At 71.5% G+C, this 56883-nt stretch carries 50 protein-coding genes and 1 pseudogene (1 of these 51 only partly in view); 42 read left to right on the top strand and 9 right to left on the bottom strand.

The window, feature by feature from the left end:
- The 27 genes from AC4IJH_RS07315 to AC4IJH_RS07185 all read left to right on the top strand — a co-directional run.
- Positions 1-456, top strand: partial view of a beta-ketoacyl-[acyl-carrier-protein] synthase family protein gene (locus AC4IJH_RS07315; RefSeq protein WP_490850717.1) — the 3' end only. The gene continues 816 nt to the left of window position 1, outside the view; only the last 456 of its 1272 coding nucleotides appear in the window; the start codon falls outside the window, past its left edge; it ends in the stop codon at positions 454-456.
- Complete coding sequence (locus AC4IJH_RS07310; protein WP_490850716.1) at positions 453-1691, top strand: ketosynthase chain-length factor; 1239 nt, start codon at positions 453-455, stop codon at positions 1689-1691. Before AC4IJH_RS07315 ends, AC4IJH_RS07310 begins: the two co-directional genes overlap by 4 nt.
- Positions 1692-1764: 73 nt before the next feature.
- Positions 1765-2037: an acyl carrier protein gene (locus AC4IJH_RS07305; RefSeq protein WP_490850715.1), complete on the top strand. Its 273-nt coding sequence runs from the start codon at positions 1765-1767 to the stop codon at positions 2035-2037.
- A gap of 26 nt (positions 2038-2063) precedes the next feature.
- On the top strand, positions 2064-2849 hold the full coding sequence (gene fabG, locus AC4IJH_RS07300) for a 3-oxoacyl-ACP reductase FabG (RefSeq protein WP_490850714.1): 786 nt from the start codon (positions 2064-2066) through the stop codon (positions 2847-2849).
- A gap of 25 nt (positions 2850-2874) precedes the next feature.
- Positions 2875-3822 (top strand): aromatase/cyclase, encoded by a 948-nt coding sequence (locus tag AC4IJH_RS07295; protein ID WP_490850713.1) that lies wholly within the window; start codon positions 2875-2877, stop codon positions 3820-3822.
- Between the two features lie 3 nt (positions 3823-3825).
- Positions 3826-5787, top strand: a complete 1962-nt coding sequence (locus tag AC4IJH_RS07290) for an SDR family oxidoreductase (protein WP_490850712.1) — start codon at positions 3826-3828, stop codon at positions 5785-5787.
- A gap of 15 nt (positions 5788-5802) precedes the next feature.
- The gene (locus AC4IJH_RS07285) at positions 5803-7029 is read left to right on the top strand and encodes an MFS transporter (RefSeq protein WP_490850711.1); all 1227 of its coding nucleotides are present in this window, start codon (positions 5803-5805) and stop codon (positions 7027-7029) included.
- Between the two features lie 45 nt (positions 7030-7074).
- Complete coding sequence (locus AC4IJH_RS07280) at positions 7075-7680, top strand: NADPH-dependent FMN reductase (RefSeq protein ID WP_490850710.1); 606 nt, start codon at positions 7075-7077, stop codon at positions 7678-7680.
- 13 nt (positions 7681-7693) lie between these two features.
- The gene (locus AC4IJH_RS07275) at positions 7694-8755 is read left to right on the top strand and encodes a glucose-1-phosphate thymidylyltransferase (protein ID WP_490850709.1); all 1062 of its coding nucleotides are present in this window, start codon (positions 7694-7696) and stop codon (positions 8753-8755) included.
- Complete coding sequence (gene rfbB, locus AC4IJH_RS07270) at positions 8752-9726, top strand: dTDP-glucose 4,6-dehydratase (protein ID WP_490850708.1); 975 nt, start codon at positions 8752-8754, stop codon at positions 9724-9726. The genes AC4IJH_RS07275 and rfbB overlap by 4 nt, the downstream gene beginning before the upstream one ends.
- Before the next feature lie 71 nt (positions 9727-9797).
- On the top strand, positions 9798-11099 hold the full coding sequence (gene rfbH / locus AC4IJH_RS07265; protein ID WP_490850707.1) for a lipopolysaccharide biosynthesis protein RfbH: 1302 nt from the start codon (positions 9798-9800) through the stop codon (positions 11097-11099).
- A 30-nt stretch (positions 11100-11129) separates the two neighbouring features.
- Complete coding sequence (locus AC4IJH_RS07260; protein ID WP_490850706.1) at positions 11130-12545, top strand: NDP-hexose 2,3-dehydratase family protein; 1416 nt, start codon at positions 11130-11132, stop codon at positions 12543-12545.
- Positions 12437-13546 (top strand): Gfo/Idh/MocA family protein, encoded by a 1110-nt coding sequence (locus AC4IJH_RS07255; protein WP_490850792.1) that lies wholly within the window; start codon positions 12437-12439, stop codon positions 13544-13546. The genes AC4IJH_RS07260 and AC4IJH_RS07255 overlap by 109 nt, the downstream gene beginning before the upstream one ends.
- Positions 13547-13594: 48 nt before the next feature.
- A complete protein-coding gene (locus tag AC4IJH_RS07250; RefSeq protein WP_490850705.1) occupies positions 13595-14800 on the top strand; it encodes a dTDP-4-dehydro-6-deoxyglucose aminotransferase in 1206 nt (401 codons plus the stop codon).
- A complete protein-coding gene (desII, locus tag AC4IJH_RS07245) occupies positions 14797-16254 on the top strand; it encodes a dTDP-4-amino-4,6-dideoxy-D-glucose ammonia-lyase (protein ID WP_490850704.1) in 1458 nt (485 codons plus the stop codon). Before AC4IJH_RS07250 ends, desII begins: the two co-directional genes overlap by 4 nt.
- 69 nt (positions 16255-16323) lie before the next feature.
- Complete coding sequence (locus AC4IJH_RS07240; RefSeq protein ID WP_490850703.1) at positions 16324-17445, top strand: DegT/DnrJ/EryC1/StrS family aminotransferase; 1122 nt, start codon at positions 16324-16326, stop codon at positions 17443-17445.
- On the top strand, positions 17442-18218 hold the full coding sequence (locus AC4IJH_RS07235; protein WP_490850702.1) for a class I SAM-dependent DNA methyltransferase: 777 nt from the start codon (positions 17442-17444) through the stop codon (positions 18216-18218). The genes AC4IJH_RS07240 and AC4IJH_RS07235 overlap by 4 nt, the downstream gene beginning before the upstream one ends.
- A 35-nt stretch (positions 18219-18253) precedes the next feature.
- Positions 18254-19084, top strand: coding sequence for a hypothetical protein (locus AC4IJH_RS07230; protein ID WP_490850701.1), 831 nt, complete (start codon positions 18254-18256; stop codon positions 19082-19084).
- A gap of 43 nt (positions 19085-19127) precedes the next feature.
- The gene (locus AC4IJH_RS07225; RefSeq protein WP_490850700.1) at positions 19128-20429 is read left to right on the top strand and encodes a nucleotide disphospho-sugar-binding domain-containing protein; all 1302 of its coding nucleotides are present in this window, start codon (positions 19128-19130) and stop codon (positions 20427-20429) included.
- Positions 20414-21613: a nucleotide disphospho-sugar-binding domain-containing protein gene (locus AC4IJH_RS07220; protein WP_490850699.1), complete on the top strand. Its 1200-nt coding sequence runs from the start codon at positions 20414-20416 to the stop codon at positions 21611-21613. Before AC4IJH_RS07225 ends, AC4IJH_RS07220 begins: the two co-directional genes overlap by 16 nt.
- A 15-nt stretch (positions 21614-21628) precedes the next feature.
- Positions 21629-22228 carry a dTDP-4-dehydrorhamnose 3,5-epimerase family protein gene (locus AC4IJH_RS07215; protein WP_490850698.1) on the top strand — a complete coding sequence of 200 codons (600 nt, stop codon included), beginning with the start codon at positions 21629-21631 and terminating at the stop codon, positions 22226-22228.
- Positions 22229-22237: 9 nt separating this feature from the next.
- Positions 22238-23401 carry a nucleotide disphospho-sugar-binding domain-containing protein gene (locus AC4IJH_RS07210; RefSeq protein WP_490850697.1) on the top strand — a complete coding sequence of 388 codons (1164 nt, stop codon included), beginning with the start codon at positions 22238-22240 and terminating at the stop codon, positions 23399-23401.
- A 52-nt stretch (positions 23402-23453) separates the two neighbouring features.
- Entirely contained in the window at positions 23454-24725 is a 1272-nt protein-coding gene (locus tag AC4IJH_RS07205; protein ID WP_490850696.1) for an activator-dependent family glycosyltransferase, read from the top strand.
- Positions 24726-24755: 30 nt separating this feature from the next.
- Complete coding sequence (locus tag AC4IJH_RS07200) at positions 24756-25355, top strand: dTDP-4-dehydrorhamnose 3,5-epimerase family protein (protein ID WP_490850695.1); 600 nt, start codon at positions 24756-24758, stop codon at positions 25353-25355.
- The gene (locus AC4IJH_RS07195; protein WP_490850694.1) at positions 25346-26377 is read left to right on the top strand and encodes an NAD-dependent epimerase/dehydratase family protein; all 1032 of its coding nucleotides are present in this window, start codon (positions 25346-25348) and stop codon (positions 26375-26377) included. Before AC4IJH_RS07200 ends, AC4IJH_RS07195 begins: the two co-directional genes overlap by 10 nt.
- A gap of 7 nt (positions 26378-26384) precedes the next feature.
- Complete coding sequence (locus tag AC4IJH_RS07190; protein ID WP_490850693.1) at positions 26385-27056, top strand: dTDP-4-dehydrorhamnose 3,5-epimerase family protein; 672 nt, start codon at positions 26385-26387, stop codon at positions 27054-27056.
- Positions 27040-28023, top strand: coding sequence for an NAD-dependent epimerase/dehydratase family protein (locus AC4IJH_RS07185; protein WP_490850692.1), 984 nt, complete (start codon positions 27040-27042; stop codon positions 28021-28023). Before AC4IJH_RS07190 ends, AC4IJH_RS07185 begins: the two co-directional genes overlap by 17 nt.
- Before the next feature lie 16 nt (positions 28024-28039).
- Here AC4IJH_RS07185 and AC4IJH_RS07180 read toward each other — a convergent pair whose 3' ends face one another.
- The gene (locus AC4IJH_RS07180) at positions 28040-28777 is read right to left on the bottom strand and encodes a TetR/AcrR family transcriptional regulator (protein WP_490850691.1); all 738 of its coding nucleotides are present in this window, start codon (positions 28775-28777) and stop codon (positions 28040-28042) included.
- Positions 28778-28923: 146 nt separating this feature from the next.
- On the opposite strand from AC4IJH_RS07180, the gene AC4IJH_RS07175 reads away from it, so the two are divergent.
- The 7 genes from AC4IJH_RS07175 to AC4IJH_RS07145 all read left to right on the top strand — a co-directional run bounded on the left by AC4IJH_RS07175 (position 28924) and on the right by AC4IJH_RS07145 (position 38193).
- Positions 28924-29781, top strand: coding sequence for an NmrA family NAD(P)-binding protein (locus AC4IJH_RS07175; protein WP_490850690.1), 858 nt, complete (start codon positions 28924-28926; stop codon positions 29779-29781).
- Positions 29782-29797: 16 nt separating this feature from the next.
- On the top strand, positions 29798-31000 hold the full coding sequence (locus AC4IJH_RS07170) for a nucleotide disphospho-sugar-binding domain-containing protein (RefSeq protein WP_490850689.1): 1203 nt from the start codon (positions 29798-29800) through the stop codon (positions 30998-31000).
- An 84-nt stretch (positions 31001-31084) separates the two neighbouring features.
- Complete coding sequence (locus AC4IJH_RS07165) at positions 31085-32137, top strand: NAD-dependent epimerase/dehydratase family protein (protein ID WP_490850688.1); 1053 nt, start codon at positions 31085-31087, stop codon at positions 32135-32137.
- A gap of 55 nt (positions 32138-32192) precedes the next feature.
- Entirely contained in the window at positions 32193-33443 is a 1251-nt protein-coding gene (locus AC4IJH_RS07160; protein WP_490850687.1) for a nucleotide disphospho-sugar-binding domain-containing protein, read from the top strand.
- Positions 33444-33525: 82 nt separating this feature from the next.
- Complete coding sequence (locus tag AC4IJH_RS07155; RefSeq protein WP_490850686.1) at positions 33526-34548, top strand: NAD-dependent epimerase/dehydratase family protein; 1023 nt, start codon at positions 33526-33528, stop codon at positions 34546-34548.
- Positions 34549-34609: 61 nt separating this feature from the next.
- Positions 34610-36343 carry an ABC transporter ATP-binding protein gene (locus AC4IJH_RS07150; protein WP_490850685.1) on the top strand — a complete coding sequence of 578 codons (1734 nt, stop codon included), beginning with the start codon at positions 34610-34612 and terminating at the stop codon, positions 36341-36343.
- Positions 36340-38193 (top strand): ABC transporter ATP-binding protein, encoded by a 1854-nt coding sequence (locus AC4IJH_RS07145; RefSeq protein WP_490850684.1) that lies wholly within the window; start codon positions 36340-36342, stop codon positions 38191-38193. The genes AC4IJH_RS07150 and AC4IJH_RS07145 overlap by 4 nt, the downstream gene beginning before the upstream one ends.
- Before the next feature lie 80 nt (positions 38194-38273).
- On the opposite strand, the gene AC4IJH_RS07140 is transcribed toward AC4IJH_RS07145, so the two are convergent.
- The 3 genes from AC4IJH_RS07140 to AC4IJH_RS07130 all read right to left on the bottom strand — a co-directional run bounded on the left by AC4IJH_RS07140 (position 38274) and on the right by AC4IJH_RS07130 (position 41342).
- The gene (locus AC4IJH_RS07140) at positions 38274-39713 is read right to left on the bottom strand and encodes an LCP family protein (RefSeq protein ID WP_490850683.1); all 1440 of its coding nucleotides are present in this window, start codon (positions 39711-39713) and stop codon (positions 38274-38276) included.
- A 231-nt stretch (positions 39714-39944) separates the two neighbouring features.
- On the bottom strand, positions 39945-40904 hold the full coding sequence (locus AC4IJH_RS07135; protein WP_490850682.1) for a M56 family metallopeptidase: 960 nt from the start codon (positions 40902-40904) through the stop codon (positions 39945-39947).
- 3 nt (positions 40905-40907) lie between these two features.
- Complete coding sequence (locus tag AC4IJH_RS07130; RefSeq protein WP_490850681.1) at positions 40908-41342, bottom strand: BlaI/MecI/CopY family transcriptional regulator; 435 nt, start codon at positions 41340-41342, stop codon at positions 40908-40910.
- 154 nt (positions 41343-41496) lie between these two features.
- Between AC4IJH_RS07130 and AC4IJH_RS07125 the strand changes: the two genes are divergently transcribed.
- The gene (locus AC4IJH_RS07125; RefSeq protein WP_490850680.1) at positions 41497-42072 is read left to right on the top strand and encodes a TerD family protein; all 576 of its coding nucleotides are present in this window, start codon (positions 41497-41499) and stop codon (positions 42070-42072) included.
- Positions 42073-42161: 89 nt separating this feature from the next.
- On the opposite strand, the gene AC4IJH_RS07120 is transcribed toward AC4IJH_RS07125, so the two are convergent.
- The gene (locus AC4IJH_RS07120) at positions 42162-42617 is read right to left on the bottom strand and encodes a tellurite resistance TerB family protein (RefSeq protein ID WP_490850791.1); all 456 of its coding nucleotides are present in this window, start codon (positions 42615-42617) and stop codon (positions 42162-42164) included.
- A 160-nt stretch (positions 42618-42777) separates the two neighbouring features.
- Here AC4IJH_RS07120 and AC4IJH_RS07115 point away from each other — a divergent pair, with 160 nt between their 5' ends.
- Positions 42778-43722 (top strand): PrsW family intramembrane metalloprotease, encoded by a 945-nt coding sequence (locus AC4IJH_RS07115; protein WP_490850679.1) that lies wholly within the window; start codon positions 42778-42780, stop codon positions 43720-43722.
- 287 nt (positions 43723-44009) lie between these two features.
- On the opposite strand, the gene AC4IJH_RS07110 is transcribed toward AC4IJH_RS07115, so the two are convergent.
- Positions 44010-44762: a TetR/AcrR family transcriptional regulator gene (locus tag AC4IJH_RS07110; protein WP_490850678.1), complete on the bottom strand. Its 753-nt coding sequence runs from the start codon at positions 44760-44762 to the stop codon at positions 44010-44012.
- Positions 44763-45041: 279 nt separating this feature from the next.
- Between AC4IJH_RS07110 and AC4IJH_RS07105 the strand changes: the two are divergent.
- From AC4IJH_RS07105 to AC4IJH_RS07095, 3 genes and pseudogenes are all read left to right on the top strand, one after another.
- A pseudogene (locus tag AC4IJH_RS07105) lies at positions 45042-45848 on the top strand (NmrA family NAD(P)-binding protein); the annotation flags it as partial.
- 81 nt (positions 45849-45929) lie between these two features.
- Positions 45930-46310: a VOC family protein gene (locus AC4IJH_RS07100; protein WP_490850790.1), complete on the top strand. Its 381-nt coding sequence runs from the start codon at positions 45930-45932 to the stop codon at positions 46308-46310.
- 139 nt (positions 46311-46449) lie between these two features.
- A complete protein-coding gene (locus AC4IJH_RS07095; protein WP_490850677.1) occupies positions 46450-48084 on the top strand; it encodes a hypothetical protein in 1635 nt (544 codons plus the stop codon).
- Positions 48085-48275: 191 nt separating this feature from the next.
- On the opposite strand, the gene AC4IJH_RS07090 is transcribed toward AC4IJH_RS07095, so the two are convergent.
- On the bottom strand, positions 48276-49115 hold the full coding sequence (locus AC4IJH_RS07090) for an ALF repeat-containing protein (protein ID WP_490850676.1): 840 nt from the start codon (positions 49113-49115) through the stop codon (positions 48276-48278).
- Between the two features lie 504 nt (positions 49116-49619).
- On the opposite strand from AC4IJH_RS07090, the gene AC4IJH_RS07085 reads away from it, so the two are divergent.
- Both AC4IJH_RS07085 and AC4IJH_RS07080 read left to right on the top strand, forming a co-directional pair.
- Positions 49620-51182, top strand: coding sequence for a S1 family peptidase (locus AC4IJH_RS07085; protein WP_490850675.1), 1563 nt, complete (start codon positions 49620-49622; stop codon positions 51180-51182).
- A gap of 124 nt (positions 51183-51306) precedes the next feature.
- Positions 51307-53109, top strand: a complete 1803-nt coding sequence (locus AC4IJH_RS07080) for a trypsin-like serine peptidase (RefSeq protein WP_490850674.1) — start codon at positions 51307-51309, stop codon at positions 53107-53109.
- Positions 53110-53209: 100 nt separating this feature from the next.
- Here AC4IJH_RS07080 and AC4IJH_RS07075 read toward each other — a convergent pair whose 3' ends face one another.
- Positions 53210-54745: an FG-GAP-like repeat-containing protein gene (locus AC4IJH_RS07075; protein ID WP_490850673.1), complete on the bottom strand. Its 1536-nt coding sequence runs from the start codon at positions 54743-54745 to the stop codon at positions 53210-53212.
- 26 nt (positions 54746-54771) lie between these two features.
- Positions 54772-55287, bottom strand: a complete 516-nt coding sequence (locus tag AC4IJH_RS07070) for a hypothetical protein (protein WP_490850672.1) — start codon at positions 55285-55287, stop codon at positions 54772-54774.
- A gap of 434 nt (positions 55288-55721) precedes the next feature.
- Between AC4IJH_RS07070 and AC4IJH_RS07065 the strand changes: the two genes are divergently transcribed.
- On the top strand, positions 55722-56883 hold a 1162-nt coding region (locus AC4IJH_RS07065), incomplete at its 3' end, for an ALF repeat-containing protein (protein ID WP_490850671.1).

The following is a 56883-nucleotide window of genomic DNA, read 5'->3' as shown; positions in this document are numbered from 1 at the left end:
GCGTACCACATGACGGGACTGCGCTCGGACGGCCGGGAGATGGCCGAGGCCATCGGCGTCGCCCTCGCCGAGGCACACCTGGCGCCCGAAGCGGTGGACTACGTCAACGCACACGGCTCGGGCACCCCGCAGAACGACCGGCACGAGACCGCCGCCTTCAAGCGCGCGCTGGGCGAGCACGCCTACCGGGTGCCGGTCAGCTCCATCAAGTCGATGGTCGGGCACTCCTTGGGAGCCATCGGCTCCATCGAGATCGCCGCGTGCGCCCTGGCCATGGACCACAACGTCGTACCCCCCACGGCCAATCTGCACCACCCCGACCCGGAGTGCGACCTGGACTACGTGCCGCTGAACGCGCGCGAGGTGCGCACCGACGCCGTGCTGTCGGTCGGTAGCGGGTTCGGTGGATTCCAGAGCGCCATGGTGCTCACCCGTCCCGAGAGGAACGCCGCATGACCGGGGCAACCGGCGCCGACGGGCGCCGCGTCAGGAGCGTGGTCACCGGACTGGGTGTCGTCGCCCCCAACGGCCTCGGCCTGGAGGAGTACTGGAGCGCCGTGTGCAACGGCGTCAGCGGGATCGGGCGCGTCACACGCTTCGACCCCGCGCAGTACCCATCCCGACTGGCAGGCGAGATCACGGAGTTCGACGCCGCCGAGCACCTTCCGGGCAGGCTGCTGCCGCAGACCGACCGGATGACCCGGCTCGCCCTGGTGGCCGCCGACTGGGCCTTCCTCGACGCGGCCGTACGCACCGGCGACCTGCCGGAGTTCGACATGGGTGTGGTCACCGCCAGTTCCTCGGGCGGATACGAGTTCGGCCAGCGCGAGCTCCAGGCGCTGTGGAGCAAGGGCGGCCAGTACGTCAGCGCCTACCAGTCCTTCGCCTGGTTCTACGCCGTCAACAGCGGCCAGATCTCCATCCGCAACGGCCTGCGCGGCCCCGGCGGCGTCGTCGTCAGCGACCAGGCCGGCGGGCTGGACGCCGTCGCGCACGCCCGGCGGCAGATCCGCAAGGGCACCCGCCTGGTGATCTCCGGCGCGGTCGACGCCTCGATCTGCTCCTGGGGCTGGGTCGCGCAGATGGCCGGCGGCCGGCTGAGCACCACGGACGACCCGGCGCTGGCCTACCTGCCCTTCGACGAGCGGGCCGGCGGCCAGGTACCGGGCGAGGGCGGCGCGCTGCTGATCATGGAGGACGCCGACAGCGCCCGCGAACGGGGTACGCCGCACATCTATGGCGAGATCGCCGGATACGGCGCCACCTTCGACCCACGGCCCGGCAGCGGACGGGAGCCCGGACTGCGGCGCGCCGTCGAACTGGCCCTGGCGGACGCCGGGACCGACCCCGGCGAGATCGATGTCGTCTTCGCGGACGCCGCCGCTGTGCCGGAGCTGGACCGGATCGAGGCCGAGGCGATCGGCAAGGTCTTCGGCCCCCGGGCGGTGCCGGTGACCGCACCCAAGACGATGACCGGGCGGCTGTACTCGGGCGCTGCGCCGCTGGACCTGGCCACGGCCTTCCTGGCCATCCGCGACGGTCTGATCCCGCCCTCCGTCCACACCCGGCCCTCCGGTGAGTACGAGATCGACCTGGTGGTGGACGGGCCGCGCAGCACCCCGGTGCGCTGCGCCCTGGTCCTGGCCCGCGGCTACGGAGGCTTCAACTCCGCGATGGTCGTACGGGCTTGAGTCCCGGAACGCGCCGGCACCCGTGACGTCCACGCCTCTCAGTCCCAGACACTCTCAACCCCTAAGGACCGACATGTCCGCTGAGCAGTTCACCATCGACGACCTCAAGCGCATCCTGCGCGAGGGCGCCGGCGCCGACGAGGGCGTCGATCTGGACGGCGACATCCTCGACCGCGACTTCGAATCGCTGGGCTACGAGTCGCTCGCGCTGCTGGAGACCGGCAACCGCATCGAGCGCGAGTACGGCCTGACCATCGAGGACTCCGCACTGGCCAAGGACACCACACCGCGCGGGCTGGTCGAGTCCGTCAACGCGCGTCTGGCGTCCGAGCGCGCCGCGAGCTGAGCCGAACCACCCACCGGGAGAAGGACATGACGGAACACACCTCGAAGGTCGCCCTGGTCTCCGGCGCGACCAGCGGCATCGGGCTGGCCTGCGTCAGGACGCTGGCCGCTCAGGGGTACCGGGTCTTCCTGTGCGCCCGTACCGCGGACGCCGTGGAACGGACCGTGAAGGAGCTGCGCGAGGAGGGCCTGGACGTGGACGGCACGGTGTGCGACGTCCGCGACCCCGAGGCGGTACGCGGCGTGGTCGAGCAGGCGGTACGGCGTTTCGGCCCCATCGACGTGCTGGTCAACAACGCGGGCCGCAGCGGCGGCGGACGCACCGCGGAGATCGCCGACGAGCTCTGGTTCGACGTCATCAACACCAACCTCAACAGCGTCTTCCTGATGACCCGCGAGGTGCTCAACGCCGGTGGAATGAGCGCCAAGAGCAGCGGGCGGATCATCAACATCGCCTCCACGGCGGGCAAGCAGGGCGTCGTCCTGGGCGCGCCCTACTCCGCCTCCAAGCACGGCGTGGTCGGCTTCACCAAGGCGCTCGGCAACGAGCTGGCCCCGACCGGCATCACCGTCAACGCGGTGTGCCCCGGCTATGTCGAGACGCCGATGGCCGAGCGCGTACGGCAGGGTTACGCGGCCGCGTACGGCACCACGGAGAGCGCCGTTCTGGAGAAGTTCCAGGCCAAGATCCCGCTCGGCCGCTACTCCACGCCCGAGGAGGTCGCCGGGCTGGTGGGTTACCTGGCCTCCGACACCGCCGCGTCCATCACCGCGCAGGCCCTCAACGTCTGCGGCGGACTGGGCAACTTCTGACCTCGCCGTCGCCAAGGAGATGAGCATGACCCAGCAGACCGCCCGCGAGACCGAGCACGAGATCACCGTTCGTGCCGCCGCCACCGAGGTCTACCGGCTGATCGCCGAGGTGGAGAACTGGCCCGTCCTGTTTCCGCCGACAGTCCACGTCGAGCACGTCGAGCGCGACGGAGCACAGGAGCGCATACGGATCTGGGCCACTGCCAACGGCCAGGCCAAGAACTGGACTTCGCGCCGCACCCTGGACGCGGCGGCGCTGCGCATCGACTTCCGCCAGGAGGTGTCCACGCCGCCGGTGGCCTCCATGGGCGGCGCGTGGATCATCGAGCCGGCGGGCGAGGACCACTGCCGCGTGCGGCTGCTGCACGACTACCGTGCCGTGGACGACGACCCGGCGGGCCTGGAGTGGATCGACCGGGCCGTGGACCGCAACAGCCGCTCCGAGCTGGCCGCGCTCAAGGCCAATGCGGAGCGGGCCCTCGGCGCCACGGAGCTCGCCTCGACCTTCGAGGACAGCCTGCGTATCAACGGCGCGGCCAAGGACGTCTACGACTTCCTCAACGAGGCCCAGCTGTGGACCGACCGGCTGCCGCACGTGTCCGCCGTCGACCTGGCGGAGGACACCCCCGGCATCCAGACGCTGCGGATGGAGACCCTGACCAAGGACGGCTCCGCGCACACCACGGAGTCGGTGCGCGTGTGTTTCCCGCACGAGAAGATCGTCTACAAGCAGACCACGCTTCCCGCGCTGATGACCCTGCACACCGGCAGCTGGCTGCTCCAGGAGGACGCCGACGGGATCACCACCGCGACCTCCCGGCACACCGTCGTGATCAACACGGAGAACATCGCGCGAGTGCTGGGCGCGGACGCCGGCATCCCCGAGGCCCGCGAGTTCTTGCGCACCGCCCTGGGCGGCAACAGCCTGGCCACCCTGCGCCATGCGGCGCAGTACGCGCAAGCGCGGCGCTGAGCGATGGAACCCGCGCTGGACACCGACGTCATCGTCGTCGGCGCAGGACCCGTCGGCCTGCTGCTCGCCGGCCAACTGAGGCGGGACGGCGCCCGGGTGACCGTCCTGGAGCGGCTGTCGCGCCCCTCCACCGCGTCCCGGGCCTCCACCCTGCACGCGCGGACCATGGAGATCCTGGACGAGGCGGGCCTCCTGGACCGGCTGGGACCGCCGCCGCGCGGCGGGGCCGGGCACTTCGGCGGCATTCCGCTGGACCTGACCGCCGCCCAGGACAGTGACCACCGTGGACTGTGGAAGGTTCCGCAGACCCGTCTGGAGGCCGTGCTGGAGCAGTGGGCGACGGGACTGGGCGTCCGGCTGTGCCGGGGCCGCGAGGTCACCGCCCTGGCCGAGGGGCCCGGCCGGGTCACGGTCACCTCCCTCGGCGCCGACAAGGACCGCAGGGAGCTGACCGCCCGCCACCTCGTCGGCTGCGACGGCGAGCACAGCGCCGTACGCAGGCTGCACGGCTTCGACTTCCCCGGCACCGACGCCACCAGGGAACTGCTCAGGGCCGACGTCGAGGGCATCGACGTACCCGACCGGCGCTTCGAGCGGCATCCCGAAGGGCTGGCCATCGCCTCCCGGGGGCCGGACGGCCGCACCAGGATCATGGTGCACGAGTACGGCCGTGGGCCCCGACAGCGCACCGGCGAGGCGCAGTTCGCGGAGGTCGTCGAGGCCTGGGCGCGGGTCACGGGCGAGGACATCGGCTCCGGAACCCCGGTGTGGGTCAACGCCTTCGACGACACCTGCCGCCAGGTGAGCGCATACCGGCGCGGCCGGGTGCTGCTGGCCGGGGACGCCGCGCACATCCAGCTGCCGGTCGGCGGCCAGGCTCTCAACCTCGGCCTGCAGGACGCGGCCGCCCTGGCGCCCCGGCTCGCCGCGTGCGCCACCGGCCGGGCCGCGCCCGAGCTGCTGGACGGATACCACGCCGAGCGGCACCCCGTCGGCGCCCGTGTGCTCACCAACATCCGGGCCCAGGCCCGGCTCCTGCTGGGCGGCCCCGACACCGAACCGCTGCGCACCGTCTTCGGCGAACTGCTCCAGCACCCGCCGGTGCAACGGCACGTGGCCGCCATGATCAGCGGCCTGGACACCCCGCGCCCCCCGCACACCCCGCCCGGCGCGGCACACACCACCACGGACAGGAGGACCACCATGGGCCGTCTCACCGGCAGGACAGCGCTCGTCACCGGATCCAGCCGCGGCATCGGACGGGCCACCGCGGTACGGCTGGCGCGCGAGGGCGCTCTGGTCGCGGTGCACTACGCCACCAACGCGCAGGAGGCCGACGAGACCGTCGCCACGGTCGAGAAGGAGGGCGGCCGGGCCTTCGCGGTCCAGGCGGAGCTGGGTGTGCCCGGCGACGTCCACCAGCTCTTCCTCGGGCTGGAGGCGGGGCTGAAGGAACGCACCGGCACGACCACTTTGGACATCCTGGTCAACAACGCCGGAGTGATGGGCGGGGTGGCGCCCGAGGAGGTGACCCCGGAGCAGTTCGACCGTCTGATGGCCGTCAACGCAAGGGCGCCGTTCTTCATCGTCCAGCGCGCGCTGAAGAACATCCCCGACGGCGGACGCATCATCAACATCTCCTCAGGACTCACCCGCTTCGCCAACCCCCAGGAAGTGGCGTACGCGATGACCAAGGGCGCGATCGAGCAGATCGCCCTGCACTACGCCAAGCACCTGGGCCCGCGCCGCATCACCGTCAACAGCGTGGCGCCGGGCATCACCGACAACGGCGGCCCCGTCTTCGACATCCCCGAGGCCGTCGAGCAGATGGCTCAGCTGTCCGCCTTCCAGCGGGTGGGGGAGGCGGGAGACGTGGCCGACGTGGTCACCTTCCTGGCCACGGACGAGGCCCGCTGGATCACCGGGGCGTTCATCGACGCCAGCGGTGGCACCCTCCTCGGCTGAGCGGCGGCACCCGTCATGACCGCGCTCGGGGCCTTCGCGCCCGCGCGGCGGCGGGACACACGGCTGTGGGTCCTGCTGCTCGTGCTGGCCGGGAACATGCTCATCGACGCCCTGGAGGTGTCGGTGGTGCTGGTCGCGCTGCCCACCATCAGCGGCGACATGGGCCTGTCCCTGTGGACCGCCCAGTGGCTGCTGACCGGCTTCGCGCTCGGCTTCGCCGCTCTGCTGCTCCTGGGCCCGAGGATCACCGGTCGCTGGGGGCGGCGCCCGGTCTACTTGGCCGCCATGGCCGTCTTCGTCCTGGCGTCGGTGGCCGGAGCGCTGGCCGAGGACGCCGGGCTGCTGATCGCCACCCGGGTCCTCAAGGGGGCCTGTGCCGCACTGACCGCGCCCACCGGGCTGGCCATCATCGCCACCGCGTTCCCCGCGGGGCCCGAGCAGCGGCGCGCGGTATCGGTCTACTCCCTGTTCGGCACCGCCGGGTTCACCGCAGGGGTGCTGCTCGCAGGGGCACTGTCCGGCGCGAGCTGGCGGTGGACCTTCGCCCTGCCGGCGGCGGTGGCCTGCGTACTGCTCGTACTGGCCATCCGGTACGTACCGCGCGAGGGGCGGGACGGATCCGCAGGGCGCGGTGCCGCCCGGTTCCCGGCCCGGCCCGCGCTGCCGGGCAATGGCCCTCTGCTGCGCTCCGCCCTGGGCGCGGCAACCCTGAACGGCACCTATCTGGCGGTGCTGTTGATGACGGTGTTCGAGCTGAGTGCCCGGCAGGGCTGGAGCCCCTGGCAGTGCGCGCTGGCCCTTCTGCCGGCCTGCCTGCCGCCGGCGCTGGCGGCCCCCTTCGCCGCACGGATGGTGGCGCGCTTCGGCACGGCCCGGCTGATCGCGGCCGGAGCGGTGGCCGCGCTCACCGGCTACGCCCTGCTGCTCCGCCAGGAGCGGCCGGACGGCTACCTCACCGGCGTCCTGCCGACGCTTTCGCTGGTCGGCGCCGCCTTTGTGCTGTCCTTCGCCGCCCTGAACACGCAGGCGTTCTCCGAAGTGCCGCAGGAGCGGCGGGCCGTGGCCGTGCCGCTCTACCAGTGCGGCGTCCAACTCGGGGCGGTGTGCGGCCTGTTGGCGGTGAGCACGGCACTCACCCATGGCGTCCACCGCACCGCGGCGCTGATCGTCGTCGCACTCGGAGCGCTCGGCGCCGCCGTGGCCCTCACCGGCCTGCGGTCCCGGCGTCCCCAGGGCGGGTGAACCGCCCACGGGCCCACGGGCCCGCGTACACGAACCGGAGCACGTATGACCGACCTTCCCTCTGCACCGCCCGCCCGCCTCGGCGTGATCGTGGCGAGCGTGCGCAACGGCCGCTTCGCCCCGAACGTCGCGCAGTGGTTCCTGCGGCAGACGGCCGGCCACGGCCTCTTCGAGGCCGACCTGATCGACCTGCGCGAGGAGGAACTGTCCCTGGTCATGCCCGACCACGGCCAGGGCCCCGACCCCAGGACACAGCGGGCACTGGACCGGCTGTCCCCTCGGCTCGCCGCCGCGCGGGCCTTCGTCGTCGTCACTCCCGAGTACAACCACAGCTTCCCCGCCTCTCTGAAGAACGCCGTCGACTGGCACTTCGAGGAGTGGCAGGCCAAGCCGGTCGGCTTCGTCAGCTACGGCGGCATCTCCGGCGGGCTGCGCGCGGTCGAGCAGTTGCGGCAGGTCTTCGCCGAACTGCACGCGGTCACCACCAGGGACACGGTCAGCTTCCGCTTTCCCGACGACCTGGACGCCACCGACGGCGGCCTGCGCAGCTCGGACGCCGCGCAGCGAGCCGCCAAGACCATGCTCGACCAGCTCGACTGGTGGTCCACGGCGCTGAACGAGGCCCGCGCCAAACGCCCGTATCCGATGTGAGGAGAGAATCTTCATGAAGGCTCTGGTGTTGTCGGGAGGCGCGGGAACCCGCTTGCGTCCCTTCAGCTATTCCATGTCAAAACAGCTCATCCCCATCGCCAACAAGCCCGTTCTGGAACACGTGCTGGACAACATCCGCGCGCTGGGCGTCACCGAGATCGGCATCATCGTCGGGGACTGGGCCACGGAGATCTCCGACATCGTGGGGGACGGCAGCCGCTTCGGCGCCCGCATCACCTACCTCCGGCAGGACAGCCCCCGAGGACTGGCCCACTGCGTGGCCATCGCACGGGACTTCCTGGGCGAGGAGGACTTCGTGATGTACCTCGGCGACAACATGCTGCCCGCCGGAGTGGCCGATATCGCCCAGGAGTTCACCGCGCGCCGTCCCGCGGCTCATGTCGTGGTGCAGCCGGTGGCCGACCCGCGTGCCTTCGGGGTCGCCGAGACCCTCCCCGACGGGAGCGTGACGCGCCTGGTGGAGAAGCCCGAAGTCCCCAGCAGCGACCTCGCACTGGTGGGCGTCTACTTCTTCACCGCCGCCATCCACCGCGCGGTCGAGGCGATCGAGCCGAGCGCCCGCGGCGAGCTGGAGATCACCGACGCCATCCAGTGGCTGGTCGACCGGGGCGCCGGCGTCAGGGCCACGGAGTACCGCGGCTACTGGAAGGACACCGGCCGGGTCGAGGACGTCCTGGAGTGCAACCAGCAGCTCCTGGACGAGCTGGAGCCCTCCGTCGCGGGCGATGTCCAGGAGGGCTGTGTCCTGACGGGACAGGTCGTGGTCGAGGCCGGGGCCCGGGTGGTGCGCAGCCGCATCGAGGGGCCGGCGATCATCGGCGCGGGCACCGTCGTCGAGGACAGCCAGATCGGCCCGTACGTCTCCATCGGCAGGGACTGCGTGCTGCGCGGCACCCAGCTGACCCACTCCATCACCCTGGACGGCGCATCCGTCTCCCAGGTCAGCGGGCTGCATCGGTCGGTGATCGGCCGGTTCGCCATCGTCGGTTCCGCGGGCACCGGGCCGCACCGGCTGGTCGTCGGCGACCACACCCGCGTGGAGGTCGTGGCATGAGACTCCTGGTCACCGGCGCCGCCGGCTTCATCGGGTCGCACTACGTACGCACCCTGCTCGACGGCGGCTACCCCGGCTACGAGGACGCCCGCGTCACCGTCCTGGACAAGCTCACCTATGCGGGCAACCGCGCCAACCTCCCCGCGGCCCACCCCCGAATGGAGTTCGTGCACGGTGATGTGTGCGACCCCGCTCTCGTACGGGACCTGCTGCCGGGCCACGACGCGGTGGTGCACTTCGCCGCCGAGTCGCACGTGGACCGCTCGGTCGCCTCCGGGGCCGACTTCGTCATCACCAACGTCAGCGGCACCCAGAACCTCCTGGAAAGCTGTCTGCACAGCGGTGTGGAGCGGTTCGTGCACGTCTCCACCGACGAGGTGTACGGGTCCATCGACCAGGGCTCGTGGACCGAGAGCCGGCCGCTGGAGCCCAACTCGCCCTACGCCGCGTCCAAGGCCGCCTCCGACCTGGTCAGCCGGGCCTACTGGAAGACCCACGGCCTGAACGTCTCGATCACCCGCTGCTCCAACAACTACGGCCCCTATCAGCACCCGGAAAAGCTCATCCCGCGCTTCATCACCAACCTGCTGGAGGGCGAACCGCTCCCGCTGTACGGGGACGGGCTCAACCGACGCGAGTGGCTGCACGTCGACGACCACTGCCGGGCGGTGCAGTTGGTGCTGACGGGCGGCCGGGCCGGCGAAATCTACAACGTGGGCGGCGGCGACGAGCAGACCAATCTCGGCATCACCGAACAGCTGCTGACTCTGCTGGATGCGCCGACGACGATGGTGCGCTACGTCCAGGACCGCAAGGGACACGACCGGCGCTACGCCCTGGACGACTCCAAGGTGCGCCAGGAGCTGGGCTACGCCCCGCGGATGGCCTTTACGAGCGGCCTGGCCGAGACGGTCGCCTGGTACCGCGACAACACCGACTGGTGGAAGGCCGCCAAATACCGGGCGGCATAGCCGAGTCCGGCACCCAGGTCCGGGGCGGCCCGCCCCCGCGTACCAGTGATCACGAGAGGAACGACACGGAGATGAGCCAGCACAAGGCGCTCGTACTGGACGAGGTGCGCAAGTACCACCGGGACTCTCAGGGCGGCGGGGGGTTCGTGCCGGGGGTCACCGAGATCTGGCCCTCCGGCGCCGTACTGGACGAGGAGGACCGGGTGGCGCTGGTCGAGGCCGCGTTGGAGATGCGGATCGCCGCGGGGCGGCATTCCCGCAGATTCGAATCCGAGTTCGCCCGCAGGCTGCGGCGCCGCAAGGCCCATCTGACCAACTCCGGCTCCTCCGCCAACCTCCTGGCGATGTCCGCGCTCACCTCGCACCTCTTGGAGGAGCACCGGCTGCGGCCGGGCGACGAGGTGATCACCGTGGCGGCGGGCTTCCCCACCACCGTCAACCCGATTCTGCAGAACGGTCTGGTCCCGGTCTTCGTGGACGTGGAGCTGGGCACGTACAACACCACGGCGGACAGGGTGGCGCAGGCGATCGGCCCCAGGACCCGCGCCATCATCATCGCGCACGCCCTCGGCAACCCCTTCCAGGCCACCGAGATCGCCCAACTGGCCGCCGACAAGGGTCTGTTCTTCATCGAGGACAACTGCGACGCGGTCGGCTCGACCTACGACGGGCAGGTGACCGGGTCCTTCGGCGACCTGTCCACCGTCAGCTTCTACCCGGCCCACCACCTCACGATGGGGGAGGGCGGCTGCGTACTGACCTCGGACCTGGCGCTGGCCCGGATCGTGGAGTCGATGCGCGACTGGGGCCGGGACTGCTGGTGCGAGCCCGGCGAGAGCGACACCTGCTTCAAGCGGTTCAAGTACCAGATGGGGACGCTGCCCGAGGGTTACGACCACAAGTACATCTTCTCGCACGTCGGTTACAACCTGAAGGCCACGGACCTGCAGGCCGCTCTGGGCCTGAGCCAGCTGAACCGGCTGGAGGAGTTCTGCGCCGCGCGGCGGCACAACTGGCGGCGGCTGCGCGAGGGCCTGGACGGGCTGCCCTGGCTGATCCTGCCCGAGGCCACCGAGCGCAGCGACCCCAGCTGGTTCGGCTTTGTGATCACGGTGGACCCGCAGGCACCGTTCCGCCGCGCGGAACTCACCGACTACCTGGAGGCCCGCAAGATCGGCACCCGGCGGCTGTTCGCCGGCAACCTCACCCGGCATCCCGCCTACATCGGGCAGCCGCAGCGCGTGGCGGGGGAGCTGACCAACAGCGACCTGATCACCGAGCAGACCTTCTGGGTCGGGGTCTACCCGGGCATCACCGACGAGATGGCCGACTACGTCATCTCCTCGGTGCAGGAGTTCGTCAGGGCCCGCTGAGGCGCCCGTGACACCACACGGAGTTGATAGATGCTGTCGAAAGTCGCCCCGCCCACACCCGCCGGACCAGGTCTGCCCCAGCTGCGTGCGGACGCCGGGCTCCCGGCCCGCATCGCGCGCTCGACCGCCACGCCCCAGGGAGCGGGGCTGCCCACCGAGGACTTCGGGCCGTGGCTGGAGCGCTGCCGCCGCGCCCATGACTTCAGCGTCGAGCGGATACCCTTCGCCGAACTGGACGGCTGGTCCTTCGAAGGCGCCACCGGCAATCTGCGCCACAGCAGCGGGCGCTTCTTCTCCGTCGAGGGCCTGCGGGTCACCGTCGGCGAGGAGCCGTACCGGCAGTGGAGCCAGCCCATCATCCGTCAGCCCGAGGTGGGCATCCTCGGCATCCTCGCCAAGGAGATCGACGGCGTACTGCACTTCCTGATGCAGGCCAAGATGGAGCCGGGCAATCCCAACCTCCTGCAGCTCTCGCCGACCGTGCAGGCCACCCGCAGCAACTACACCCGGGTGCACCGCGGTGCGCGGGTGCGCTACATCGACTACTTCACCGACCCGCGCCGCGGACAGGTGCTGGCCGATGTGCTCCAGTCCGAACACGGCTCGTGGTTCTACCGCAAGAGCAACCGGAACATGGTGGTTCTGGCCCATGACGACGTCCCCGCGGAGGAAGGGTTCTGCTGGCTGACGCTCGGGCAGATCGGGGAACTGCTGCGCCGGGACAACGTGGTCAACATGGACGCCCGCACCGTGCTGTCCTGTCTGCCGCTGACCGGGCAGGACGGCGCCGAGTCGGCGCTGCACAGCGATGCCGACCTGATGTCCTGGTTCACCGCCGAGCGCGCCCGGCACTCCGTCACCGCCGAGCGCATCGCGCTGGACCGGGTCGGCGGCTGGAAGCGGGGAGCGGACGCCATCGTCCACGAGGACGGCCGGTACTTCAGCGTCGTGGCGGTGTCCGTACGGGCCGGCAACCGCGAGGTCCCGTCCTGGACACAGCCGCTGTTCGCGCCGCACGGGCTGGGTGTCACCGCCTTCCTGCGCCGCAGCATCGGCGGCGTCCCGCACGTCCTGGTGCACGCGAAGGTGGAGGGCGGCTTCCTGGACACGGTCGAACTGGCCCCCACCGTTCAGTGCACCCCCGAGAACCACGTGGCGCCGGCGCCCGGACCGCGCCCGCCCTTTTTGGACCAGGTCCTGGCCGCCGGGCCGGACCGGATCCGCTACAGCGCCGTCCACTCCGAGGAGGGCGGGCGGTTCCTGGCCGCCGAGAGCCGCTACCTCATCGTGGACGTGTCCGAGGACGAGGCGCCGCGGGAATGCCCGCCCGGATACCGGTGGGTCACCCCGGCGCAGCTCAGCTGGCTGGTCCAGCACGGCCACTACCTCAATGTGCAGGCCCGCACCCTGCTGGCCTGCCTGACGACCGGGGCGGTGCGGCCGTGACGGACCGTCCGGTGAGGATCGGTGTGATGGGCGCTGCCGAGATCGCCCGCCGCCGGATTCTGCCCGCCCTGCACAGCCACCGTGCTGTGGAGATCACCGCGGTGGCCAGCCGCAGCGCCGGCAAGGCCGCCGAGCTGGCCCGGCAGTACGGCTGCCGCGCCGTGCACGGTTATGACCGGCTCCTGGAGCTGGCGGACGTGGACGCGGTGTACATACCGCTGCCCGCCGCCCTGCACGCCCGGTGGACGCAGGCGGCCCTGGAGGCGGGCAAGCACGTGCTCGCCGAGAAGCCGCTGACCACCCAGCTGGAGCGCACCCGCGAGCTGCTGGACCTGGCCCGCTCACTGGGCCTGGTGCTGATGGAGAACATGATGTTCGTCCATCACTCCCAGCACGAGGACGTACGCCGCATGGTCGCCGACGGCGTCATCGGCGAACTGCGCGACTTCCAGGCCTCGTTCGCCATTCCCGCGCTGCCGGGCGACGACATCCGCTACAACGCGCAGCTCGGCGGCGGCGCCCTGCGCGAGCTGGGCATCTACCCCATCCGCGCGGCCCTGCACCTGCTGGGCGGAGATCTGGAGGTGGTCGGCGCGGTACTCAGCACCGGCGCCGAGCACGAGGTGGAGACCTCGGGCGCGGCCCTGCTCAGGACCGGCGGCGGGGTCACCGCCCAGCTGACCTTCGGCCTGGACCACGCCTATCGGTGCCACTACCAGCTGTGGGGCAGCGAGGGGCGGATCACCCTGGACCGGGCGTTCACCCCGCCCGCCGGGCACCGCCCCACCCTGCTGGTGGAACACCGCTCCGGCGGATCGCGGCAGGTGCTGCTGCGGGCCGACGACCAGGTCGCCAAGGCGGTCTCCGCCTTCGCCGGTGCGGTCAGATCCGGGTCCGCCCCCGACGCGGAGGACCCGCTGCGCCATGCGCGCCTGCTGGACGAGGTGTACCGGACGGCCCGTACCGGCCGCTTCCGCAATGCGACCGGACCAAGGAGTTAAGGACGTGCGACAGATCTTCGACGCGCCACCGGCTGCCAGGGCGGCGGTGTGAAGCGTGCAGTGAGCGACCTCGCGCTCTTCGGGGGCCGCTCCGCCTTCCTGCAGCCGATCTATGTCGGCCGGCCCAACCGCATCGACCGCGGCCGCCTCTTCGACCGCCTGAACTGGGTGCTGGACAACCAGTGGCTCACCAACGGCGGCCCGCTGGCGCTGGAGTTCGAGGACCGGGTCGCCGAACTGGCGGGCGTACGCAACTGCGTGTCCACCTGCAACGCCACCGTCGCCCTCCAACTGCTCGTTCAGGCCAGCGAGTTGACCGGCGAGGTCATCATGCCGTCGCTCACCTTCGCGGCCACCGCCCACGCGGTGCGCTGGGTGGGCCTCCAGCCGGTCTTCGTGGACGTGGACCCGCACACCGGCGGAATGGACCCGGCCGCGGTGGCCGCCGCTGTGGGCCCGCAGACCGCGGCGATCCTCGGAGTGCACCTGTGGGGCCGGCCCTGTGACGTGGACGCGCTGGAGAAGATCGCCGCGGAACACGGTCTGCCGCTGTTCTTCGACGCGGCGCACGCCATCGGCTGCACCGCGGACGGGCGTCCCATCGGCAGCTTCGGCACCGCCGAGGTCTTCAGCTTCCACGCCACGAAGGTGGTCAACGGCTTCGAGGGCGGTGCGATCGTCACGGACGACGATGGTCTCGCCCAGCGGGTGCGGGCGCTGCACAACTTCGGCATCGGGCTCGCGGGGGGCAGCCCGGCCGGCGGCACCAACGGCAAGATGAGCGAGGCGTCCGCCGCCATGGCGCTCACCTCGCTGGACGCCTTCGAGGAGGCGGTGGCGCACAACCGCGCCAACTACGAGTTCTACCTGGCCGAACTGCAGGGCGTACCCGGTCTGACCGTCGTGACGCACGACCGGCGCGAGGCCAACAACTACCAGTACGTCATCGGCCTGATCGACGAGAGCGTGACGGGCATCGGGCGCGATCTGCTGATCGAGGTACTGGGAGCCGAACACGCCACCGCCAAGCCCTACTTCTCGCCGCCCTGCCACCTCCTGGAGCCGTACAGGTCCCACGGGTCCGTCCAACTGCCGCACACCGAACGGCTGGCCGCCGGCGTCTTCGCGCTGCCGACCGGCTCCGGCGTCTCCCGCGAGGACATCCGCAGGGTGTGCAACGTCGTACGACTGGCCGTTTCCCGGGGCGCGGAGATCACCGCCCGCCGGAAGCGGATGAAGGGAGAACAGCCATGACGCCGACCTCGGCCGCCGCGCCGGCGGCCCTCGGGCAGTGGAATTCGGGCACCGACCGCGCGGCCGCCACCGCGGCCGTGAGCGACCTGCTGGTGGCGGGCGGACACTGCCCGGCGCAGGAGGCGGCCCGCCTGGCCCCGTCGCTGGTGGCGCTGTGCGCCCACTACGGCGCCGAGCCGTTCACCGCCCTGGAGTCCGTACGCTGCCAACTGGGGCTGGAGAAAGAGGAGTTCGGCCGCGCGCTGGAGCTGTTCGGCCGACTGCCGCAGCTGCGCGCCGCCGTGATCGCGGGCCCGGCGGGCAAGTACTGGTCCAACACGGTGCTGCCGCTGGAGGCCAAGGGCGTCTTCGACGCCGTCCTGGAGGGCAGGCCCGGCTACCCGCACATCCTGGGCCTCTACCCCGGCCCGACGTGCATGTTCCGCTGCCACTTCTGCGTACGGGTCACCGGCGCCCGCTACGAGGCCTCGGCGCTTGAGAGCGGTAACGCCGCCCTCGCCTCGGTCATCGACGAGATGCCCAACGACAATCCGTACGCTCTCTACGTCTCCGGCGGCCTGGAACCCCTCACCAACCCGGGCCTGGGGGAGCTGGTGAGCCGCGCGGCCGGCCGCGGCTTCAGGATGACGCTCTACACCAACGCCTACGCCCTGACCGAGCAGACCCTCGCCCGCCAGCCGGGCCTGTGGGACTTCCACGCGATCCGCACGTCGCTGTACGGGCTCGACGACGCCGAGTACGAGGCCACCACGGGCAAGAAGAACGCCTTCGGCCGGGTGCGCGCGAATCTGCGACGCTTCCAGGAACTGCGCGCGCGAGACGACCAGCCGGTGCGGCTCGGGCTGAACTACATCGTCCTGCCGGGCCGCGCCCACCGCCTTTTGGACCTGCTCGACTTCGTCGCCGACCTGGACAGCGCGGCCCCCGGCCGCCCGCTGGACTTCCTCAACCTGCGCGAGGACTACAGCGGCCGGCCCGACGGGCGCCTCCCTGCCGAGGAGCGCGCCGAACTGCGCGCCGCCCTCGCCGCGTTCGAGGAGAAGGCGGCCAGGGTCACCCCCTCCCTGGAGGTGGACTACGGCTACGCGCTGCACGGGCTCAAGTCGGGCGCCGAGGCCGAGCTGCCCCGTATCCGGCCCGAGACGATGCGGCCCGCGGCGCACATCCGGGCGGCGGCCCAGATCGACCTCCTCGGTGATGTCTATCTCTACCGCGAGGCGGGCTTTCCGGGACTGGCCGGCGCCGACCGCTACATCGCCGGGCGGGTGGGCCCGGACACCTCGCTGCGCCAGGTGGTGGAGGGCTTCGTCGCCGGCGGCGGCCACATCGTCCCCCAGGCCGGCGACGAGTACTTCATGGACGGATTCGATCAAGTAATCGCGGCACGGCTCAACCAGATGGACGCCGACATCGCCGCGGGCTGGGGGCGAGCGCGTGGCCTGCTGCGCCGATGACCCCCGCTGTGCCGACGACCCCGAGCGTTCCGACGACAGAGCGGGCGCCCCGACCTGGGAGGCTGACCGATGACCACGCGTGTGTGGGACTACTTGCCGGAGTACCGCAGTGAGCGGGAGGACCTGCTCGACGCGGTCGAAACGGTCTTCGCCTCGGGCCAGTTGGTCCTGGGCAAGAGCGTCCTGGGCTTCGAGGACGAATACGCCGCGCACCACGGCGTGGCCCACTGTGTCGGCGTCGACAACGGAACCAACGCGGTACGGCTGGGCCTGGAGGCCCTGGGCGTCACCCGCGGCGACGAGGTCATCACGGTCTCCAACACCGCAGCGCCCACGGTGCTGGCCATCGACGCGATCGGCGCCACCCCGGTGTTCGTCGATGTGCACCCCGACACCTGCCTGATGGACACCTCCCGGGTCGCCGCGGCCGTCACCGACCGCACCAAAGCACTGCTGCCGGTGCACCTGTACGGCCAGTGCGTGCAGATGGCCCCGCTGCGCGAGCTGGCCGAGGAGCACGGCCTGCGCATCCTGGAGGACTGCGCCCAGGCGCACGGAGCCCGCCACCACGGCCGGCTCGCCGGGACGATGGGGGATGCCGCGGCGTTCTCCTTCTACCCCACCAAGGTGCTCGGCGCCTACGGCGACGGCGGCGCGGTGATCACCTCCGACGCGGCGGTGGACACATCGTTGCGCCGGCTGCGCTACTACGGCATGGACGACGTCTACTACGTCGTGCAGACACCGGGCCACAACAGCCGCCTGGACGAGGTGCAGGCCGAGATCCTGCGCCGCAAGCTGCGCCGTCTGGACGGCTACATCGCCGGCCGGCGCGCGGTGGCCGACCGCTACGCCGAGGGGCTGCGCGATCTGACCGGGCCCGGCGGTCTGCAACTGCCCGTCCTGGCGCCGGGCAACGACCACGTCTACTACGTGTACGTGGTGCGCCACCCGCGGCGCGACGAGATCCTCCGGGAGCTCAAGCGCTTCGGCATCGAGCTGAACATCAGCTACCCGTGGCCCGTGCACACCATGAGCGGCTTCGCCCACCTCGGCTACGAGAAGGGGGCGCTGCCGGTCACCGAGGCCCTCGCCCAGGAGATCTTCTCGCTGCCCATGTACCCCTCGCTGGCCAAGGACACCCAGGACAGCGTCATCAGCGCCCTGCACGAGGTGCTGGCCACGTCATGAGTACCCCACCCGAAAGGCAGACCATGAGCAGCGCCGATGTCACCAGCCTCTTCGACACAGCGGATGTGTACGAGGCCATCTACCGAGGACGCGGCAAGGCGTACGCGGAGGAGGCCGCGCGGGTCGCCGCGGTGATCCGCGAGGCCAATCCCGACGCCTCCTCCCTGCTGGACGTGGCCTGCGGCCCGGCGTCCCATCTGGTGCACTTCCAGGACCACTTCGAGCGTGTCGAGGGCATCGACCTGTCGGCCGACATGCTGCGGGTGGCCAAGGAGCGGCTGCCGCAGATCCCTCTGCACCACGGCGATATGCGCGACTTCGCGATCGGGTCCACGTTCTCCGTCGTCACCTGCATGTTCAGCTCCATCAGCTACGCCAGGACCCCCGAGGAGCTGGACTCGGCGCTGGCCGCCATGGCACGACACCTCCGGCCCGGCGGTGTCGTGGTCATCGAGCCCTGGTGGTTCCCGGAGAACTTCCGCGACAACTATGTGGGCGGCGATGTGGTGACCGTGGACGGGCGGACCATCTCGCGGGTCTCGCACTCGGTGCGCGAGGGCCGGGCGACGCGAATGGATGTGCACTACGTGGTGGCCGGGGCGCAGGACGGAATCCGGCACTTCTCCGACACCCACCGGATGACGCTGTTCGAGCGCGCCGAGTACGAGGCGGCCTACACCCGCGCCGGCCTCTCGGTGCGCTACCTCGCCGACCCCCAGGGCGGCCCCGGCCTGTTCGTGGGCGCGCTGCCCGGCGCGCGAGCCGCGGCCTGAGAGCCGTACCCGCAGCACCGACCACTGGAGAAGCCATGCACCGCACCCACGCCCGCCGGGCGCTGTCCCTGACCGCCGGAGCCCTGCTGCTGGCCACCGTGGCCGGCGCCGCCCCCGCCGTCGCTGCGCCCCCGGCCTCCGACGCCCCGCCTTCGGCCGGCGCCCGGCACATACGGACCCTGGACATCGTCTCCACCGACACGTCCCTGACCGCCCCGGCCACCGCCACCCCGGGGCCGGCCACCTTCCGCTCCTCCACCACCCACGAGGGCTCCGGTTGGGTCGGGCTGGCCCGCCAGAACCCGGACGGTTCCACCGCGTTCCTGGGAGGGGTGGTCATCCACCCCGGCAAGCCGGGTCGGTTCACCCAGACGCTGGTCCCCGGCGAGTACGTGCTGTTCGACTACCTCTACAGCCAGGGCTCCCAGCCCCGGCAGCGCACCCTGACGGTCGCGGGAGCGGTCTCGGGAAGGACACCCGTACCCACGGCGACCATCACCTCCAAGGAGGTGCCGGGCGCCGGGCCCCGCTTCACGGTGGACGGCACGCTGCGGGCGGGCAAGCCGCTTCGGTTCACCAACCAGCTGCCGGACCGGCACAACGAGGCGGTGCTCTTCCCGCTGGACAAGGGCGTTGACAGGGCCGAGCTCCAGGCGTTCTTCGACGCCGTCAACGAAGGCGCCTCGCCCACCCCGCCCTTCGACACCTCCACCGGGCTGGGCAGCCTCCCGCTGTCCACCGGCGCCTCCCAGGTGATCCAGGTGCCCCTGCAGCGCGGCCGCCACGTCCTGGTGACCTGGGTGCGCGACGCCAAGGGCGAACTCCTGGCGAAGCAGGGCCAGTTCGAGATCGTCGAGGTGCGCTGAGCGGTCCGTACGACCGTCCCCGCCGCACGGAAGGAGGAGCAGCATGCGGATCATGTTCGCGACATGGCCGGCGACATCCCATCTGTATCCGGTCGCGCCCCTGGCGTGGGCCCTGCAGAACGCGGGCCATCAGGTGTGCGTGGCCAGCTACCCCGCTCTCGCCGGGACCACCCTCGCCGCCGGCCTGACGCCGGTGTCGCTGGGGGAGCGGGCGGACACCGCACCGGCCGCGCCGATACCCGAGGCGGAGCTGGACGCGCTGGGAGCGGCGCTGGCGCTGGACCCGGCCGACGCCCACCGGTGGGAGTTCTTCCGGCACCGCATTCTGCCCGTCCTCTCCTTCCACTACCCCGGCCGCGCACCGGACGCGGACCAGCAGGCGATGGTGGACGACCTGGTCGCCTTCGCCCGCGACTGGCGGCCCGACCTGGTGCTGTGGGACCCCGCGTTCCTCGCCGCCCCCGTGGCGGCGCGGGCGTGCGGCGCCGCCCACGCCCGGCTGCTGTGGGGGCTGGACTACTTCGGCTGGATCCGTGAGCGGTGCGCGCGGCTGCGGGGCGGACCGGCCACCGGCGCGGAGAGCGACCCGATGGCACGGCTGATGGCGCCGGTGCACCGCCGCTTCGGCCTGGAGCCCGAGGCGGAGATGTTTCTGGGCCAGTGGACGGTGGACCTGATGCCGCCCCGGATGCGGTTGCCGGTGGACACGCGCACCGTCTCGGTCCGCGCCGTCCCCCATCAGCGCCCCGCCGCCCTGCCGGCCTGGCTGCGCGCCGCGCCGGAGCGCCCGCGGGTCTGTCTGACCCTGGGAGTGACCGGGCGCGAGCGGTTCATCAACAGCGGGGTGCCCATCGCGGACGTGCTGGAGATGATGTCCGGCCTGGACGCCGAGTTCGTCGCCACCTTGAACGCCGACCAGCTCGGCTCGGTCGGTGCCGTTCCCGGCAACGTCCGCACCGTCGACTACGTACCGCTCAACCAACTGCTGCCGACCTGCTCGGCCATCGTCCACCACGGCGGCTTCGGCACCTTCGCCGCCGCGGCCGCCCAGCGGCTGCCCCAGCTGATCACCGGCGCGCTGAGCGCCTGGGACCGGGGGGTGGCGATGGCCACCGCCCAGTACGTGCACGGCCGCGGGGCGGGCCTTGCCATGGACACCGAGGGATTCACCGTGGAGGCGATGCGCGGCCAGTTGCTGCGCCTGCTGACCGAGCCCTCCTTCGCGGCCGGTGCCACCGAGCTCCACCACGATCTGCTCGCCACACCGGGCCCGGCCGACATCGTTCCCGTACTTCAGGACCTGACCGCCGAGCACCGCCAGGAGGTTTCATGCGCGTCCTTGTGACGACGACGCCGCTGTCCACCCACTTCCTCCCGCTGGTCCCGCTGGCCTGCGCATTGCGTGCCGCCGGGCACGAGGTGCTGGTCGTGGGGCAGCCCGATGTCGAGGAGGCGGTCCGGTCGGCCGGGCTGAACCCCGTCGTGATCGGCGAGCGGTTCCACACCCAGGACCGCATGCTGGCCCTGCTGCGCGACGGGGAACGGCTCATCCACACCTACGGCCGCCCCACTCAGGAGGACATGGCCGGCTACCCGGACACCTGGGTCGAGCACATCGCCCAACTGCTGCCGCACTACCTGGACTTCGCCCGTGCCTTCCGTCCCGATGTGCTGATCTCCGACATGCTGGAGTTCAAGTCCCTGATCGTCGGCGGGGTGCTGGGCGTGCCGGTGGTGCACCACCGCTGGGGCGTCGACCCGCTCTCCCGCCCCATGCGGGAGAACGCCGGGCCCCGGCTGGAGGAGGTGTGCCGGGGCCTGGGCCTGGACGGCCTGCCCGACCCCACCGTGATCCTGGACCCCTGCCCGCCGTCGCTGCGCATCCCGGGAGCTGAACCAGCCCTGCCCGTACGGCACTTCCCCTACAACGGCAATGGCGCGCTGCCGCCCTGGCTGCGCGCCGAGTGGCAGGAGAGCGGCGACCGCAGACCGCCCGGGGGGCGGCGGCGGGTCGCGGTCTCCATGGGCGCCCGCACTCTGGAGCTGAACGGCGTACCCCTGATGCGGCGGGTCCTGGGCGCCTTCGAGGGCCTGGCCGACACCGAGGCGCTGGTCACCGTCGAGGAGTCCTTCCGGGAGTCGATCGGCCCGGTGCCGGCGAACGTAACGATGATCGACCCCACGCCGCTGCACTTCTTCCTCGGCGGCTGCACCGCCATGGTGCACCACGGCGGCACCGGGACCGTGACCACGGCCAGCGCCTACGGCCTGCCCCAGCTGGCCCTTCCGCAGCTGGCCGACCAGTTCGCCAACGGCGACCGGCTGGCGGCGGTGGGTGCGGGGCTCACGCTGGACACCGCCGCCGCCCAGGACGCTCCCGACCAGGTCCGTGCGGCGCTGCTGCGCGTTCTGGACGAGCCCGGGTTCCGGGACCGTGCGCAGGAGCTGGCCCGCGAGGTCGAGCGGATGCCGGTCACCTCGCAGGTCGTCGCCGACCTGGAACGGCTGGCCGCCGGTTCCACGAGTTGAGCGGGAGGAGACGTCATGGCGGTACGGGCCGTACAGACCCCGATACCGGGGGCGTTCGTCATCACCCCCGAACAGCTCCACGACGAGCGCGGGTCGTTCTACGAGTCCCTGCGCACCGATGAGCTGGAGCGCGTCCTCGGATTCGCCTTTCGGCCGCGCCAGATCAACTACTCGGTGTCCCGTCGCAATACCCTGCGCGGCATTCACAGCGTGACCATCCCGCCGGGCCAGGCGAAGTACGTCTCCTGCGTCCGGGGGGCCGCGCGGGACATCCTGGTGGACCTGCGCATCGGGTCCCCGACCTATCTGCACAGCGTCGTCAACACCCTGGACGCCGCTTCCGGCACATCGGTGTTCGTGCCCGAGGGCGTGGGCCACGGATTCCTCACGCTCCAGGACGACACCTGCATCTGTTACGTCGTCTCCAGCACCTACGTCCCCGGCACCCAGATCGACATCGACCCGCTGGACGCCGAACTGGCGCTGCCCTGGGGGTATACGGAGCCGCCGCTGATCTCGGAGAAGGACGCCCGGTCGCAGTCGCTGGCCGAGGCGGTCCGTGCCGGTGTTCTCGCCCAGTGGCGGGACGTTCCCCCGCCCGACCTGACCGCATAGGGAGAGCCCGTGAAGTTCCTTTTCCTGGCCGGGGGCAGCCCCGCCACCGTCTTCACCTTCGCCCCGCTGGCCACCGCCCTGCGCGGCGGCGGACACGAGGTCTTCGTCGCCACGATCGAGGAGAACGTCCCGGTCGTCGAGGGCGTCTGTCTGCCGCCGGTGCCCGTCGTGACCATGGCAGACCTGGAGATCGTCTCCAAGGACGGGACCGAGGACCCCACCCGGATGCTCGCGGACCCGGCGCAGCAGATGCGCCTGGTGGGCCGCTGGTACGCGCGGGTGGCGCGGGGCAGTCTGCCCGCGCTGACCGGCCTCGCCGAGCGGTGGCGGCCCGACGTGGTGGTCGGCGGCAGGCTGGCCTACGCCGGACAGCTGATCGCCGCGCGGCTGGGCGTCCCCTACGTACGACACCCCTGGGGGCTGGGGGACTGGAGCGGGTACGACCTGGGCGGCAGCGAGGAACTCGCGCCGGAGCTGGCCGAGCTGGGGGCCGAGCGCCTGCCGGAGCCGGACCTGGTGCTGGACATCTGCCCGCCCGCGCTCGTGCCCGCCGGCCAGGAGTCGGCCGAGGCGGGCCGGCCGATGCGCTGGATGCCCGCCAATCTCCAGCGACGCCTGGAGCCGTGGATGTACACCCGCGGTGAGCGCCGCCGGATCTGTGTGACCACCGGCACCCGCGTCACCGACGAGAAGACCTTCGAGGCCCTGGGCCGCGGCTCGGACTTCCTGCGCCAACTGGCCGGGACGGCCGCCAAGCTGGACGCGGAGATCGTGATCGCGGCGCCCGAGGAGATCGCCGCCCAGCTGCGCGCGGAGATACCGGGGGTCAGGGCGGGCTGGATCCCGCTGGACGTCATCGCGCCCACCTGCGACCTGGTCGTCAGCCACGGCGGCACCAACACCAGCATGGTGGCCCTGAACGCCGGGGTGCCGCAGCTGAACATCGCCAAGATGTACATCTCCGAGGTGCAGTCCCGCCTGGTCTCCGACTTCGGCGCCGGCCTGACCATCCCGGTCGGCGAGGCCACCTCCGAAGACGTCGAGACGGCGTGCGGCGAGCTGCTCATGGACCCGGCCTATGCGCGCAGGGCACGCGAGGGCGCGGCCTCCATGGCCGCGATGCCCCTGCCCGCCGAACTCGTCGGCGAGCTGGAAGCGCTCGCGGCAGGCTGACGGCCGTCCCGGCCACTGTTGCCCCCCCCGAACCCCTGAATGGAGAGCGCCGATGCGGGTCCTTTTCGCCGTCTTCCCGGCAACTGCCCACCTTTATCCGGTGGTTCCGCTGGCCCACGCCCTGCAGAGCGCGGGCCACGACGTCTGCGTGGCCACCTCGCCGGACATGGCCGAGGACATCATGGCGGCCGGTCTGAAGGCGGTGCCGGTCGGCGAGACGGTCGATCTCGGCACCGTCCTGCCGTCCGTGGCGAGCGAGGAAACCCTCGACCTGCTGGCCGCCAGGCTGGGCGTGAGCGAGCAGGAGCTGACGGACCCGGAGGTCCGCAAGGCCGTCCGGTACCACCTGATCTCGATGATCACCCTGGGGTATCCCTCGGAGTCCACCGGCCGCCCCGCGCTGGAGGATCTGGTGGACTTCACCCGCTCCTGGCGGCCGGACCTGGTGCTGTGGGATCCGATGTGCTTCGGCGCCGGCATCGCCGCGCGGGCCTGCGGGGCCGCCCACGCCCGCATCCTGTGGGGCCTGGACCTGGTCGCCCGGTTCCGCGACCGCTACGCCGAGGTGCTCAACTCGCCCGGGGAACTGGGCGGGCCACTGCTGGTGGACGCGATGGCCCCGACGATGTCGCGGCTGGGCCTGCGCTACGACCGCGAGCTCCTTTTCGGCCAGTGGAGCATCGACACGATGCCGGCGCGGCTGCGGCTCCCGGCCGACGTGCGCTACCTCCCGCTGCGCCGGGTCGCCTACAACGGCCCCGGTGTCTTCCCCGACTGGCTGCGGACCCCGCCCAAGCGGCCACGGGTCTGTCTGACCATGGGGATGAGCATGCGCAAGTACTTCGCCGACGACGAGGCGCTGGTCACCGAACTGCTGCTGACGGCGGCCGACCTGGACGTCGAAGTGGTCGCCACGGTCAGCGCGGGGCAGTTCACCTCCGGCTTCACCCTTCCCGAGAACGTCCGCACGATCGACTACGTACCCCTGGACCTGGTGCTGCGCGAGTGCTCAGCGATCGTCCACCACGGCGGTACGGGCACCTACGCGGCGGCGGTGGCCCACAAGGTGCCCCAGCTCATCCTGCCCACCCGCATGGGCGATCACCTCGCGCTGTCCCAGTACGTCGAGCGGATGGGCGCGGGGCTCTACACCGAGCGCGCGGACTTCTCCGCCCGGAAGGTGGGCGAGCAGCTGGAGCGACTGCTCACCGAGCCCTCGTTCCGCGAGGGCGCCGCCGAGGTGTACCGGGATCTGCTGGCCTCCCCCAGCCCGATCGAGGCCGTCCCGGCCCTGGAGAAGCTCACCGCGCAGTTCCGCGCCTGAGCACCGGCCCGAGCAGGAGGAGAAAGCACCGTGCAGGCACGTGAGTTGAAGGTCAAGGGTGCCTTCGAGTTCACCGCGCGTTCCTTCCCCGACGACCGGGGGATGTTCACCTCGCCGTACGAGGAGAAGGCGTTCACCGCCGCCGTGGGGCACCCGCTGTTCCCCGTCGTGCAGTCCAGCCACAGCGTGTCCCGGCGGGGGGTGGTCCGCGGCATCCACGTCAGTGCCGCGCCGCCCGGCCAGGCGCAGTACGTCTACTGTCTGCGCGGCAGGGCCGTCGATGTCATCGTCGACACCCGTGTGGGCTCGCCGACGTACGGGCTCACCGATTCCGTGGTCCTGGGCGAGGACACGGTCCGCGCCGTGTACTACCCGGTGGGCGTGGGCCATGCGTTCATCTCGCTCCAGGACGACACGGTGCTGTTCTACATGCTCTCCGCCGGGCACGACCCGGACAGCGAGTTCGCCCTCTCGCCGCTGGACCCCGAGCTGGCCCTTCCCGTCCCGCCCGGGGTGAGCCCCCTCCTCTCGGCGCGGGACCGCTCGGCGATGACCTTCGCCCAGGCCGAGGCGCGCGGCGTGCTGCCGCGGTACGCCGACTGCCGCCGGATCGAGGAGCGGTGGCGGTGACCGCTGCTGCCCGTTCCGGTGCACCTGCCGGGCCCGAGCACCGCCCCCTGGTGACGATTCTCGGCGCCTCCGGCCTGATCGGGTGCGCGCTGGCGCGTGAGCTGGCGCACCGCTCGATCCGGCTGCGGCTGGTCTCACGGCGCCCCACGCCCGTACCCGCCGGGGCCGCGGCCGACATCGAGGTGCGTACGGCGGATCTCACCGTGCCCGGCGCGCTGGCCGGCGCGGTGGCGGGCTCGGACGCGGTGGTGCATCTCGTGGCCCACATGGTCGGCCCGGCGCGCTGGCGGCTGGACGCGGGCGACCCGATCGCCGAGCGGGTCAATCTCGGCCTGGTCAGCGACCTCGTGGAGGTGCTGGCCGCACGCCCGAGGACCGGCCCGCCGCCCGTCGTGCTGTTCGCCGGGACGATCTCCCAGGTCGGCCTGTCGGCCAGGGAACGTATCGACGGCAGCGAGCCCGACCTTCCCCAGGGCGCCTACGACCGTCAGAAGCTCGCCGCTGAGCAGGAGTTGAAGCGGGCGACCGCGCGCGGGGCGCTGCGGGGGATCTCGCTGCGGATGCCCACCGTCTTCGGCCACGAGCCGGCCTCCACCGTCCAGGACCGGGGCGTGGTCTCCACGATGATCCGCCGCGCGCTGGCCGGCCGGTCCCTCACCCTGTGGCACGACGGCAGCGTGCTGCGGGACCTGATCCATGTCCAGGACGTGGCCCGCGCCTTCGTGGCGGCTCTGGACCACGCCGATGAACTGGCGGGCGGGCACTGGCTCCTGGGCAGCGGACAGGGCGAGCGGCTGGGCGAGGTCTTTGCGCGGATCGCCCGTACGGTGGCCGGGCACACCGGACGGCCGCCGGTCCCGGTGGTCGCGGTGGGTGCCCCGGAGCAGGCCGAGGCCACCGACTTCCACAGCTACGAGATCGATTCCTCCGCGTTCGGCGCCGTCACCGGCTGGCGGCCCGAGGTGTCGCTGTCCCAAGGACTCGTGCGCACCGTACGCACCCTCGCCGAGCAGGAGGCGTAGCCCCGCCATGCCAGCCCGAGAGCTCGCCGTGCGCGGCGCCTTCGCATTCACCGTCCCCGGCGAACGCGACGGACGCGACGAAAACAGCCTGACCGTACCGTCGTTGAGCGAGGAGGACTTCGCCCGCGCGGTGGGCCGCCCCGTCTTCGCCGTGTCCCAGGCCAGCTTCAGCCGGTCCCGGCGCGGTGTGGTGCGCGGCCTGCACTACACCGCGGCGCCGCCCGGCAGGCCCAAGTACGTGTGCTGCCCCAGCGGCCGGGCCCTGGACATCGTCATCGACGTACGGGTGGGTTCGCCCACCTTCGGGCGGCACGATGTGGTGCTCTTCGACCAGGAGAGCCCGCGCGCCGTGTACTTCCCCACCGGCGTCGGCCATGTCTTCGTCGCCCTGGAGGACAACACCCTGATCTCGTACCTGATCTGCGGCGGCTACATCCCCGAGAAGGAGATGGCGCTGTACGCCTTCGACCCCGAGCTGGGGCTGCCCGTCCCCCAGGGCCAGGACCTGATCCTGTCCGAGCGGGACCGCGTCGCCCCCACGCTCGCCGAGGCCGCCGCCGCGGGGCTGCTCCCGGACTACGCCGAGTGCCTGGCGGCCGAGGAGAAGTTCTGGTCGTCGCGGGCCGCCGCACCGGACCCCGATACGCGAAGGAGCCGCGCCGATGCCCGCACCCTTTGACCCGCCTCCGCCGCCCGGTGCGCCGTGCGCCGTCGTCCTGGGCGGCACCGGCTGGGTGGGGCGGCACATCTGCGCCGGGTTCGCGCGTGTCGGCTACCGCGTGCTGGCGGTGGCCCGCACCGCCGTGGCCCGGCCCGCGGCACACGGCTTCCGCTCCCTGGACCTGGTCGCCGCCACGGAGGGGGAGCTGTCCCGGCTGCTGTCCGAGGCGCGCCCGCAGGTGGTGGTCAACGCCACCGACGCGGCGAACGCCACCGACGGGTGGGAGCGGACCGAGGCGCAGCTGTACGCGGCTCATGTGGAGGCCACCGAGCGGCTGATCCGGGCCCTGGCGCCGCTGCCGTGGCGCCCGCGCCTGGTGCACATCGGCACGGTCCACGAGTACGGGCCGGTCGAACCGGGCACCTCCGTCCGGGAGTCGGCACGCACCCGGCCGGTGAACGCCTACGCCCGTACCAAGCTCCTGGGCTCGCAGGCCGTGCTGCGGGCGGCCCGCGCGGGGGCGGTGGAGGGCGTGGTGCTGCGGCTGGTCAATGTCTGCGGGCCCGGCCCTTCGCCCGCCAGCTTCCCCGGCAAGCTGCTGGCCCTGCTGCGCGAGGCCGCCGCGGGTGGCGCGGTGACGCTGACCGTCGCCGACTCCCGGCGCGACTGGCTCGATGTGCGCGACGCGGCCGCGGCGGCGCTGCCGGCGGCCCGGCTCCCGGTCAGCGGCCACGTCGTCAACCTCGGCAGCGGAGTCGCGGTGCCCACCCGTGAGCTGGTCGCGCTGGCCCGTACCGCCGCCGATCTGCCCCCCGGCGCCGTGGCCGAGCGGGAGAACCGCGAGAACACCGTGCGCAGCCTGGGCGGCGACTGGATCAGGGCCGACATCCGGCTCGCGGCCCAACTGCTGGGCTGGCAGCCGCGGATCTCACTGGCGCAGTCCCTGCGGGACATGTGGGCCGCGGACGTGGCCCCGGCCCGCTGAGGTTCCGGCCGGGGCGTCAGCCCGGCATCCCCGCGGCGAGCCCGTCCAGGACCCGCTGCAGCTGCCATTCGAAGGCGTCGTCGGGGTCCGGGTAGGACTCGGCCTCGTTGACCATGCGCGTGAACATCGGGAACTGCCCGCTGTCCATGAGGTGCTGGAGGTAGGGCAGCATCTGCTCCTGCCAGGGGCCGCTGCCGGCCTCCGCCGCATCGCCCGCCGGGCGCCGCCAGGTCCGCTCCTCCAGCTCGGTCTGTACGAAGCCGTTGACGAAAGCGTGCAGGGTGTTGATGACCCGTACCGTCTCGTCCATCGACAGCCCCGGCCCGGCCACCGCGGACAGCGCGAACTCGGTCTCGGCCACCGAGTGGGGGCCGAGCATCGGGCGTCCGGCCCGGAGCGAGGCGAGCCAGGGGTGCCGCAGTACGACCCTGCGCTTGGCGCGGGCCAGTCCCGCCAGGTCCGCGCGCCAGTCACCGGAGGGCCGCTCGGGCCGCTCGCCTTCCCCCGTCGCCGCGTCGACCATGAGGTCGAGCAGTTCGTCCTTGGTGTGCACGTGCCGGTACAGCGACATCGTGCCGCAGCCCAGCCGCTCGGCGATGTGCCGCATGGTGACCGCCGCCACGCCCTCGGCGTCCGCGATGGCCAGCGCCGCACCGGTGATCTGGTCGCGGTCCAGGTGCACCTGTGCGGTGCGCCTCGGGCGCTGCGGCCTCATCCAGATGACATCGGACTGCGGATCGCCGGTCGCGGCCACGTGCACTTCCCCTCTGTCGCCCCGTCAGGGCTCCACTGCTCGGTCACGGCCGGAAAATTCGCCGTTGCGTATAGCGTATGCATGAGTACGATGTACGCAAGAGTACGGCGTACGCATTCGTGGCGTGCCGGCGAAGGGAGCTTTCCGTGGCGGCGCAAGGTCTGACCCTGGTGATCGGGGCGACGGGCAACATCGGACGTCAGGTGGTCCACCAGCTGGTGGCGGCGGGCCATCCGGTCCGTGCCTTCGTCCGTGACCCGGCAGCCGCGGGGCTCCCGGCCGAAGCCGACGTCGTCAAGGGGGACTTGACGGCTCCGGAGACGCTCGTCCCGGCCCTGGACGGCGTGGAGTCGGTGTTCCTGGTCTGGCCCTACCTCACGCTGGAGGACGCCCCCGCCGTCGTCGAGGCGATCGGCGAGCGGGCGCGCCGCGTGGTCTACCTCTCCTCGGCCGGCATCCGCGAGGACCAGGAGGAGCAGGACGACCCGATCAACCGGTTCCACATAGGCATCGAGCGGATGATCGAGAAGACCGGTGCGCAGTGGACGTTCCTGCGCTGCGGCAGCTTCGCGGCCACCCTGCTGGAGTGGGCGGACCAGGTCCGCGAGGGCGTCGTGCGTGAGGCCTTCGGCAGCTCCGTACGGGTGCTGATCCACGAGCGGGACATCGCGGCGGTGGCGGTGCTCGCCCTGACCCAGGACGGGCACACGGGACAGAAGTACGTCCTCACCGGCCCCGAGGCGCTGAGCCAGATCGACCAGGTGCGCATCATCGGCGAGGCGATCGGCCGTCCGGTGCGCTTCGAGGAGGTCCCGCAGGAGGAGCTGCGCGCGGCCATGCTCGACGAGGGCTGGGCCGCTGCCGACATCGACGGGCTGTTCGCCGCCTACGAGCAGATGGCGCAGGTGGAACAGCCCGTGGGCCACACCGTGCAGGAGGTCACCGGCGTGCCGGCCCGCAGCCTGCACCAGTGGGCCCTGGACCACGCCGCCGACTTCCGCTGAGCGCCGGGTACCGCGGATGCGCGTTCTGATGATGAGCACCCCGGCCGCCACCCACTTCACGCCCCTGGTGCCGCTGGCGTGGGCGCTGCGGGCGGCCGGTCACGAGGTCCTGGTGGCCGGGCAGCCGGACGTGATGGGTGCGGTGCGGGCGGCCGGGCTGAGCGGCGTGAGTATCGGGCCCTGGTTCCACGGCGAGGACATGATGCGCGCCATGGTGGGGGGCGAGCGGCCGGTGGCGGTCCTGCCCCGCACCCCGCCCGAGTCGCTGGGCCAGCTCGGCTACACCTGGATGGTGCACACCAAATACGTGCTGCCGGAGTACCTCGCCTTCGCGCGCGCCTTCCGGCCCGACCTGGTCGTGGCCGACCCCATGGACTACAGCTCCCTGATCGTGGGCGGCGCGCTGGGCGTACCGGTGGCGCACCACCGCTGGGGCGTGGACCCCATCTCGGGTCCGGCCCGCCGGGCGATGGCGCCGCACCTGACGCCGTGGTGGCGGGACGCCGGGCTGGACGCGCTTCCCGACCCGACGGTGATCCTCGACCCCTGCCCGCCCGCCCTGCAGCATCCGGACGCCGAGCCGGGGATGCCGGTGCGCTACGTCCCGTACAACGGCAATGGCCAATTCCCGCCCTGGCTGCGGGAGTTGCGCGAGCGGCCCGGCGGCGGCCGCGGGGCCCCGCGGCGCGTGGTGGTCTCGCTGGGGACGTACACCCTGCTCCTGAACGGCGCGCCTTTGGTGGGCAGTGTGCTGCGGGCCTTCGCGGACCTGCCGGACACCGAAGTGATCGCCACCGTCCCCCCGGAATACCGGGACGCCGTCGGCCGGGTGCCCGACCGGGTGCGGATGGTGCCCCCCACCCCGCTGCACCTGCTGCTGCCGGGCTGCGACCTGATGGTCCATCACGGCGGGGCCGGCACGGTGCTCAGCTCGCTGGCCGCCGGACTGCCCCAGCTCGCGCTGCCCCAGCTGGGCGACACCTTCGCCAACAGCGACGGGCTGGCGGCGGCGGGCGCGGGGATCACCCTGGACACCGCCGAAGCACAGGACGACCCGGACCGGGTGCGCGCGGCGCTGGCGGAGCTGCTGGGCGACCCCGGCTACCGCAGGGCCGCCGAAGAGCTGCGGCAGGACATGGCGCGGATGCCCGCCCCGTCCCTGGTCGCCGCCGACCTGGAGCGGATGGCGCTGCAGGGGCGGCCGCCGGCGCCGGGCTGAGCCTGCCGGAGGTGCACAGGGCCTCCGGGGCCGGCCCGGCCTGCTCCGTAGGACCGTCACAAGCACACTCCCGAGGAGAAGGCGATGGGAATTGCGAGGCAGAGCGATCCCCGGATCGCGGCAACGGCCCTGGTCCCGGGCGGACTTGCCGGCCGGTCGGTGGTCGTCCTGGGTGGCACCGGCTTTCTCGGCCGTCACATCCACGACGCCTTCGGCGCTGTTGGAGCCCGGACGCTGCGGGTCTCCCGGCAGGCCCCGGACCTCCCATCGCCGTCCGGCGGCAACGGGGCGGCCCGGCTCGACCTGGTCGGTGCCGAGCCGCGGCAGCTGGCCGCGCTGCTGGTGCGCGCCGAGGCGGAGGTCGTCGTCAACGCCGTCGGCCGGGCCTGGCAGGCAGGTGAAGCGCAGATGTCCCAGGCGCACGCCGGCCTGGTCGACCGGCTGGTGGCGGCGCTCGGCCTGCTGCCCAGGCCACCGCGGCTGATCCAGCTGGGCACCGTCCACGAGTACGGTCCCGCGGCCAGCGGCACCAGCATCGCCGAGGACCACCCGGCCCTGCCGTGCACCGCCTATGGGCATTCCAAGCTGCACGGCTCGCACGCCGTGCTGCGCGCCGCGCACACCGAAGGGCTGGACGCGACGGTGCTGCGGATCGCCAATGTCTGCGGCCCCGGCGCCCCCGGCGGCAGCCTGCTGGGCACCGTCGCCGACCATCTGGCCCGGCTCGGCGCCGCCCCCGCCCGCAGGGGCGGCGCGGTGCCGTCGGCCGAGCTGCGGCTGGCGCCCCTGCGGGCCCGCCGCGACTTCGTCGACGTACGGGATGTGGCGGACGCCGTGCTCGCCGCGGCCCGCGCACCGGCGGCACACATCGCGGGCGAGGTGATCAATATCGGCCGCGGGCAGGCCGTCGCGGTGCGCTGGCTGGTCGAGCGGATGATCGCGCTCAGCGGGCTGCCCGTACCGGTCGTCGAGGAGGAGCGGGCGGGCGGCAGCGGCGTGGAGTGGCAGCAGCTGGACATCTCGCGGGCCCGGCTGCTGCTGGGGTGGCGGCCCCGCCGTGGCCTGGAGGAGTCGCTGGCCGACCAGCTCGCGGCGCTGGGAGCGCCGCACCAGGGGCCGGCAGGGGAGCGGACATGAACAGGAGTGTGCGGATGACCTCGGAACGGATCGCTGTGAGGGGAGGGCGGCACTGATGCGCGTGCTGTTCACGGTGTCGGACTGGACCACCAACTGGTTCTCCCTGGTGCCCTTGGGCTGGGCGCTGCAGTCCAGCGGCCACGAAGTGCGGGTGGCCTGCGCGCCGAGCCAGGTGGAGCCGGTGCGGCGGGCCGGCCTGCTCCCGGTGCCCGTCCTGGTCCCGGCGGACCTGGCCGTCACCGCGCGGGTGCACAACTGCCGGCAGGCACAGGCCGGTCGGTGGCCCTTCGCCGAGCTGCCGCCGCACCCCGACACCGGCCTGCCGCTGGACTCCCCGGACGCCTTCGACGCCGCCGCCTGGTTCGGCGAGCACGCCGACCGCCTGGTCGCCAACGCCCGCGCCAGCACCGACGCCGCCGTCGCATACGCCCGGCGATGGCGGCCGCACCTGGTGGTGCACGACCTCATGAGCCTGGAGGGGCCGCTGCTCGGCCGGGTCCTCCAGGTGCCCGCACTGCTCCACCTGTGGGGCCCGGTCGGCCCGCTGGACCCGGTGCCGGGCCTGCCCCCGGGCGAGGAGCACACCTCCACCTTCCTCCCGCCCGACCTCAGCGACGCCTTCGGCCGCTACGGCGTGGGGGCGATGGGGCCCGAGGTGTACGAGCACGTCATCGACCCCTGCCCCACGAGCGTGGCGCCGCCGCTGAGCGGCAACCGCCTTACGGTGCGCCACATTCCGTACAACGGGCCGGGGCTCGCCCCGGAGTGGCTGGGGACTCTGCCGGAGAAGCCGCGGGTGTGCGTGGTGTGGGGCACCTCGGTCAGCACCATGTTCGGCCCTTCCTCCTTCCCCGTACCGCGGGTCGCCGAAGCACTGGCCGGCCTGGACCTCGACGTGATCTTCGCCCTCACCGGCCCCGACCGGGAGCGCACAGGACCGCTGCCGCCGGGCATGCGGGTGCTGGAGGAGTACGTGCCGTTGCATCTGCTGCTGTCCCGCAGCGATCTGACGATCCATCATGCCGGGGGCGGCTGCACCATGACCGCGCTCGCCGCCGGGGTGCCGCAGCTGGTGCTCCCGCCCGGCCACGACCAGGAAGTGATCGCGCCGAGACTCGCCGGGGCGGGCGTGGCCCGCTACCTCCACGCCGCCACGGCAGTCCCGGACGCGGTCCGCGGCGCCGCCCAGCACATCCTCGCGGACCGGGACTTCAAGGCCAGGGCCCAGGGGCTGCGCCAGGAACTGGAGGCCCGCAGGTCCCCCGCGGCCCTGGTCGCCTCGCTGGAGGAACTGGCCGGCGCGTGAGACAGCCGTCGGCCGCACCACCCCAGGGCCTCCCCGGCCACCCAGTCGTTCATTCGAGGCGAACCAAAGGGAAGTGATCACCATGACGCACTGCGACGTCCCGCGCAGACCTCTGGTCACCGTGCTCGGTGCCTCGGGTTTCGTCGGCTCCGCCGTGACCCGGCAGCTCGCCCGCCGTCCCATCCGGTTGCGGGTGGTGGCGCGCCGCCCCACCCCCGTACCGCCGGGCGCGGTGGCCAGCACCGAGGTGCGCACCGCCGACCTCACCCGGCCCGGAGTCCTCGCCGACGCGGTCCGCGGCGCCGACGCCGTGATCCATCTGGCCGCTTGCATCGGCGGCGAGGCGACCTGGCGGATCGCCGAGGGCGACACCGAGGCCGAGCGGGTCAACGTGGGCGTGATGCGCGACCTCATCGGGGCGCTGCGCGAGCAGCGCGCCGGCGGGCCGCCGCCGGCCGTCGTGTTCGCCGGCACCACCCTCCAGGTGGGCCTGCCCGACCGCATCCGGCTGGACGGCACCGAGACCGATGCCCCCCAGGGCGTCTACGGCCGCCAGAAGCTCGCGGCGGAGCGGGCGCTGGAGCGGGCGAGCGCCGAAGGCGTACTGCGGGGTGTGTCACTGCGGCTGCCGACGGTCTTCGGGCACGGTCCGCAGTCCACGGTGCCGGACAAGGGCGTGGTGGTCACGATGGTGCGCCGCGCCCTGGCCGGTGCGCCGCTGTCGATGTGGCACGACGGCACGGTCCGGCGCGACCTGGTCTACGTCGACGACGCGGCGGCCGCCTTCCTCGCGGCGCTCGACCACATCGACGCCCTGGCGGGTCGGCACTGGCTGATCGGCACCGGCCGGGGCGAGGAACTGGGCTCGGTCTTCACCACGATCGCCGGCATCGTGGCCCGCCACACCGGCGCCCCGCAGGTGCCGGTGGTGTCCGTCGAGCCGCCCGCGCAGGCGGAGGGCATCGACTTCCGCAGCGTCGAGGTCGACTCCTCCGCCTTCCGGGCCGTCACCGGCTGGCGCCCCCAGGTGCCGCTGGAGGAAGCGCTGCACCGCACCGTGGCCGCGCTGTGCGAGGGCCGCCTGGCCGGCCTCGTCGCCCGCTGACCCCTGCCGGGCCCCGTCCCGGATCCGCCCCCGACCCATCCCGCCGCGGCCAGGAGGACGCTTGCTCATCCGACTTCTGCGCACCCATCTGCGCCCGTACACACGGCCGTTGACCCTGCTGGTGCTGTTCCAGTTCGTGCAGACCCTGGCCACCTTGTACCTGCCGACCCTGAACGCGGGGCTCATCGACGAGGGCGTGGCCAAGGGGGACACCGGGCACGTCCTGGCGGTCGGGGGCGTGATGCTCGCCGTGGTGCTGCTGCAGATCGTGTGCGCGATGGCCGCGGTGTACTACGGCGCCAAGGTCGCGATGGCCGTCGGCCGCGATGTGCGCGCCGCCGTCTTCGCCCGGGTCCAGGAGTTCTCCGTACGCGATGTCGGCCGCTTCGGAGCCCCTTCGCTGATCACCCGCACCACCAATGATGTCCAACAGGTCCAGATCGCCGTGCTGTTGACCTTCACCCTGGTGGTGCCGGCCCCCGTCATGGCCGTGGTCGGTGTCGTGATGGCGCTGTCCCTGGACGCCACCCTGTCCTGGCTGCTGCTGATCGTCGGGCCCGTGCTGCTGCTCGTGGTCGTACTGATCCTGCGTCAGATGGCGCCGCTGTCACAGAAGATGCAGGACCGCATCGACCGGGTCAACCGCCTGTTGCGCGAGCAGATCACCGGCATCCGGGTCATCCGGGCCTTCGTCCGCGACGAGCACGAGCAGCGCCGCTTCGCCCGGGCCAACACCGAGCTGATGGAGGTCTCGCTCGGCGCCGCCCGGGTCAACGCCCTGATGCTGCCGAGCATCATGCTCATCCTCAACGGCGCCAACATCGCCGTCCTGTGGTTCGGCGGGCACCGCATCGACAGCGGCTCCATGCAGGTCGGCGCGCTGATCGCATTCCTGCAGTACCTGCTGCTCATTCTCCAGGCCGCCATCATGGCCGCGTACATGTTCATGGTGGTGCCACGGGCGGAGGTCAGCGCCGGACGCATCCGCGAGGTGCTCACCACCGTCCCCGGCGTGCAGGCCGCGCCGTCCCCCGTCACCGCGCTTCGCGCGCCCGGGCACCTTGAGGTGCGGGGCGTCGACTTCCGCTATCCGGGCGCCGAGGAGTCCGTGCTCAAGGGCGTCGACCTGATCGCCGAGCCGGGACGGACCACGGCGGTCATCGGCTCGACCGGCAGCGGCAAGACCACGCTGCTGCACCTGGTGGCGCGGCTCTTCGACGCCGAGGGGGGCAGCGTGCGGGTGGGCGGGAGCGACGTGCGCGAGCTGGCCCCGGCGCTGCTGCGGTCCACCGTGGGGCTGGTGCCCCAGAACCCCTGCCTGTTCACCGGGACCGTCGCCTCGAATCTGCGGTACGGCAACCCGGACGCCCAGGACGCCGATCTGTGGCGGGCCCTGGAGGTCGCCCAGGCCCGTGACTTCGTGGCGGCGCTGCCCGAACAGCTGCGGGCCCCGGTCGCCCAGGGCGGCGGCAACTTCTCCGGCGGCCAGCGCCAGCGGCTGGCCATCGCCCGCGCCCTGGTGGCCCGCCCCGACATCTACCTCTTCGACGACTCCTTCTCGGCCCTGGACTACGCGACCGATGCCGCCCTGCGCGCGGCGCTGGCGCGCGAGACCGGGGCGGCGGCGGTGGTCATCGTCGCCCAGCGGGTGGCCACGATCCGTGGCGCCGACCGGATCGTGGTCCTGGACGAAGGACGGGTCGTGGGGCTGGGCACACACGCCGAACTGATGGCGGCCAACCCGACGTACCGGGAGATCGTGCACTCCCAGCTCACCGACCAGGAGGCGGTATGACCGTGCGCCGGCGCAAGCGCGGGAACAAGGCCGGCGGACCGGCCGCAGGCGGGCCCGCGGGGGAGCAGGCCGTGGACTTCCTGGCCTCCGGCGCGCGGGTGCTGCGCGGCATGCGGCCGGACCGCGCACTGCTGTCCGTCGTCGTCGTGCTCGGCATCGCCGGCGTAGCGCTGTCCGTCCTGGTGCCCGCCGTCCTGGGCCGCGCCACCGACCTGATCCTGGACGGCATACGGGGCGACGGCGTCGAGTTCACCGCGGTCGGGCAGGTCCTGCTGCTGGCCACCGCCGCCGCCGTCGGATCGGCCCTGTTCACCCTCGTACAGGAACGGCTGACGGCGGCCGTCGCCGAGCGGACGGCGTTCCGCCTCAGGGCGCAGGCCACCGCCAAACTCTCCCGTCTGCCGCTGAGTTACTTCGACCGTCAGCCGCGCGGCGAGGTGCTCTCGCGCGTCACCAACGACATCGACAATGTCGCCCAGACCGTGCAGCAGACCCTGACCCAGATCATCACCTCGGTGCTGTCCGTCATCGGGGTCCTTGCGATGATGCTGTGGATATCCCCCCTGCTGGCGCTGGTCGTGCTGGTGACGGTGCCGGCGTCCGTCCACCTCACCAAGGTGATCGCCAGGCGTGCCCAGCCGCAGTTCGTGGCGCAGTGGGCCTCCACCGGCAAGCTGAACGGGCACATCGAGGAGATCTACACCGGCCACGCCGTCGTTACGGCCTTCGGCCGCCAGGAGCAGGCCGCCGCCACCTTCGCCGAGCACAACGACGCGCTGTTCACCGCCGCTTTCAAGGCCCAGGTCGTCTCCGGCCTGATCCGGCCCGCGATGACCTTCGTCGGCCACATCGGCTATGTGCTGGTAGCGGTGGCCGGCGGGCTGAGCGTGGCGTCCGGCGGGATGACCATCGGCGGCGTGCAGGCGTTCATCCAGTACACCCAGCAGTTCAACCAGCCCATCACCCAGGTCGCCGCGGTGGCCAACCTGCTGCAGTCCGGGGTGGCCTCGGCCGAGCGGGTCTTCGAGCTGCTGGACACCGAGGAACAGCTGCCTGACCCCTCAGGACCGTTGCCCGAGTCCGTGCCGGTGAGTCAACACCCGCGCGGGCGCGTGGAGTTCGACCACGTCAGCTTCCACTACGACCCGGACAAGCCCCTCATCGAGGACCTCTGCCTGACCGTAGAACCCGGCCAGACGGTCGCCATCGTCGGGCCCACAGGCGCGGGCAAGACCACGCTGGTCAACCTGCTGCTGCGGTTCTACGAGGTCACCGGCGGGCGGATCGCCGTGGACGGAGTGGACATCGCCACCCTGCCGCGGGGTGAGCTGCGCTCCCGTATCGGCATGGTGGTCCAGGACACCTGGCTCTTCGGTGGAACGATCGCCGAGAACATCGCCTACGGGGCGGATGGGGTCTCCCGCGAGGAGATTGTCGCGGCGGCCCGTGTCACCCAGGCCGACCACTTCATCCGGACCCTGCCCGACGGCTACGACACGGTGATCGATGAAGAGGGCGGCAATGTCAGCGCCGGAGAGAAGCAACTGCTCACCATCGCGAGGGCGTTTCTCATCGAACCGGAGATCCTGGTGCTGGACGAGGCGACCAGCTCGGTCGACACCCGTACCGAAATGCTCATCCAGCAGGGCATGAGCTCACTGCGCCGGGGCCGTACCAGCTTCGTCATCGCCCACCGGCTGTCCACCATCAGGGACGCCGATGTGATCCTGGTGCTGGATTCGGGCCGGATTGTGGAGCGGGGCACCCATGAAGAGCTGCTCGCCGAAGATGGAGCCTACGCCCGGCTGCACGCGGCACAGTTCGCCGAGGCGGTCCAGCAGGCGGGCTGAGGCTCGTCGGCACTTGGATCGACCCACGAAATCGCGCTCACCGTCCAGCGGTGAGCGCGATTTCGTGCATCCATACCGGCTCAGTTCGGCAGCGGGAAGTCAGGACCGACCGTCAGGGTCACCACGCCCGGCATCGCGTCCGCCGCTTCGGCGGTCTTCGTGCCCGGGAAGCGGGACGCCAGCACCTCGGCCTGTGCCTTGAGGGCCGCGGGGTGGCTGACCTCGGTCTTGGGGACGTTGGGCTTCGCGTTGTCGACGCCGACGACCGTGAAGCCCAGCTTGCGTACCTGCTCGGCCGCCTTGGCCCCGTCGCCGGTCTTGCCCGTGCCGTTGAGGACCCGGACCTTGACCGAGCGCGCGAAGATGGGGTTCTTGGACTCCTGCGCGAGCTTGTCCTTGTCGACCTCGCGGTCGTGCGCCAGATCGCTGAAGAGCTTGCCGGCCTGCGGGTACTGCCAGACCACATTGGCCTTGTCGGTGGGGACGTCCGCCTCGCGCCCGTAGTTGGGCACGGTCACGAAGGTGAGCCGGTCGCTGGGGATGCCCTTGACCGTGCCCGCCAGGTCGTACAGCGGCTTGAGCCCGTCCAGTTCCTCGTCGGTGGTGATGGACTTGGTCGCCGAGTCCAGGAAGCCGTACAGGGCGTCGGGGCTGCCCAGCTTGGACTGGGCCTTCTCGCCCAGCTTCTTCATGAACTCCTGCTGGCGGCCGATGCGTCCGATGTCGGAGCCGTCGCCGACGCTGTAGCGGGTACGGACGTAGCCGAGCGCCTTCTCGTCCTGGACGTTCTGGCAGCCGGCCTCCATGTCCAGGTGGGCCTTCTTGTCGTGGATGGCCGTCTTGGGGCAGACCTCGATCCCGCCCAGCGCGTTGACCATGCCCTTGAAGCCCTGGAAGTCCACCGACACGAAGTGGTCGATGCGCAGCCCGGTGTTCTTCTCCACGGTCTTGATGGTGCAGGCGGCGGCGTTGGCGACGTCGCCCGACTCCCCGCCGATGGAGAACGCCTCATTGATCTTGAAGGTGTGCGGCTTGGACATCTGACCCTTGCCGCGGTCGCAGGCGGGGATCGGCACCCAGGAGTCACGCGGGAAGGAGACCGCGGTGGCCCACTTCCGGTCGGCCGCGATGTGCAGCACCATCAGCGTGTCCGACTGCATGGTCTCCAGGTTCTTGCCGTACTTGGCGTTGGCACCCGTGCGGGTGTCGGAACCGACCACGAGGATGTTCTTGGAGCCGGGGCTGAGGTTGGCCGGGCGGTCCCCGCCCAGCTTGCTGCCCACGTCGACGCCGTTGATGTTGCCGTCCAGCTTGATGTACGCCCACACGCCCAGGCCGAGCGCGATGACCAGCACGCCGCCCAGGATGCCGCCGGTCCAGGCGAAGATCCGCCCGCGCCTGGTCAGCTTCGGCTTGCGCCGGCGCTCGGGCGCCTTGCGCCGTCTGCCGCCGCCGGAACGCTGCGCGCCGCTGTCCTGCTGCCGTCCGGATATGGGGCGTTCGCTGACTGACCGACCCATCGCACCTCCGCCTCGGGAGGTGGCGGGCCCTGGGTCAGGACCTGCACCTCGTCTCCGAATTCCCCACCATGTACCCCACTACACCCCCCTGCCTCGGCGCTCACGCGCCTTGCGGCACTCTACAGGCCATCTCTACAGGGCTGTAGAAAGCTGCGGAATTTCTTATAAGGCCATGGATTCAGGGGGTTTGTACGGGAGTTGTCGGCACAATCGCTGGCGCCGCGCGCAACCTCACAGCGGAGTCGCGGTCTTCAGTACGAGGAAGAGCGCCACCGCGGCGTTCAGCGAGGAGAGCGCGGAGGCGCACACCCCGGCGGTGGCGAGCATCGCGGCCAGCCCCGCGGGCGTGAGCGCGGGCGGCCAACTGCGGGCCGGCGGCACGGGTCCCAGCAGCGCGGCCACCCGCCGCGGCACCGGCCCCGGCTCGGGCGCGGCGAAGTGCGCGAAGTGTGCGATACCGGATGAAGCGGGCGCCTTACGGGCCACCAGCGCGGCCTTGCCCACGGCCCGCGCCGTCAGCCGCCGGTCGCCCACCACCTGCGCGGCCTCCTCGTCGGCCCACCGCTCCGCGCTGAAGGCGACCGCGGAACGCAGCGGCAGCAGAAGGGGGTTCACACACCCCGCCAGCCGTACGGTCAGCAGGAAGCGGTGGTGCCGCGCCGTCAGATGCGCCCGCTCGTGCGCGAACAGCGCGGCCCGCTCGTCACCGTCCAGGCTCTGCAGCATCCCGCGCGAGACCGCGATCCGCCCCGGCAGACCGCGCAGCGCGGGCACGGCGTAGGCGTACGGGGCGTCATCGGGCAGCACCGCCAGGTCCGTTCGGCCGGGCAGCACCTCCAGGGCGCGGTGCGTACGGGCCCGTACGCGGTAGTCGCGGCGCAGCGCGGCGGCGCAGGCCGTCAGCACGCCGAACAGGGCCAGGATCGCTGCCACGCCCACGGTCTCCGCGTACGGCACGGCGGCCCGTACCTCCGGGTCCGACCAGCCGTCCGGCAGCGGGTTGCCCGGCAGCTGGGCGGTGCCCACCACCATCAGCAGCGCCAGGCACAGCGTGCTGCACAGCCCGAGCACCGCGGCCAGCGCGGTGAGCAGGCGGGTGGCGCCGCGCGGGTGGAGGTAGTGGCCCGCCAGGCGGGCGATGGGCAGCGCGGTCAGCGGCAGGACCAGCGGCAGGAAGACGAAGACGCCCACGGCTCAGCTCCCGCGTCCGCGGTCGGGGGGTGTCGGGCCCGCGGCGTCCTGGGCCCGCTCCAGCAGGGAGCGCAGCAGCTCCTCGTCGTGCTCGGAGAGCGCGGAGACGAAGCTGGTCAGGACCGCGTCCCGGTCCTGCTCGCTGTCCAGGACGCGCCGCATGCGCAGCGCGGCCAGGCCCGCTTCGTCGGCGGCCGGCGTCCAGGCGTAGGACCGCCCGACGCGCTCGCGGGTCACTGCCTTCTTGGCGTGCAGCCGGGAGAGGATCGTCATCACCGTCGTGTACGCCAGATCGCCGCCGAGTCGTTCCTGCACCCAGGCGGCGGTGGCCGGGCCGCGGGCCTGGTGCAGCGCGGCCAGCACCTGCGCCTCCAGCTCGCCCTGCCCCCGTCGGCGCGCGCGGTCGTGGCCGAACGCGCGGGAACTGTTCCCGTCCATGCCGTCGCCTCCCATCGCGCCCCCCGCCCCGGTCGGGGCGTCGACGATCCTACTGAGCGCGCCGGGAACGCACGCCCCGTCCCGTTCGTAACTTCTACACGACTGTAGATTTAAGGTTCCGGCACTGCGGAACCGATCCACCGGGAGGAAGCACATGGGAGTCACGCTCGCCAAGGGCGGCAATGTCTCACTGTCCAAGGAGGCGCCGGGCCTGAGCGCCGTCACGGTGGGCCTGGGCTGGGACGTCCGTACGACCACGGGCGCGGACTACGACCTGGACGCCAGCGCCCTGCTGTGCACCGAGTCCGGCAAGGTCGCCTCGGACCGTCACTTCGTCTTCTACAACAACCTCACCAGCCCGGACGGCTCGGTCGAGCACACCGGCGACAACCTCACCGGTGAGGGCGAGGGCGACGACGAGTCCATCAACGTCACCCTCACCAGCGTCCCCGCCGAGATCACGAAGATCGTCTTCCCGGTCTCCATCCACGACGCGCAGGGCCGCGGCCAGAGCTTCGGCCAGGTCCGCAACGCCTTCATCCGCGTGGTCAACCGCGCGGACGGCGCCGAGCTGGCCCGCTACGACCTGTCCGAGGACGCCTCGACCGAGACCGCGATGGTCTTCGGCGAGCTGTACCGCCACGGCGCGGAGTGGAAGTTCCGCGCGGTGGGCCAGGGCTACGCCTCGGGCCTGGCGGGCATCGCATCGGACTACGGCGTCAACGTCTGACCTGCTACGGCGTCAACGTCTGACCTGCGGTCGTCAAGGGGACGGGCCCGCGGCGCTGTGCCGCGGGCCCGTTCCGTACCGGCGACCGTTTAGAGGTCGAACTCCACCGGCGAGATGTCCAGCGCGAAGCACGCCTCGCGCACCAGCGCCCGCTCGTCCTTGTCGAAGTTGCCGTCGGCGCCGCCGATGATGATGCCGATCTGGATGACGGCACGCGCCTCGGTCGGCTTCTTCTTGACCTTGCCGATGTCCTGCATGACGCTGACCTTGCCGAAGTCGAAGTCGGCGGTCAGCTTGTCCAGGTAGTCGTCGAAGCGGCGGCGCAGGTCCTCGGCCGGGAAGTTCTGCAGCACCTCGTTGCTGGCGATCAGCTGGGCCACGCGCTGCCGCTCGGCCGGGTCGATCGTGCCGTCGGCGGCGGCCACCAGCGCGCACATCGCCATGCTCGCATCCCGGAACGCACCGCTCTTGAGGTCGTTCTTCTTCGCGATGAGCTGGGACTGCATCGTCTGGGCGGAATCCTTGATCCGGTCCCACAGAGCCATCTGGATCTCCTCGTCGTACCGCATGGTGAGTAACGCAAAGGCAAAATCTACAGGCTTGTAGAACACGGCGGACACCCGCACCCGTCTCCGCTCTCCGGCCTGCGCAATATCCGGCATTCGCCCTAAAATTGCGCAAACCCGACACGTGGAGAGGGAACCGATGCAGCAGTCCGCCGCACCCGGCACACCGTCAGCCCCGCCGCCCCCTCCACCGCGGGCCCCCGAGGCGCGGCCCGGCCTGTGGAAGCGCTGCCTGTGGGGCGGTCTGGCGCTGTGGGTCCTGACGGCGATCGTCACCTACGCCACCCAGAACACCACCCTGCTGCCCACCCTCATCCTGCTCGGCAGCTTCCTGGTGCCGGGCGTCTTCGTCCTGTGGGCGTACGAGAAGCACGGCCGCGACCTGGGGCTGAACGTCCTGCTGACCTGCTTCGTGGTCGGCGGCGTGCTGGGCGTGCTGGGCGCCTCGGTGATGGAGTACTACCTCCTGCACCCCTCGCTGTGGATGTTCCTGGGCGTGGGCCTGATCGAGGAGGCGGTCAAGCTCGCCGCCCTGATGATCGTCATCCGCCGCTGGCGGCAGCTGCACGGCCTGCGCGCCGGCATGGTGCTCGGCGCCGCCGTCGGCTTCGGCTTCGCCGCCTTCGAGAGCTCGGGCTACGCCTTCAACGCGGTGGTCACCATGCAGGGCCTCAATCTGCGCTCCCTGCTGGAGACCGAGATCCTGCGCGGCCTGCTCGCCCCCTTCGGGCACGGCCTGTGGACCGCCATCGCGGGCGGCGTACTGCTGAAGTTCCGTACGCCCCAGGGCACCTTCCGCTTCACCGGACCCGTCATCAGCGCCTACCTGGGCGTCTCGGTCCTGCACGCCCTGTGGGACTCGATGCACGGCATCGCGATCTGGCTGGTCACCCGGGTCACCACCACCGACCTGGACCGCCAGCTCTTCGCCCAGGGCTACATTCCCACCCCCACCGACGAGCAGAAGCACCTGTTCACGCTCTTCTCCGACGGCGGCCTGATCCTGGTCTCGCTGGTCGGGGTGGGCTGGCTGCTGTCCCTGGCCAGGGCCGAGCGGGGCGGCGGCGTACGGGCGCCGCGTTGATCGATCGTTCATCCCCCGTCAATCGCCGTTACCTAACCTCGCCAAGTCCATGTAACCGACACTCAGTTGAAGAAAGCGGACGGCACGACACACGGGAACGAACAGGGGGACCCATGCACCGACTCGAACTCACCCTGCGCTGGCGCCGACTGGCCACCGTGACCCTGGCGGGCACGATGGCCACCACCGCCCTGGGCCTCATCGGAATGATCAACCCACCCGCGTAACCCCTCCGCCGGACTTCCCCCCTCGCAGCTGACCGACCGCACTTCCACATCGGATACGTCCTAGTCGGCCTCCCTGCCACCCGGCATCCCCGCGGCGAGCCCGTCCAGGACCCGCTGCAGCTGCCACTCGAAGGCCGCGTCGGGATCCGGGTGGCTCTCGGCCTCGTTGACCATGCGCGTGAACATCGGATACCGCCCGCTGTCCATGAGATGCCGGAGATAGGGCACCATCCGCTCCTGCCACGGGCCGGTGCCGGTCTCCGCCGTGTCGCCCGGCGGTCGGCGCCACGTCCGCTCCTCCAGCTCGGTCTGTACGAAACCGCTGACGAACGCGTGCAGGGTGTTGATGACCCGCACCATCTCGTCCGCCGAGAGCCCCAGACCGGCCACCGCCGACAGCGCGAACTCGGTGGCGGCCACCGAGTTGGGGCCGAGCATCGGGCGCCCGGCCCGCAGCGAGGCGAGCCAGGGGTGCCGCAGCACGGCCGCCCGCTTGGCCCGCGCCAGCCCGGCCAGATCGGCCCGCCAGTCGCCCGAGGGCCGCTCGGGCCGCTCCCCCTCGCCCGTCACCGCGTCGACCATGAGGTCGAGCAGTTCGTCCTTGGTGTGCACGTGCCGGTACAGCGACATCGTGCCGCATCCCAGCCGCTCGGCGACGCGCCGCATGGTGACCGCCGCCACCCCCTCGGCGTCCGCCACCGCGAGCGCCGCCGCCGTGATGCCCTCACGGTCCAACTGCACCTGCGCGGCCCGCTTGCCGCGCTGCGGCCGCATCCAAATGATCTCGCTCTGCCGGTCGCCGTTCGCGGCCATGGCGGGTCCTCCTCTTTTCGGCGGGCACGGTCGACGTCCGGTGCGCTTCCGGGCCCCGTAAGGGGCGCGGGGCTGTGCCGGCATGCGGCTCCGCCGCGTGGGCGCGACCAGCCCCCACCGGCCCGCGGTTTCACGAACACCCCTCCAGCGGATCGCCTCGGCCGTGCCGAAAAACCCTTGCACCGGATATCGGCGTGCGTACGATGTACGCCAGAGTACGCCGTACGCAAGGCCGCGCACCGCACACCCGCAGGGCGCCGCGCCAAGGAGGGGGCCTCCATGACCGCACCGGACGTGACCCTGGTGATCGGAGCGACAGGAAACGTCGGACGGCACGTCGTCCACCAACTCGTGGCGGCGGGCCATCCGGTCCGCGCCTTCGTCCGCGACCCGTCCCGCGCCGCCCTCCCGCCCGAAGTCGACGTCGTACAGGGCGACTTGACCACCCCCGACACCCTGACCCCCGCCCTTGAGGGCGTGACCGCGGTCTTCCTGGTCTGGCCCTACCTCACCCTGGACGACGCCCCCGCCGTCATCGACGCGATCGCCGCCGGCCCCCGCCGGGTGGTCTACCTCTCCTCCGCCGGGATCGACGACGGCCTGGAGGAACAGGCCGACCCGATCAACCGGTTCCACAGCGGCATCGAGCGGCTCATCGAGGAGTCCGGCGTGCCCTGGACGTTCCTGCGCTGCGGCAGCTTCGCGGCGACCCTGCTGCAGTGGGCCGAGCAGGTCCGCGAGGGCGTCGTGCGCGAGGCGTTCGGCGACGCGGTCCGGGTGCTGATCGACGAACGCGACATCGCGGCGGTCGCGGTGCTCGCCCTGACCCGGGACGGGCACGTGGGCGAGCGGTACGTACTGACCGGACCCGAGGCGCTGAGCCAGACCGACCAGGTACGCACCATCGGCGCGGCGATCGGCCGCCCGGTGCGCTTCGAGGAGGTCCCGCAGGAGGAACTGCGCGCCGCCATGCTCGCCGAGGGCTGGCAAAGTGCCGACATCGACGGCCTGTTCGCCGCGTACGAGCAGATGGCGCAGGTAGAGCAGCCGGTGCTGGACACCGTGCGGCAGCTCACCGGGACCCCGGCCCGTACGCTCCACGAGTGGGCCGCCGACCACGCGGACGCCTTCCGCCCGACAACCGCCCATCGTCCAGGAGGAACTCCCATGCGTGTCATCGCCTTCGACCACCTCGTCCTCAACGTCGCCGACGCCGAGCGCGCCCTCGCCTTCTACTGCGGCCCGCTGGGCCTGGAGCCGGTCCGGGTGGAGGAGTGGCGGGCGGGCAAGGCCCCCTTCCCCTCGGTCCGGGTGAGCCCGGTGACGATCATCGACCTCGTCGAGGGCGAGCGCGGCGGGTCCAATGTCGACCACATCTGTCTGGTCGTCGAGCCGCTGGAGTGGCAGCAGGTCGTCGACTCCGGCGTCTTCACGGTCCTGGACGGCCCCGGCAAGCGGTACGGCGCCCGCGGCGAGGCGGAGTCGCTGTACGTACAGGACCCGGACGGCAACACGGTCGAACTGCGCTGGTACCCGCAGGACATGTGAGAAGGCGGACGGGGGCGGACAACGGCTGACGCATGGCATGATCACGTCGATACCACGTTGATCAGCACCGTGAGCCCTCGCGGTGCTCCGTCCCGTTGCCGTGTGGCGCAGCCCACCGCACGTCCCCAAGGGTCCGACTTTGCGCAAGACAGCCAAGCGAGCAGTTTTACCTGCACTCGCCGCCATATCCCTGCTGACCGCGGGGTGTTCGGCGACCCGTACCACCGACACCGAACACCCCGGCGCGGCAGCGGCGGCCGCCGGTGACCACACCGCTCCGGAGGCCCGCGTGGGCTCCGACGGTGCGAACGCCGACAGCACGGACGGCAAGGGCGGTTCGGGCAGGGAGGTCCCGTCCGGCGGGGCCTCCTCCGGCAGCCCCCGGAGCCTCCCGGTCACCGGTGCTCCCGCCGCGGCCATCCCCACCGCCGTCGTCCGCCCGGCGGGCGGATCCGCCCCGCAGGCCCACAAGTCCTCCCTGCGCGTGGCCTCCTATGACCGCCGCAGCGGCCGCGCCGTCATCACGGGCCCGGCCCACGCCGCCCCGAAACCCGCCCCGACGGTCCCCGCCCCGAAGGCCACGCCGGAGAGATCCCCGAAGGACGCCCCGAAGGACGCCCCGAGGGACGTCCCGAAGGACATCACTCCGACCCCTCCCGCTCCTCCCGCCCCCTCTCCCTCGCCCAACTCCTCCGTGGCCGTGGGCGATGTCATCGCCAGCGCGCCCGCTCCCGGTGCGCCCAACGGCGTACTGGCCAAGGTCACCCAGGTGCTGGGCAAGTCGGGCAAGGGCACCGAGGTCAACACCGCCCCGGCCACGCTCAGCGCCCTGCTGGGCGACGACAAGGCCGACGGCAAGGTCCCGGTCGACCCGGCCTCCGTACAAGTCGATCCGCTGGTCAAGGGCGTCAAGCTGTCCTGGGCCAAGAACGGCGCGCCCCGTGTGGGACCGCACGGCGCCGAGCTCCCGCTGGGCAGCCTGCGCCTGGACGTCGGCACCGCCATCGCCACCGCCAAGGACGCCCCGGCCTCCGCCGGGGCCTCGGTCTCCGGCTTCGTACAGCTCTCCCCGCAGGTCGAGTTCTCCTACAACGGCACCGGCTCGCAGGGCGGCTCCAAGGACGCGGCCGCACCCAGCGGCGCGCGCATCGCGCTGTCCGGCGACTGGTCCTCGCAGTGGCAGCTCAAGGGCCAGGCAGCCGCCTCCACCGACGGCAAGCCGCTGCGCCTGCCGTTCGCCAAGCTGCACGCCGACCCGGTCATCCAGGTCGGCCCGGTCCCGGTCGTCGTCAACCTCGACCTGACCTGCTACCTGGCGGTGGAGGCCGACGGCAAGATCAGCGTCGACATCCGCCAGGACCTCAAGGGCGGCTTCCGCGTCGGCGGCAGCTACTCCTGGGCCAAGGGCTGGACCCCGCTCAACACCTCCACCCTGCACTCGACCCCGGTACGCGCCACCGCCACGGCCGCCGGAAAGGCGAAGGCCACCCTCGGCGCCGAGGCGGGCATCGGCCTGTACGGCATGGCCGGCGTCAGCGCCGACATCGCCCCCTACCTCAGGGGCGAGGCCACCGCCGAGGCCACCGCGGCCACCGACGGCAAGGCCTCCGCCACCGCCTCCTGGAAGGCCTTCGGCGGCCTCGACCTCACCGGCACCCTCAAGGCCCACCTCTCCATCTTCGGCACCCCCCTCTTCGAAAAGCGCATCCCCCTCGGCGCTCTCCACCGCGAATGGAAACTCGCCGAGGGAAACCTGACCACCAACAACCGCTGACCGTAAGGCAGATGCCCCGCCGGAGGATCCTCCGGCGGGGCATCGCCGTATCCGTCGCGCAACTCACCCCGGCGCAGCGGGAATCAGCGCGCGAGCGGCCCGGAGATCCTCCACGTGGCGTCCTGGCTGAATTCCTTCTCGGCGCCGAAGCGGTGCTTGCCGCCCAGCGCCTTCTGCGCCTCGGCGACCGGCTAGCGGTTCATCCCGCTCTCCTGCGCCGCGGTCTGGGGGCGCCGGACCTGCTCGCGGTTGGCATCGTCGTTCTTCTTCATGAAGAGGTCGAAATCGCGCTTGTAGGCCTGGTCGGCGCCGGTGTGGATGAACTGCTTCCAGTCCGCCGGGTCCTGGCTGTTCACCGCCTGCCGCGCGGCGGCGAGGAGCTCGGCCTTCTGGGGGTCGTCGGGGGTCAGACGCAGCAGTTCGCGGATGAACGTGTCGTCGCCGAGGTCGAGCATGGCCTCGGTGGGAACGATCCCGAACAGCGCCGCGGCGAGCTTGCGCGCGGGGATCTCCTGACGGCGCCGCTCCTCCTCGCGGAGTTTGTCCTGGACCTCTTTGACCTCGTTGAGTACGTCGCGCCTGTTGGCCGTACGGACGCCGTTGGCGATGAACTCCCGCCAGGCGTCCCGGTCCCCCGCCAGCGCTCGTTCAGCCTCCGCCTTGACCTCCGGCCCGGCAGCGGAGTGCTTCATGACCGCGCGGATGAACTCCTCGTCGCCGAGAGCCAACAGCTCCGGGGTGATGGGAATACCCACGGTGCGAAGGGCCTGAGACTTCTCCGACTGGGCCTGGCGCTCGGCATTGGCCTTCTCGATCTCCCGCAGGTATTCGAGGCGGCGCGCCTCCTGGTCGTCCGTGGTGCCGACTCGCGCGTGATCGGTGGCAGAGATGCCGGCCGCCGCCTTCGACGGTGCGGCGAAAGCGGTGACCGGCGCGGAGATACCGGCCGCCACGGCCACTGCGGTAGCGGTCACCACCCCGCGACGGAAGACCTTCCGTATGCCTGCGGAGGCGGTGTGGCTCTTGTGCATGGTGTTCTCGGCAACCCTTCTGATGCGAAAGGGGGATGGAAACACGCCAACGCGCTGCCGTGCATGTCCATTACGGTCTGATGTCGCTTCCGTGACAAGTTGGCTCAACTCCGGACAGCTCGGCCTTTGGCAGGGGGGATTTTCAGCCATCCTCGACGAAACCGTACAGATGCGCGCAGAGCCATTCAGGTCCCTTCATGTCATGGCCATTTCCGTGTCGTGAGGGTTCGGCGCCGTTGAACGGTGCCGTGCGGGTGTGGCTGATTACTGACGATTCGTATCCCCTGTGGCGCAATCCATGTGATTGGTTCCTCTCATTGCGCGTAGGGGAGGGCAAATCGCGCCAGGGGTATGCGGAATCGTCGATTCCGTATCGAGCGGGGCGCGATGGCCGAGCGCCGATTCATTCAGCGACCCCCCGGACGGCAAGTGTCCGAATCGCATGATTCTCACTGTGAGTTAGGAATTCAGAACGTGATAAGCAGACGTCCGCGCGCTGCGTGGATGACCGGGCTTCTGGCCGTTTCCGTGGCGGCCGGTGCGCTGACCGCCGCTTCTCCGGCATCCGCCGTCGAGGGCGGTGCGGTGAAGGACGGGTCGTACGCGTTCACCGCGAAGCTGAACATCGGCGACGGCAAGCGCGGTTGCTCGGGCGCGCTGGTGGACAAGCAGTGGCTGCTGACCGCCGCCAGCTGTTTCGCGGACCAGCCCGCGCAGGGATTCAGGATTGCCGCGGGTGCGCCGAAGCTGAAGACCACGGCGACGATCGGCCGTACGGATCTCAACACCGCGGCCGGCACCGTGGCCGACGTCACCGAGCTGGTGCCGTACGAGGGCCGCGACCTGGTCATGGCCAAGCTCGCCAAGCCCGTCAGCGGCGTCACCCCGGTGGCGATCGCCACGGCGGCGCCGGCCGTGGGCGAGACGCTGACGGTGGCCGGCTACGGCCGTACCAAGACCGAGTGGGTCCCCGACAAGCTGCGCGGCGCGGCGTTCACCGTCGACTCCGTCCAGGACGGCTCCCTCGGCATCAGCGGCAAGGACGCGGACGCCGTCGTCTGCAAGGGCGACACCGGCGGCCCGGCCCTGCGCGAGGCGGGCGGCAAGGTCGAGCTGGTCGGCGTCAACAGCGCTTCCTGGCAGGGCGGTTGCCTGGGCGCGGACGCGAACGAGAAGCGCCGCGGCGCGGTCGACACCCGCGTGGACAACGTCGGCGACTGGGTGCAGAAGATCCGCTACCGTGCGGTCTTCGCCGGGGCGCCGTGGAAGTACGCGGAGCTGATCGCCTCCGGGTACTACACCGGCGGCTCGGCCGGCGGCACCCGGCACATGGACATGATCGTGAAGTGGATCGACGGTGAGGTCACCCTCTACCGCGGCGCGGACGACAAGGACGCCGCGCACCCCTTCTCCGGTGAGTACCGCCTCGCGGCCGCGGGCAGCGTCTGGAAGCACGCCACGCTGATGACGGGCGCGAGCTTCGGCGGCGGCTCGGACGGCCTGGTGGTGCGCTGGAGCGACGGCGAGCTGACGCAGTACACCCACGTGGACGAGAAGGGCTTCCACGGGGAGAAGAAGCTCGCCGCGGCCAAGAACAAGACGTGGGGCTACGCCAAGCAGATCACCGCGGGCCGGTTCACGGGCAACGCCCAGCGCGACGACCTGCTGGTGACCTGGGTCGACGGCGAGGTCTCGCTCTACACCGACCTGAACACCAACGCCCTGCGCGGCGAGAAGACGCTGATGAAGGCGAACAAGACCTGGGGATACGCCACCCAGATCAGCGCCGGTGAATTCACCGGCAAGAAGACCGCGGACCTGCTGGTGCGCTGGGTCGACGGTGAGACCACCATCTACCCGGGCGTGGACGCCGCCGGATTCCACGGCGAGAAGCAGATCCGTCCGGCCAAGTCCCCCTGGCAGCAGGCGACCGTGGTCACCACCGGCGCCTTTGTCGCCAACGACCGGCCCAACGACGTCCTGGTGCGCTGGGAGGACGGCTCGCTCCGCCTCTTCCCGGGCGTGGACGCCGCAGGGCTGCACAACGAGATCAAGCTCGTCGGCTGACCCTCAGCGGTTCTTTGGTCCGGCCCGCCGTCGATACGACGGCGGGCCGGACCGTTCGGGTTCGGGCCACCTGCGCCTTCTCCCTCTCCCCTCTTTTCCATTACGCCCACTCAGGGAAGTTGTCATGAGACGAGCACCATGGACGCGCGCCGCCACCCTGGCGATAGGCGCCTCCTTCGTACTGTCCACACCGGCGATCGCCGCCCCCGGCGAAAAGGAGCCGAAGCCCTCACCGGGTGTGACGCGGCAGGACATCCAGCAGGCGCGGGAAACGGAGCGCTATTGGACGCCGGAGCGCATCCGCGAGGCCGTTCCCGCGGATTCGGCACCCGAGCAGGCGGCACCGGGCGCGCGCCGCAAGCGCTCGCTGCAGGAGCCGACCCGCCCGGCGGGCGACGGCATCGCCACCGTCGGCGTCTTCCTCTTCCGCAACGACGACGGCACGGCCACCTCCCACCAGTTCTGCAGCGCCAGTTCCGTCACCTCGCCGACCAAGAGCCTGGTCATCACGGCCGCGCACTGCCTCAAGGGCGACAAGCCGCTGCGCGACGTCGCCTTCGTCCCCGGCTACCGCGCCGGAGCCACCAAGGCCGGTGAGGCGGGCGAGACCCCGTACGGGATCTTCCCGCTGAAGCCGGGCAAGGTCTGGATCGACGGCCGCTATCTCCAGCGGACCCCCAACGACGACGTGGACTTCGCCTTTCTGCGCGTCGGCCCCAATTCCCAGGGACAGCTCCTGGAGGACGCCACAGGGCGTGGCAACGAACTCACCGCGGTGCGCTCCGCGGATCTCTCGCGCGAGGACGTGACGATCGTCGGCTATCCCGGCGGCCAGAAGACCCCGCTGCGGTGCACCAACACCACCACGGCCTTCCAGGGCCGGTTCATGGAAATCAAGTGCGACGGATTCCGCTCCGGCGTCAGCGGCGGTCCGTTCCTGGAGAACTTCGACGGCGCGCGCGGCAATCTCGTCGGTGTCATCGGCGGCTACAAGACCGGCGGACTCTACGACCACACCTCCTACACCTCACAGTTCGACGAGGATGTCTTCCGGCTCTACGACCAGGCGGTCAACGACAAGGCCCCCGACGCGGGCAACCCCCTGGGCGACGCCACGATGTGGCAGCACACCAAGCAGCTGGCCGCCGGCCGCTTCCACTCCTCCTCGGTGCGCAACGGCACCAGCGACCTGATCGTGCGCTGGTCCGACGGCGAGGTCTCCCTCTACCCCGGCAACGGGACGTACGGGCTGGGCAAGGACATCCAGCTCGTCGCGGGCAACGACACCTGGAAGCACGCTCAGGCCGTCACCGCCGGGAACTTCGCCGGCGAGGACACCGACGACCTCCTCGTACGGTGGTCCGACGGTGAGCTGACCCTCTACAAGGACGTCAACGAGCAGAACAAGCTCCGCAACGAGATCCAGCTCAAGGCGCCCAACGCCCTGTGGAAGCACGCCGTCGGCATGACCGCGGGACGCTTCGACGGCGGCACCCGCAGCGATGACCTGGTGGTCCGCTGGTCCGACGGCGAGGTCACCCTCTACACCGACATCGACGCCAAGGGCCTGCACACGGAGAAGCAGCTGACCGCCGCCAACCGGACCTGGCCCTACGCCCGGGACATCGTCGCCGGCGACTTCAGCGCCACCTCCTCCTCCCAGGACCTGATCGTGCGCTGGAACGACGGAGAGGTCTCCGCCTACGAGGACCTCGCCGCCAACGGCCTCAAGGCCGAACACCAGCTCCGCGCGCCGGGCTCCCCCTGGCGCACCGCCGCCATGACCGCCGCGGGCGCCTTCGGCGGCGGCGCCCGCAGCAACGACCTCGTCGTGCGCTGGTCGGACGGGAAGCTCGCCCTGAACGCCGACACCACCACCCGCTCCCTGGGCCAGGAACACACGCTCGTCCCGCACCCCAACGGGTAGGCGGCATCCGGCCCTCAACTGAACGCCGCAACACGGCAGATGAGGTCGGCCCCCGCTCTCCGGGAGGAGGCGGGGGCCGGGTGGCGGTGCATGCGGTCCGTCAGGGCTTGGGCCACATGGCGACGCGGGTGCCGAGGGACCCCTTGCCGTCGCCGGGGTAGAGGTAGAGATTCCCGGCGCTGTTGATCGCGGCGATGTCGGCCTTGCCGTCACCGTCGAAGTCGCCGCCCAGTACGGCCCGGAAGCTGCCCCAGGTCTCGTCGGGCCACATCGCCTTGCCGTACCCGAACGTGCCCTTGGCGTTGCCGGTGTACAGGCCCAGACCGCCGGTGTTGGAGACGGCGGCGATGTCCTCGCGGCCGTCGCCGTTGAAGTCGGCGGTGGTGAGGTGCTTCTTGGACCAGGTCTTGTCGTGCCACACCTGGCGCTTGAAGCCGGACAGCACGCCGTCGCCGTTGGTGGTGTAGGCGTACAGCGACCCGTCGCCCCAGATGGCCACCAGGCCGTCGCGGCCCGAGTCGTCGGCCTTGTAGCGGGCGAAGCGCGTAATGGTCTTCCAGGAGGTGTCGCGCCACATCGAGCGCGGGGAGCCCAGCTTCCCGCTCTTCGTGCCCGGGTACAGGTCGAGGTTGCCGTCGAGATTGACGGCGGCGATGTCGGCCAGGCCGTCGCCGTTGAAGTCACCGGCGGCCATGGCGCGCTTGCGGCCCCAGCTGCCGTCGTGCTTCCACAGCTCACGGCCGTACTCCAGCGTGCCGTTGGCTCCGGAGTAGAAGACGTGCAGGTTGTGGTCGTCGAGCACGGCGGCCACGTCCGGGCGCCCGTCGCCGTTGAAGTCGGCGGCGGTGACGACGTCGGTGACGCGGGAGGACAGCGCCGACAGCCGGACCTGCTGGATCCAGCCGTGCACGTCGTCGACGCGGGTGGAGACGGCGCCGGTGCGCGTCTCGTCCGTGCCGAGGCAACCGCCCTGCCACGAGGCGCTGTTGACGGCGGCCAGCTCGTAGCCGCCGTCCTTCGCCGCGCGCAGGGCCGGGCCGCCGGTGTCGCCCTTGCAGATGCTCGCGCCGTCCTTGCCGGTCATGGCCACCGTGGTCGCCGAGACGGCGTCCACGGCGAACGCGCCGGTGTGCAGCCGGCCGGGGACCCAGGCGTCCTTGGTACGGCCGTAACCGGCCACCCGCAGCACCGACGCGGCGTCGGGCGCGGTGGCGGCGACGGCCACCGGGGCGATGTCCTCGACCGGCTTGGACAGCCGTGCCATCACCAGATCGCGGTCGGCGCGCGGCGCGAGCTCGGTGATCTCGCGCACCTGGCCGCCCTTGCCGAAGAGGTTGTCGCGGCCGATGGTCGCGGTCGTCTTCCACTTCGGCTTCCCGGCGGACACCTTGGCGCCCTGTACGGGGCTGTCGGCGAAGCAGCTGGCGGCGGTCAGGACCCACTGCGCGTCGACCAGCGACCCCGTACAACTGCGCTTGCCGTCGCCGATGTCGAGCTGTGCGGTGAACGGGTGCGCCCCGTCCTTGGCGGCCTCACCCACCACGGCGTTCGCCGGGACTGCGGTGAGCAGCCCGGCCGCGACGGTGGTGGCGGCCAGTCCTGTGATCCACGTGACGCGCGGACGTGTGCCGAGCACGATCTCTACTGTCCTTCGTTCCTGTGCTACTTGCTGGTGATGATTTCGAGCAGCATGTGCTCACGGCCGGCGGGGTCGGCGTTCTCGCCGATGCCCTTCCAGCTGTTCTTGGGAATGTCGAAGGACTTCTTCTCGCCCGTGTCCGCGACCTTCATGTTGACCGTGGCCTTGTAGTCGTTGCTCTGTACGCCACCGACCGAAGGCACCTCCAGGGAGAGGTAGCCGCTGTCCCCGGTGACCTTGAAGCAGAAGTCCGGGCGGTCGCGCGCGATGAACTTCAGGAGGTTGGGCTCGCTGCCGCACTCGGCGAGGACTATGTGACCGTCCCCGCGGATGAGCTTCAGGTTCTTCTCCTTGAGGATCTTGTCCGCGTTCGGGTACGCGAAGTCCTCGACGGCGATGGGGGGTTGTCCGTCCGCCGGGGCTGCGTCCGCGGCCTGGGTGGTACGGGGGGCGTCGGCATTCGCCGCACCGGCCAATCCCGTGAGCAGAACAGTGCTGCCGGCCAGGCCGACGGCCAGCAGGCGTGAGGACTTCCGCATCGGTGACTCGCGTTTCGCTTGGTGAAGAGCCTGAATGAGGCAACTTTGCCCCGTTGGAATGACTATCACTCAACCTCGGCCGGTCTCAACCGTGATGGGCCGTTATGGAAGTGTCATCTTTAGCGGAATTTGACATTCCGTCATTTCCGAGTCTTCGACTCCATGTATTCAACTGACCTGCACGGCAAGGGAATTGAGGAATTTGGCGGCTGCCCGGGCAATGAGGGCCGTATGTCCGCAGGTGCCTTTAAGTCCCCCTTACCTTCGATTTATGCGTGTGATCATGCTTGCCGGACTCATGACCACACCTCACGCCGCGTGAGCGTGAGGTTTCCAGCAGGGAAGTGCCTGACATGAAACCGTCAAGTATGTCGCGGCGTTCGCGACATCTGTCCAAGAGATGCACCGCCCTCACCGCGATAACCACGGCAGCGGTGATTCTCGGTACGACCGTGGCCCACGCGCTGCCGGCCCAGACCGGCGAGGACGCGCTTCCGGAGAACGCCCGCAGCCAGGCCGTTCAGGCGTGGAAGACCGGCGGTACGGCGGCCAAGCGCGAGGCCGCCAAGGCCCTGACGGGCTCCGCCGCCGATATGAACAAGTTCCTCGGGGGCGCCCTGTACCGGGCCCAGGTCGAGGACGCCCGCTACACCATCCTCAAGACGATGGCGGACGCCGGAAAGGGCGTCGCGGACGCGTCCGACAAGGCCCTGTCGGGTTCCGACGAGGACGTCCTGAAGTTCATCAAGGACGGATACGAGAAGCCGCTGCAGGACGACCGGCGATTCGCCGTCCTGCGGGCGATGAACGCGGGCGGCAAGGCCGTCAACCGTGAGGGCCAGCGCGCCCTGGACGACGGCAAGCCCGAGGTCCTGGACAAGTTCCTTGAGGAGGGACTGGACAAGGCCACCGTCGAGGACAACCGGTACGAAGTACTGAGTGTCATGAACTCCGGTGGCCCCAATGTGAAGCAGGCCGGCGAGCGCGCCCTGAACGGGGACGCGGGCGATCTGGCCGAATTCCTGGAGCGCGGCCAGGAGCTGGCCCGCGCGCGTGACCAGGAGACGATGACGGTCACGCAGCTGGCCCAGGTCGCCACCGCGGCGGGCAAGAAGGCCAAGGCGGAGACCGACGCGGCGCTGGAGGCCTCCGCGGTGGCCGACAAGGCCGCGGCGAACGCCAAGAAGGCCGCCGAGGAGGCGGCGCGGGAGACCGCCGCGGCGAAGTCGGACGCGGACAAGGCCGGCCGGTTCGCCACGAAGGCGGCCCGCGCCGCCGAGGGCGCGGCAGCCGCGGCCCGTACCGCGATCCGCGCCTCCAACAATGCGGTGGCCGCTGCCCGTACGGCCTCGCGCGCCGCCTCGAACGCCGCTGCGGCCGCTGCCGCCGCGGGCCAGGCGGCGTCCCGCGCCTACCAGGCGGCGAATGCCGCGATGTCGGACGCGGGTCAGGCCGCGGCGGCGCGCAAGGCAGCCGAGCAGGCCCGTAACGCGGCGGCGGGTGCCCGTACCGCTGCGGCCGCGGCCAGCCAGGCGGCGAGCGCGTCCGAGGCGGCGGGCCGGTCCGGCTCGGCCGCTGCCAGCGCCGCCCGCAACG

It is taken from the genome of Streptomyces sp. UF-297, from assembly GCF_058245575.1.
Note: the sequence above shows the minus strand (reverse complement) of the source record. Positions and strands in the feature narration are given on the sequence as shown.

What these genes read in the sequence shown, in the direction of transcription:
- AC4IJH_RS07310 (WP_490850716.1), top strand. Translation starts at nt 453, where the DNA reads ATGACCGGGGCAACCGGCGCCGACGGGCGCCGCGTCAGGAGCGTGGTC.
- AC4IJH_RS07305 (WP_490850715.1), top strand. Translation starts at nt 1,765, where the DNA reads ATGTCCGCTGAGCAGTTCACCATCGACGACCTCAAGCGCATCCTGCGC.
- fabG (WP_490850714.1), top strand. Translation starts at nt 2,064, where the DNA reads ATGACGGAACACACCTCGAAGGTCGCCCTGGTCTCCGGCGCGACCAGC.
- AC4IJH_RS07295 (WP_490850713.1), top strand. Translation starts at nt 2,875, where the DNA reads ATGACCCAGCAGACCGCCCGCGAGACCGAGCACGAGATCACCGTTCGT.
- AC4IJH_RS07290 (WP_490850712.1), top strand. Translation starts at nt 3,826, where the DNA reads ATGGAACCCGCGCTGGACACCGACGTCATCGTCGTCGGCGCAGGACCC.
- AC4IJH_RS07285 (WP_490850711.1), top strand. Translation starts at nt 5,803, where the DNA reads ATGACCGCGCTCGGGGCCTTCGCGCCCGCGCGGCGGCGGGACACACGG.
- AC4IJH_RS07280 (WP_490850710.1), top strand. Translation starts at nt 7,075, where the DNA reads ATGACCGACCTTCCCTCTGCACCGCCCGCCCGCCTCGGCGTGATCGTG.
- AC4IJH_RS07275 (WP_490850709.1), top strand. Translation starts at nt 7,694, where the DNA reads ATGAAGGCTCTGGTGTTGTCGGGAGGCGCGGGAACCCGCTTGCGTCCC.
- rfbB (WP_490850708.1), top strand. Translation starts at nt 8,752, where the DNA reads ATGAGACTCCTGGTCACCGGCGCCGCCGGCTTCATCGGGTCGCACTAC.
- rfbH (WP_490850707.1), top strand. Translation starts at nt 9,798, where the DNA reads ATGAGCCAGCACAAGGCGCTCGTACTGGACGAGGTGCGCAAGTACCAC.
- AC4IJH_RS07260 (WP_490850706.1), top strand. Translation starts at nt 11,130, where the DNA reads ATGCTGTCGAAAGTCGCCCCGCCCACACCCGCCGGACCAGGTCTGCCC.
- desII (WP_490850704.1), top strand. Translation starts at nt 14,797, where the DNA reads ATGACGCCGACCTCGGCCGCCGCGCCGGCGGCCCTCGGGCAGTGGAAT.
- AC4IJH_RS07240 (WP_490850703.1), top strand. Translation starts at nt 16,324, where the DNA reads ATGACCACGCGTGTGTGGGACTACTTGCCGGAGTACCGCAGTGAGCGG.
- AC4IJH_RS07235 (WP_490850702.1), top strand. Translation starts at nt 17,442, where the DNA reads ATGAGTACCCCACCCGAAAGGCAGACCATGAGCAGCGCCGATGTCACC.
- AC4IJH_RS07230 (WP_490850701.1), top strand. Translation starts at nt 18,254, where the DNA reads ATGCACCGCACCCACGCCCGCCGGGCGCTGTCCCTGACCGCCGGAGCC.
- AC4IJH_RS07225 (WP_490850700.1), top strand. Translation starts at nt 19,128, where the DNA reads ATGCGGATCATGTTCGCGACATGGCCGGCGACATCCCATCTGTATCCG.
- AC4IJH_RS07220 (WP_490850699.1), top strand. Translation starts at nt 20,414, where the DNA reads ATGCGCGTCCTTGTGACGACGACGCCGCTGTCCACCCACTTCCTCCCG.
- AC4IJH_RS07215 (WP_490850698.1), top strand. Translation starts at nt 21,629, where the DNA reads ATGGCGGTACGGGCCGTACAGACCCCGATACCGGGGGCGTTCGTCATC.
- AC4IJH_RS07205 (WP_490850696.1), top strand. Translation starts at nt 23,454, where the DNA reads ATGCGGGTCCTTTTCGCCGTCTTCCCGGCAACTGCCCACCTTTATCCG.
- AC4IJH_RS07190 (WP_490850693.1), top strand. Translation starts at nt 26,385, where the DNA reads ATGCCAGCCCGAGAGCTCGCCGTGCGCGGCGCCTTCGCATTCACCGTC.
- AC4IJH_RS07185 (WP_490850692.1), top strand. Translation starts at nt 27,040, where the DNA reads ATGCCCGCACCCTTTGACCCGCCTCCGCCGCCCGGTGCGCCGTGCGCC.
- AC4IJH_RS07170 (WP_490850689.1), top strand. Translation starts at nt 29,798, where the DNA reads ATGCGCGTTCTGATGATGAGCACCCCGGCCGCCACCCACTTCACGCCC.
- AC4IJH_RS07165 (WP_490850688.1), top strand. Translation starts at nt 31,085, where the DNA reads ATGGGAATTGCGAGGCAGAGCGATCCCCGGATCGCGGCAACGGCCCTG.
- AC4IJH_RS07160 (WP_490850687.1), top strand. Translation starts at nt 32,193, where the DNA reads ATGCGCGTGCTGTTCACGGTGTCGGACTGGACCACCAACTGGTTCTCC.
- AC4IJH_RS07155 (WP_490850686.1), top strand. Translation starts at nt 33,526, where the DNA reads ATGACGCACTGCGACGTCCCGCGCAGACCTCTGGTCACCGTGCTCGGT.
- AC4IJH_RS07145 (WP_490850684.1), top strand. Translation starts at nt 36,340, where the DNA reads ATGACCGTGCGCCGGCGCAAGCGCGGGAACAAGGCCGGCGGACCGGCC.
- AC4IJH_RS07140 (WP_490850683.1), bottom strand. Translation starts at nt 39,713, where the DNA reads ATGGGTCGGTCAGTCAGCGAACGCCCCATATCCGGACGGCAGCAGGAC.
- AC4IJH_RS07130 (WP_490850681.1), bottom strand. Translation starts at nt 41,342, where the DNA reads ATGGACGGGAACAGTTCCCGCGCGTTCGGCCACGACCGCGCGCGCCGA.
- AC4IJH_RS07125 (WP_490850680.1), top strand. Translation starts at nt 41,497, where the DNA reads ATGGGAGTCACGCTCGCCAAGGGCGGCAATGTCTCACTGTCCAAGGAG.
- AC4IJH_RS07120 (WP_490850791.1), bottom strand. Translation starts at nt 42,617, where the DNA reads ATGGCTCTGTGGGACCGGATCAAGGATTCCGCCCAGACGATGCAGTCC.
- AC4IJH_RS07115 (WP_490850679.1), top strand. Translation starts at nt 42,778, where the DNA reads ATGCAGCAGTCCGCCGCACCCGGCACACCGTCAGCCCCGCCGCCCCCT.
- AC4IJH_RS07110 (WP_490850678.1), bottom strand. Translation starts at nt 44,762, where the DNA reads ATGGCCGCGAACGGCGACCGGCAGAGCGAGATCATTTGGATGCGGCCG.
- AC4IJH_RS07100 (WP_490850790.1), top strand. Translation starts at nt 45,930, where the DNA reads ATGCGTGTCATCGCCTTCGACCACCTCGTCCTCAACGTCGCCGACGCC.
- AC4IJH_RS07090 (WP_490850676.1), bottom strand. Translation starts at nt 49,115, where the DNA reads ATGCACAAGAGCCACACCGCCTCCGCAGGCATACGGAAGGTCTTCCGT.
- AC4IJH_RS07085 (WP_490850675.1), top strand. Translation starts at nt 49,620, where the DNA reads ATGACCGGGCTTCTGGCCGTTTCCGTGGCGGCCGGTGCGCTGACCGCC.
- AC4IJH_RS07080 (WP_490850674.1), top strand. Translation starts at nt 51,307, where the DNA reads ATGAGACGAGCACCATGGACGCGCGCCGCCACCCTGGCGATAGGCGCC.
- AC4IJH_RS07070 (WP_490850672.1), bottom strand. Translation starts at nt 55,287, where the DNA reads ATGCGGAAGTCCTCACGCCTGCTGGCCGTCGGCCTGGCCGGCAGCACT.